General features: G+C 67.1%; 46 protein-coding genes (1 of these 46 running past the window's edge). 25 read left to right on the top strand and 21 right to left on the bottom strand.

Annotated elements, in window-relative coordinates:
• The 3 genes in view from metH to AC3WL7_RS07330 are tightly spaced (at most 7 nt apart) and all read right to left on the bottom strand, a layout consistent with a single transcriptional unit that may run on beyond the window.
• Positions 1–1,982, bottom strand: the 5' portion of a protein-coding gene (gene metH / locus AC3WL7_RS07340) for a methionine synthase (protein WP_492749847.1). 703 nt of this gene lie to the left of the window's left edge; only the first 1,982 of its 2,685 coding nucleotides appear in the window; its start codon is at positions 1,980–1,982; its stop codon lies off the left edge, out of view.
• The gene (locus AC3WL7_RS07335) at positions 1,979–3,073 is read right to left on the bottom strand and encodes a homocysteine S-methyltransferase family protein (protein ID WP_492749845.1); all 1,095 of its coding nucleotides are present in this window, start codon (positions 3,071–3,073) and stop codon (positions 1,979–1,981) included. Before AC3WL7_RS07335 ends, metH begins: the two co-directional genes overlap by 4 nt.
• Before the next feature lie 7 nt (positions 3,074–3,080).
• The gene (locus AC3WL7_RS07330; protein ID WP_079222406.1) at positions 3,081–4,010 is read right to left on the bottom strand and encodes an ArsR/SmtB family transcription factor; all 930 of its coding nucleotides are present in this window, start codon (positions 4,008–4,010) and stop codon (positions 3,081–3,083) included.
• 136 nt (positions 4,011–4,146) lie between these two features.
• Here AC3WL7_RS07330 and AC3WL7_RS07325 point away from each other — a divergent pair, with 136 nt between their 5' ends.
• Positions 4,147–5,322: an acyl-CoA dehydrogenase family protein gene (locus tag AC3WL7_RS07325; RefSeq protein WP_492749915.1), complete on the top strand. Its 1,176-nt coding sequence runs from the start codon at positions 4,147–4,149 to the stop codon at positions 5,320–5,322.
• A 206-nt stretch (positions 5,323–5,528) separates the two neighbouring features.
• Positions 5,529–5,816 (top strand): hypothetical protein, encoded by a 288-nt coding sequence (locus tag AC3WL7_RS07320; protein ID WP_492749843.1) that lies wholly within the window; start codon positions 5,529–5,531, stop codon positions 5,814–5,816.
• Between the two features lie 153 nt (positions 5,817–5,969).
• Here AC3WL7_RS07320 and AC3WL7_RS07315 read toward each other — a convergent pair whose 3' ends face one another.
• The 3 genes from AC3WL7_RS07315 to AC3WL7_RS07305 are packed head-to-tail and all read right to left on the bottom strand — an operon-like array spanning position 5,970 to position 11,074.
• Positions 5,970–9,140: a multidrug efflux RND transporter permease subunit gene (locus AC3WL7_RS07315; RefSeq protein ID WP_492749841.1), complete on the bottom strand. Its 3,171-nt coding sequence runs from the start codon at positions 9,138–9,140 to the stop codon at positions 5,970–5,972.
• Positions 9,141–9,155: 15 nt separating this feature from the next.
• Positions 9,156–10,418 (bottom strand): efflux RND transporter periplasmic adaptor subunit, encoded by a 1,263-nt coding sequence (locus tag AC3WL7_RS07310; RefSeq protein WP_295515540.1) that lies wholly within the window; start codon positions 10,416–10,418, stop codon positions 9,156–9,158.
• Positions 10,418–11,074 carry a TetR/AcrR family transcriptional regulator gene (locus tag AC3WL7_RS07305; RefSeq protein ID WP_079222402.1) on the bottom strand — a complete coding sequence of 219 codons (657 nt, stop codon included), beginning with the start codon at positions 11,072–11,074 and terminating at the stop codon, positions 10,418–10,420. Before AC3WL7_RS07305 ends, AC3WL7_RS07310 begins: the two co-directional genes overlap by 1 nt.
• 275 nt (positions 11,075–11,349) lie before the next feature.
• Between AC3WL7_RS07305 and AC3WL7_RS07300 the strand changes: the two genes are divergently transcribed.
• From AC3WL7_RS07300 to AC3WL7_RS07290, 3 genes are all read left to right on the top strand, one after another.
• Complete coding sequence (locus tag AC3WL7_RS07300; RefSeq protein WP_079222401.1) at positions 11,350–16,326, top strand: NAD-glutamate dehydrogenase; 4,977 nt, start codon at positions 11,350–11,352, stop codon at positions 16,324–16,326.
• Between the two features lie 235 nt (positions 16,327–16,561).
• A complete protein-coding gene (locus AC3WL7_RS07295) occupies positions 16,562–17,335 on the top strand; it encodes an NAD kinase (RefSeq protein ID WP_079222400.1) in 774 nt (257 codons plus the stop codon).
• Between the two features lie 47 nt (positions 17,336–17,382).
• Positions 17,383–18,327 (top strand): 5'-nucleotidase, encoded by a 945-nt coding sequence (locus AC3WL7_RS07290; protein ID WP_033831508.1) that lies wholly within the window; start codon positions 17,383–17,385, stop codon positions 18,325–18,327.
• Positions 18,328–18,449: 122 nt separating this feature from the next.
• Here AC3WL7_RS07290 and AC3WL7_RS07285 read toward each other — a convergent pair whose 3' ends face one another.
• The 12 genes from AC3WL7_RS07285 to asnS all read right to left on the bottom strand — a co-directional run bounded on the left by AC3WL7_RS07285 (position 18,450) and on the right by asnS (position 28,945).
• A complete protein-coding gene (locus AC3WL7_RS07285) occupies positions 18,450–19,001 on the bottom strand; it encodes a DUF2939 domain-containing protein (protein ID WP_492749837.1) in 552 nt (183 codons plus the stop codon).
• Positions 19,002–19,043: 42 nt separating this feature from the next.
• Positions 19,044–20,036 (bottom strand): aldo/keto reductase, encoded by a 993-nt coding sequence (locus AC3WL7_RS07280; RefSeq protein WP_313418858.1) that lies wholly within the window; start codon positions 20,034–20,036, stop codon positions 19,044–19,046.
• Positions 20,036–20,722, bottom strand: coding sequence for a DUF2461 domain-containing protein (locus AC3WL7_RS07275; protein WP_079222397.1), 687 nt, complete (start codon positions 20,720–20,722; stop codon positions 20,036–20,038). Before AC3WL7_RS07275 ends, AC3WL7_RS07280 begins: the two co-directional genes overlap by 1 nt.
• Positions 20,719–22,158 (bottom strand): exodeoxyribonuclease I, encoded by a 1,440-nt coding sequence (gene sbcB / locus AC3WL7_RS07270; RefSeq protein WP_492749834.1) that lies wholly within the window; start codon positions 22,156–22,158, stop codon positions 20,719–20,721. The genes AC3WL7_RS07275 and sbcB overlap by 4 nt, the downstream gene beginning before the upstream one ends.
• Positions 22,158–23,525: an FAD-dependent oxidoreductase gene (locus AC3WL7_RS07265; protein ID WP_079225285.1), complete on the bottom strand. Its 1,368-nt coding sequence runs from the start codon at positions 23,523–23,525 to the stop codon at positions 22,158–22,160. The genes sbcB and AC3WL7_RS07265 overlap by 1 nt, the downstream gene beginning before the upstream one ends.
• Before the next feature lie 31 nt (positions 23,526–23,556).
• The gene (gene kynU / locus AC3WL7_RS07260; protein ID WP_492749831.1) at positions 23,557–24,831 is read right to left on the bottom strand and encodes a kynureninase; all 1,275 of its coding nucleotides are present in this window, start codon (positions 24,829–24,831) and stop codon (positions 23,557–23,559) included.
• A gap of 141 nt (positions 24,832–24,972) precedes the next feature.
• Positions 24,973–25,494 carry a 3-hydroxyanthranilate 3,4-dioxygenase gene (locus AC3WL7_RS07255; protein WP_312737758.1) on the bottom strand — a complete coding sequence of 174 codons (522 nt, stop codon included), beginning with the start codon at positions 25,492–25,494 and terminating at the stop codon, positions 24,973–24,975.
• A gap of 19 nt (positions 25,495–25,513) precedes the next feature.
• Positions 25,514–26,176: a carbonate dehydratase gene (gene can / locus AC3WL7_RS07250; protein ID WP_079222393.1), complete on the bottom strand. Its 663-nt coding sequence runs from the start codon at positions 26,174–26,176 to the stop codon at positions 25,514–25,516.
• 71 nt (positions 26,177–26,247) lie between these two features.
• On the bottom strand, positions 26,248–26,886 hold the full coding sequence (locus tag AC3WL7_RS07245; protein ID WP_295515561.1) for an FMN-binding negative transcriptional regulator: 639 nt from the start codon (positions 26,884–26,886) through the stop codon (positions 26,248–26,250).
• A gap of 10 nt (positions 26,887–26,896) precedes the next feature.
• The gene (locus tag AC3WL7_RS07240; protein ID WP_079222391.1) at positions 26,897–27,214 is read right to left on the bottom strand and encodes a hypothetical protein; all 318 of its coding nucleotides are present in this window, start codon (positions 27,212–27,214) and stop codon (positions 26,897–26,899) included.
• Between the two features lie 7 nt (positions 27,215–27,221).
• Positions 27,222–27,521: a hypothetical protein gene (locus tag AC3WL7_RS07235; RefSeq protein ID WP_079222390.1), complete on the bottom strand. Its 300-nt coding sequence runs from the start codon at positions 27,519–27,521 to the stop codon at positions 27,222–27,224.
• Between the two features lie 29 nt (positions 27,522–27,550).
• Positions 27,551–28,945, bottom strand: a complete 1,395-nt coding sequence (gene asnS, locus AC3WL7_RS07230; RefSeq protein ID WP_079222389.1) for an asparagine--tRNA ligase — start codon at positions 28,943–28,945, stop codon at positions 27,551–27,553.
• Positions 28,946–29,074: 129 nt separating this feature from the next.
• Between asnS and AC3WL7_RS07225 the strand changes: the two genes are divergently transcribed.
• The 7 genes from AC3WL7_RS07225 to zipA all read left to right on the top strand — a co-directional run bounded on the left by AC3WL7_RS07225 (position 29,075) and on the right by zipA (position 35,948).
• The gene (locus tag AC3WL7_RS07225) at positions 29,075–29,413 is read left to right on the top strand and encodes a HesB/IscA family protein (RefSeq protein WP_079222388.1); all 339 of its coding nucleotides are present in this window, start codon (positions 29,075–29,077) and stop codon (positions 29,411–29,413) included.
• A gap of 70 nt (positions 29,414–29,483) precedes the next feature.
• Entirely contained in the window at positions 29,484–30,026 is a 543-nt protein-coding gene (locus AC3WL7_RS07220) for a CbrC family protein (protein ID WP_492749825.1), read from the top strand.
• Between the two features lie 164 nt (positions 30,027–30,190).
• Positions 30,191–30,628 carry a 30S ribosomal protein S6 gene (gene rpsF / locus AC3WL7_RS07215; protein WP_006376493.1) on the top strand — a complete coding sequence of 146 codons (438 nt, stop codon included), beginning with the start codon at positions 30,191–30,193 and terminating at the stop codon, positions 30,626–30,628.
• A gap of 11 nt (positions 30,629–30,639) precedes the next feature.
• On the top strand, positions 30,640–30,870 hold the full coding sequence (gene rpsR / locus AC3WL7_RS07210) for a 30S ribosomal protein S18 (protein ID WP_002804494.1): 231 nt from the start codon (positions 30,640–30,642) through the stop codon (positions 30,868–30,870).
• A 105-nt stretch (positions 30,871–30,975) separates the two neighbouring features.
• A complete protein-coding gene (gene rplI, locus AC3WL7_RS07205; protein WP_079222386.1) occupies positions 30,976–31,428 on the top strand; it encodes a 50S ribosomal protein L9 in 453 nt (150 codons plus the stop codon).
• Between the two features lie 232 nt (positions 31,429–31,660).
• Positions 31,661–35,164: a chromosome segregation protein SMC gene (gene smc, locus AC3WL7_RS07200; RefSeq protein ID WP_492749823.1), complete on the top strand. Its 3,504-nt coding sequence runs from the start codon at positions 31,661–31,663 to the stop codon at positions 35,162–35,164.
• Positions 35,165–35,210: 46 nt separating this feature from the next.
• Positions 35,211–35,948, top strand: coding sequence for a cell division protein ZipA (gene zipA, locus AC3WL7_RS07195; protein WP_492749822.1), 738 nt, complete (start codon positions 35,211–35,213; stop codon positions 35,946–35,948).
• Between the two features lie 71 nt (positions 35,949–36,019).
• On the opposite strand, the gene AC3WL7_RS07190 is transcribed toward zipA, so the two are convergent.
• Positions 36,020–37,135, bottom strand: a complete 1,116-nt coding sequence (locus AC3WL7_RS07190; RefSeq protein WP_492749821.1) for a pyridoxal phosphate-dependent aminotransferase — start codon at positions 37,133–37,135, stop codon at positions 36,020–36,022.
• Between the two features lie 135 nt (positions 37,136–37,270).
• On the opposite strand from AC3WL7_RS07190, the gene ligA reads away from it, so the two are divergent.
• From ligA to AC3WL7_RS07140, 10 genes are all read left to right on the top strand, one after another.
• Positions 37,271–39,742, top strand: coding sequence for an NAD-dependent DNA ligase LigA (ligA, locus tag AC3WL7_RS07185; protein ID WP_492749914.1), 2,472 nt, complete (start codon positions 37,271–37,273; stop codon positions 39,740–39,742).
• Positions 39,743–39,794: 52 nt separating this feature from the next.
• Entirely contained in the window at positions 39,795–40,280 is a 486-nt protein-coding gene (locus tag AC3WL7_RS07180; protein WP_079222381.1) for a GNAT family N-acetyltransferase, read from the top strand.
• A complete protein-coding gene (gene epmA / locus AC3WL7_RS07175) occupies positions 40,277–41,233 on the top strand; it encodes an EF-P lysine aminoacylase EpmA (RefSeq protein ID WP_492749820.1) in 957 nt (318 codons plus the stop codon). Before AC3WL7_RS07180 ends, epmA begins: the two co-directional genes overlap by 4 nt.
• Before the next feature lie 132 nt (positions 41,234–41,365).
• On the top strand, positions 41,366–42,106 hold the full coding sequence (locus tag AC3WL7_RS07170; protein ID WP_492749819.1) for a DUF3011 domain-containing protein: 741 nt from the start codon (positions 41,366–41,368) through the stop codon (positions 42,104–42,106).
• A gap of 47 nt (positions 42,107–42,153) precedes the next feature.
• On the top strand, positions 42,154–43,218 hold the full coding sequence (gene mtnA, locus AC3WL7_RS07165) for an S-methyl-5-thioribose-1-phosphate isomerase (protein WP_079222378.1): 1,065 nt from the start codon (positions 42,154–42,156) through the stop codon (positions 43,216–43,218).
• 260 nt (positions 43,219–43,478) lie between these two features.
• The gene (gene gyrA, locus AC3WL7_RS07160) at positions 43,479–46,193 is read left to right on the top strand and encodes a DNA gyrase subunit A (RefSeq protein ID WP_492749818.1); all 2,715 of its coding nucleotides are present in this window, start codon (positions 43,479–43,481) and stop codon (positions 46,191–46,193) included.
• Between the two features lie 179 nt (positions 46,194–46,372).
• Positions 46,373–48,913 carry a membrane-bound PQQ-dependent dehydrogenase, glucose/quinate/shikimate family gene (locus AC3WL7_RS07155; RefSeq protein ID WP_492749816.1) on the top strand — a complete coding sequence of 847 codons (2,541 nt, stop codon included), beginning with the start codon at positions 46,373–46,375 and terminating at the stop codon, positions 48,911–48,913.
• A gap of 316 nt (positions 48,914–49,229) precedes the next feature.
• Positions 49,230–49,697: an REP-associated tyrosine transposase gene (locus AC3WL7_RS07150; protein ID WP_492749913.1), complete on the top strand. Its 468-nt coding sequence runs from the start codon at positions 49,230–49,232 to the stop codon at positions 49,695–49,697.
• A gap of 195 nt (positions 49,698–49,892) precedes the next feature.
• Positions 49,893–51,257 (top strand): serine hydrolase domain-containing protein, encoded by a 1,365-nt coding sequence (locus AC3WL7_RS07145; protein WP_492749912.1) that lies wholly within the window; start codon positions 49,893–49,895, stop codon positions 51,255–51,257.
• Between the two features lie 81 nt (positions 51,258–51,338).
• Positions 51,339–52,514, top strand: coding sequence for an ankyrin repeat domain-containing protein (locus AC3WL7_RS07140; RefSeq protein ID WP_492749815.1), 1,176 nt, complete (start codon positions 51,339–51,341; stop codon positions 52,512–52,514).
• A 12-nt stretch (positions 52,515–52,526) separates the two neighbouring features.
• Here AC3WL7_RS07140 and AC3WL7_RS07135 read toward each other — a convergent pair whose 3' ends face one another.
• Together AC3WL7_RS07135 and AC3WL7_RS07130 are read right to left on the bottom strand one after the other, a co-directional pair.
• Positions 52,527–52,919 carry a DUF3037 domain-containing protein gene (locus AC3WL7_RS07135; RefSeq protein ID WP_079222373.1) on the bottom strand — a complete coding sequence of 131 codons (393 nt, stop codon included), beginning with the start codon at positions 52,917–52,919 and terminating at the stop codon, positions 52,527–52,529.
• A complete protein-coding gene (locus tag AC3WL7_RS07130; RefSeq protein ID WP_492749814.1) occupies positions 52,897–53,673 on the bottom strand; it encodes a HipA family kinase in 777 nt (258 codons plus the stop codon). Before AC3WL7_RS07130 ends, AC3WL7_RS07135 begins: the two co-directional genes overlap by 23 nt.
• Positions 53,674–53,778: 105 nt before the next feature.
• Here AC3WL7_RS07130 and AC3WL7_RS07125 point away from each other — a divergent pair, with 105 nt between their 5' ends.
• From AC3WL7_RS07125 to AC3WL7_RS07115, 3 genes are all read left to right on the top strand, one after another.
• Positions 53,779–54,384, top strand: a complete 606-nt coding sequence (locus AC3WL7_RS07125) for a hypothetical protein (protein WP_492749813.1) — start codon at positions 53,779–53,781, stop codon at positions 54,382–54,384.
• 259 nt (positions 54,385–54,643) lie between these two features.
• Positions 54,644–54,973 carry a hypothetical protein gene (locus AC3WL7_RS07120; protein WP_079222370.1) on the top strand — a complete coding sequence of 110 codons (330 nt, stop codon included), beginning with the start codon at positions 54,644–54,646 and terminating at the stop codon, positions 54,971–54,973.
• 162 nt (positions 54,974–55,135) lie between these two features.
• Positions 55,136–57,598, top strand: coding sequence for a S9 family peptidase (locus AC3WL7_RS07115; RefSeq protein WP_492749812.1), 2,463 nt, complete (start codon positions 55,136–55,138; stop codon positions 57,596–57,598).
• Positions 57,599–57,671 lie beyond the last annotated feature (73 nt).

Raw genomic sequence — 57,671 nt, 5'->3', positions numbered from 1 at the left:
TTCTCGCCGACGATGCGGTCGAGCATCGCGCGTGCGTCGCGGTACAGCTCGCTGGCCTGGGTGCCGACGATCTCGTCGGTGAGGATGGCCGGGTACTTGCCGGCCAGTTCCCACGCCTGGAAGAACGGCGTCCAGTCGATGTAATCGACCAGTTCGGCCAGCGGGTAGTCATCGAACACGTGCAGGCCCGGCAGTTTGGGTGCCGGCGGTGTGTAGTTCACCCAGTCACCCTGGAATTTCTGACCGCGCGCGTGTTCCAGCGACACCAGGCGTTTGGCATCGCCGCGGTTGCGATGGCGGGCGCGGATTTCGGCGTAGTCGGCTTCGTTGGCGGCGACGAAGGCTTCGCGCAGGTCGCGCGAGATCAGCGACTGGGCCACGCCTACGGCGCGCGAGGCATCCTTCACCCAGACGGTCGGCGCTTTGTAATGCGGGTCGATCTTCAGCGCGGTATGCGCACGCGAGGTGGTCGCGCCGCCGATCAGCAGCGGCAGGTCGAAGCCCTGGCGCTCCATTTCGCGCGCCACGTGGCTCATTTCTTCCAGCGAGGGCGTGATCAGCCCGGACAGGCCGATCAGGTCGGCGTTGTGTTCGCGCGCGGCGTCGAGGATCTTCTGCGCCGGCACCATCACGCCCAGGTCCACGACCTCGAAGTTGTTGCAGGCCAGGACCACGCCGACGATGTTCTTGCCGATGTCGTGCACATCGCCCTTCACCGTGGCCATGATGATCTTGCCGTTGCTGCGGGCGGTGTCGCCGCTGCGCGCCTTCTCCGCTTCGATGTAGGGCAGCAGGTAGGCCACGGCCTTCTTCATCACGCGCGCGGACTTCACCACCTGCGGCAGGAACATCTTGCCGGCGCCGAACAGGTCGCCGACCACGTTCATGCCGTCCATCAGTGGTCCTTCGATCACGTCCAGCGGGCGGCTGGAGGCCTGTCGCGCCAGCTCGGTGTCCTCTTCCACGAAGGCATCCAGGCCGTGCACCAGCGCATGCGCCAGGCGCTGCGCCACCGGCTTCTCGCGCCAGGCGAGATCTTCGGTCTTCGCGGCGCCCTTCTTGCCCTTGTAGCGCTCGGCAATCTCCAGCAGGCGTTCGGTGGCATCGCTGCGGCGGTTGAGGATCACGTCCTCCACGCGCTTGCGCAGTTCCGGCTCCAGCTCGTCGTAGATCGGCATGGCGCCGGCGTTGACGATGCCCATGTCCATGCCGGCGGCGATGGCGTGGTAGAGGAACACCGAGTGGATGGCCTGGCGCACCGTCTCATTGCCGCGGAACGAGAACGAGACGTTGGAGACGCCGCCGGACACATGGCAGTGCGGCAGGGTCTGCTTGATGATGCGGGTGGCTTCGATGAAGTCCACCGCGTAGTTGTCGTGCTCTTCGATACCGGTGGCGACGGCGAAGATGTTGGGATCGAAGATGATGTCCTGCGGCGGGAAGCCGATCTCATCGACGAGGATGCGATAGGCGCGGGTACAGATCTCGACCTTGCGTGCGCAGGTGTCGGCCTGGCCGGCCTCGTCGAAAGCCATCACCACCGCGGCGGCGCCATAGCGCAGGACCTTGCGCGCGTGTTCGCGGAACAGCGCCTCGCCTTCCTTCAGCGAGATCGAGTTGACCACGCTCTTGCCCTGCAGGCATTTCAGGCCGGCCTCGATCACGCTCCACTTGGAGGAATCGACCATCACCGGAATGCGCGCGATGTCCGGCTCGGACATGATCAGGTTGAGGTAGCGGGTCATCGCCGCTTCCGAATCGATCAGGCCCTCGTCCATGTTGACGTCGAGGATCTGCGCGCCGCTGGCCACCTGCTGGCGGGCCACGTCCACCGCTTCTTCGTAGCGGCCTTCCTTGATGAGCTTGCGGAACTGCGCGCTGCCGGTGACGTTGGTGCGTTCGCCGACGTTGACGAACAGCAGGTCCGGGGTGATGACCAGCGGTTCCAGGCCGGACAGGCGGGTGTAGGGCGAAGTGCTCATGCGGCCTGCTGCTCCTGTGCGCCGGGCAGGGCGCGCGGCGGCAGGCCGGCCACGGCCTCGGCGATGGCGCGGATATGGTCCGGCGTGGAGCCGCAGCAGCCACCCACCAGGTTCAGCAGGCCATCCTCGGCAAAGCCGCGCAGGGTGGCGGCCATTTCCTCGGGCGTCTCGTCGTACTCGCCGAAGGCATTGGGCAGGCCCGCATTGGGGTGGGCGCTGACGTGGCAGTCGGCCACCTGGGACAGGGTTTCCACGTGCGGGCGCATGGCGTCGGCACCCAGCGCGCAGTTCAGGCCGATCGACAGCGGGCGCGCGTGGGCAAGCGACGCATGGAACGCGTCGGCGGTCTGCCCCGACAGGGTGCGGCCGGAGGCATCGGTGATGGTGCCGGAGATCATCACCGGCAGGCGCGCGCCGCGTGCATCGAAGGCCTCTTCCAGCGCATACAGCGCGGCCTTGGCGTTGAGCGTGTCGAAGATGGTCTCCACCATCAGGGTGTCGGCACCACCGTCGATCAGGCCTTCGATGGCCTCGCGGTAGGTATCGCGGAGTTCGTCGAAACTGGTGTTGCGGAAGCCGGGATCGTTCACGTCCGGGCTGATCGAAGCGGTACGGCTGGTAGGCCCGATCACGCCGATGACGAAGCGCGGCTTGTCCGGCGTGGTTGCTTCCACGGCATCGCAGCAGGCACGCGCGACGGCGGCACCTGCCTTGTTCAGCTCATACACCAGGTGTTCCAGGTGGTAGTCGGCCTGGCTGACCGAGGTGGCGTTGAAGGTGTTGGTTTCCACCAGGTCCGCACCGGCCAGGAGGTAGGCGGTGTGGATATCGCCGATGACCTGCGGCCGGGTCAGCAGCAGCAGGTCGTTGTTGCCCTTCAGGTCATGGCCTTCCGGCGTGCCGTGGTCGCAGCCGGGGCCATGGCTGTGGTCGTAGCCCCCGGCGAAACGTTCGCCGCGGTAATCCGCTTCCTGCAGGCCATGGCGCTGGATCATGGTGCCCATCGCCCCATCAATGATCAGGATGCGCTCGCGCAGCGCGGCGAGCAGGGCATGGGCACGTTCGGGATGCAGCCAGGGCAGGGCGGACACGGCGACCTCAGGGCTTGTTGGCGATCAGCGAGATGACTTCAAAATGCGGCGGGCGCTTTTCACGGGTCACCGTTTCCAGGCTGGAGACCTGCAGCCCGGCCTTGTCGACGAACTTGCGCAGTTCCTTGTCGCTGAAGCCGAGGTTGACGTGGCCATAGGCTTCCACCGCGGCCTTGTGCTCGTGGCGGGCCAGGCTGCACAGCAGCAGGCGGCCACCCGGGCGCAGCACGCGCGCGGACTCGGCCACGGCCTGCGCCGGCTTGCTGGCATAGGTCAGCGCGTGCATCAGCACCACCAGATCGAACGTGCGGTCCTTGAAGGGCAGGGCGTGCATGTCGCCCTCGCGCACCTCCACGTTGGGCAGGCGGCGCAGGCGCTCGCTGGCGGCGGCCACCACGCGCGCGCTGGTGTCGATGCACACGTAGCGGCTGGCGTGCGGCGCGACCAGCTCGGCCAGCACGCCGTCACCGGAGGCGATGTCCAGCACGTCGCCGGTTTCCAGCAGCGGCAGCGCCGTGCGTGCCAGCGCTTCCCAGGTGCGGCCCGGCGAGTAGTGGCGTTCCATGTCGCCGGCCACGCTGTCGGCCCAGTTCTGGTCGGCGGCACGGCTGGCCATCACCGCAGCGACGCGTTCAGCATCCTGGCGCAGCAGCGGGTCATCGCTTCCGTTGCTCAAGGCATGCCACAATGCGCGCTGCGCCGGGTCCAGCTGGGCATCGTCGAAGCGGTAGTAGGCCGACACGCCGGCACGGCGGTCGCGGACCAGGCCCGCTTCCTTCAGGCGCGCCAGGTGGGTCGACACCCGCGGCTGCGCCAGCCGGGTGATCGCCGACAGCTCGGCCACGGTCAGCTCTTCCTGTTCCAGCAGCGCCAGCAGGCGCACACGGGTGGCGTCGGCGAACACCTTCAGGCGGGTCGACCAGTCTTCCAGATCCATAAATATCTACCTATCGCGATATAGAGATATATTCGCCGACGGTACCTGTCCCGGTCAAGCCGCCACCGCCCCCAAGTCAGCCGCCGTTGCCCGGCCCCGGTACAATCGGCGCACCTGGGCACGCTGTGCGTGGCCCATATCATCATGTCCCTGGGAGGGTGTTGTGGATTTCAGCTTTACTGAAGAGCAGTTGATGCTGCAGGACGTTGCGCGGCGCATCGCGCAGGAAAAGATCGCCACGAGCGCGGAGCACCATGACCGCACCGGCGAATTCCCCCTGGAGAACATCCGCCTGCTGGGCGAGAACGGCCTGATGGGCATCGAAGTGCCGACCGAATACGGCGGCGCAGGCATGGACCCGATTGCGTACGTGCTGGCGATGGTGGAGGTCGCCGCCGGTGATGCTGCGCATTCGACGATCATGTCGGTCAACAATTCGCTGTTCTGCAACGGCATCCTGACCCATGGCAGCGAGGCGCAGAAGCAGAAGTACGTGCGCGCGATCGCCGAAGGCGAGGCCATCGGTGCCTTCGCCCTGACCGAGCCGCAGTCCGGTTCGGATGCCACGGCCATGCGCTGCCGCGCGGTCAAGCAGGCCGACGGCACCTACGTCATCAATGGCAAGAAGAGCTGGATCACCTCCGGCCCGGTGGCCAAGTACATCGTGCTGTTCGCGATGAGCGAGCCGGACAAGGGTGCGCGTGGCATCACCGCCTTCCTGGTCGACACCGACAAGGCCGGTTTCGGCCGCGGCAAGACCGAGCCGAAGCTGGGCATCCGTGCCTCGGCCACCTGCGAGATCGAGTTCAACGATTACGTGGCCCAGGCCGAGGACGTGCTGGGCCAGGAAGGCGAGGGCTTCAAGATCGCCATGGGCGTGCTCGACGCCGGCCGCATCGGCATCGCCTCGCAGGCCATCGGCATCGCCCGTGCTGCCTATGAGGCAACCCTGGAATACGTGAAGGACCGCAAGGCCTTCGGTGCCGCCATCGGGACCTTCCAGATGACCCAGGCCAAGATCGCCGACATGAAGTGCAAGCTGGACGCGGCGCTGCTGCTGACCCTGCGCGCTGCATGGGTGAAGGGCGAGGGCAAGCGCTTCAGCAACGAAGCGGCCATCGCCAAGCTCACCGCGTCCGAAGCGGCCATGTGGATCACCCACCAGGCCGTGCAGATCCACGGTGGCATGGGCTATTCCAAGGAAATGCCGCTGGAGCGCTACTTCCGTGATGCCAAGATCACCGAGATCTACGAAGGCACTTCGGAAATCCAGCGCCTGGTGATCGCCCGCAACGAGACGGGCCTGCGCTGAGTTCGAGCGGCCGCGCCGCTGCAATGGCGGCGCGGCCGTGTGTAGATCCACGCCATGCGTGGATGGGCCGTGGCATTGGATATCTGTAGAGCCGAGCCCATGCTCGGCTCCGGTACACGCAGCCGAGCATGGGCTCGGCTCTACAGAAAGCGGCTGCGTGCCCGAGCCGCGCTACAATGCAGGCCGTTTTTTTCAAGGTCTGCACGATGATCTATCGCGGTTGGGGATTCATGACGCTGGTGACGCCGATTGCTGGCATCCTGCTGCTGGCGTACTTCTTCCCGCACGGCGGCCCGAAGGGCAACATTCCGCTGCAGCAGGTGCTGCTGGGTGGGGGCCTTGGCGCGGCCGTGAACGTGCTGCTGGGCCTGTGGTTGAACCGTGCGCCGCGGCAGAAGGGCGAGGCGGCGCCGCATCATGTCTTCTTCGTGCCCATGCAGTGGGCCGCGCTGATGATCGTGGCGGTGTGTGCCGTGGTCGCGCTGCTGCGCTGAGGGGCGGCGCATGCTGCTCTGGTAGGTGCCAACCTTGGTTGGCACGAATCCGAGGGCGCCAACCAAGGTTGGCATCTACCGTGGCCCCGCGACGCGGCAACAAAAAAGGCCCCGGATCGCTCCGGGGCCTTTTCATTTCAACCTGCCGCCGGATCAACGATCCGGACGGTGTGCGCCTTCCGCGTCGCGCTGGCGCTCCATGAACTCCTTGGAGGGTTCATCCAGCTTGTCGCCCAGCATGCGGCGCACGACCACGAAGAACACCGGGATCATCAGCAGGCCCAGCAGGGTGGCGAACAGCATGCCGCCGATCACGCCGGTACCGATGGCGTGGCGGGAGTTGGCGCCGGCACCGGTGGAGATCGCCATCGGGATCACGCCCATGATGAACGCGAACGAGGTCATCAGGATCGGGCGGAAACGCAGGCGGGCCGCTTCGATGGTGGCATCGCGCAGGGTCTTGCCCGCGGCACGCTGTTCCACCGCGAACTCCACGATCAGGATCGCGTTCTTCGCGGCCAGGCCGATCACCGTGATCATGCCGATCTTGAAGAAGATGTCGTTGGGCAGGCCGCGGATCATCGACAGGCCGATGGCACCCAGCACGCCCAGCGGCACGACCAGCAGCACCGCCACCGGGATCGACCAGCTTTCATACAGGGCGGCCAGGCAGAGGAACACCACCACGACGGACAGCACCAGCAGCAGCGTCGCCGCGTTGCCCGCCAGGATTTCCTGGTAGGACATGCCCGACCAGTCATAGCCGTAACCGGCCGGCAGGTCGTTGTTGACGATGTCTTCCATCGCGGTCATCGCTTCACCCGAGCTCTGGCCCGGGGCCTGCGAGCCGACGATGTTGATGGCCGAGTAACCGTTGTAGCGGCTCAGCGATGGTGGGGCCGAAACCCATTCCGACTTGACCACCGTGTTCAGCGGGATCATGGCATTGGTGCCGTCGGCATTGGTGGTCAGGCTGGAGGGGCTGTAGAAGCTCTTCAGCGATTCCTGGCCGGTGCGGTACGGCGCGTCGGCCTGCATGGTCACGCGCTTGATGCGGCCCTGGTAGAAGAAGTCGTTGACGTACACCGGGGCCAGCATCAGCTGGATGGTGCTGTACACGTCCGACACCGACATGCCCATCGACTGCGCCTGCACGCGGTCAACATGCAGCGCCAGCTGCGGGGCGTTTTCCAGGCCGTTCGGGCGCACGCCGGTCAGCTTGTCGCTTTCCTGCGCCGCCTTGCCCAGCAGGATGTTGCGCGCCTGGGTCAGCTGTTCGTAGCCCTGGCCACCACGGTCCTGCAGCCACATGTCGAAGCCGCCGAACTGGCCCAGGCCCTGCACGGTCGGCAGGTTGACCACGAAGATCTGCGCTTCCTTGATGCCGTAGAACGCGCCGTTCATGTTCTGGATGAACTCGGGCACGGTGACCTTGCGGTCGGCCCACGGCTTGAGGCGGATGAAGCCCATGCCCACGTTCTCGCCCGAACCGACGAAGCTGAAGCCGGCAATCTGCATCAGGCCTTCGTAGCCTTCCTGGTCCTTCAGGATGCCGCGCATCTGCGAGAAGACTTCGTTGGTCTGGCCCTTGGTCGAGCCCGGCGGCAGCTGCACGATGGCCAGTGCGTAGCCCTGGTCTTCTTCCGGCAGGAAGCTGCCCGGCATGCGGGTGAACAGGAAGCCGCACAGTGCGGTGAGCACCACGGCCAGGATCATCCAGCGCGGCGCGTGCTTCACCGCCGAGGTGATGTGGCCGACGTAGGTCCCGCTGATCTTGTCGTAGTACTTGTTGAAGGTACGGTAGACGATGTTCGGGTTGTCGTTGTGGGTCGGCTTGAGGAAGGTCGCGCACAGGGCCGGGGTGAAGCCCAGCGCCAGGAACGCGGAGAACGCCATCGAGATGGCGATGGTGAGCGCGAACTGCTTGTAGATCTCACCGGCCGCACCGCCCTGCAGGGCCGAGGGGATGAACACCGCGGCCAGCACGACGGTGATGGCCACCACCGCGCCGGTGATCTGGGTCATCGCCTTCTGCGTGGCCGGCTTCGGCGCCAGGCCTTCCTCGGTCATGATGCGTTCGACGTTCTCGATGACCACGATCGCGTCATCGACCACGATGCCGATCGCCAGCACCATCGCGAACAGGGTCAGCTGGTTGATGGTGAAGCCGATCAGCCACATGCCCAGGAACGTACCCAGCAGGGCCACCGGGATGACCAGGGTGGGAATGATCGTCGCGCGGAAGTTCTGCAGGAAGATCAGCATCACCAGGAACACCAGCAACACCGCTTCGAACAGCGTCTTGACCACTTCCTCGATGGAGATCTTGACGAAGGTGGTGCTGTCGTACGGCGAGAACCAGCTGACGCCGGCCGGGAAGCTCGGCTGCAGCTCGTCCATCTTGGCGCGCACGGCATCGGCCACGTTCAGGGCGTTGGCGCCCGGCAGCAGCTGGATGGCGAAGGCACCGGCGGCCTGGCCGTTGTACTGGGTATCGAAGCCGTAGTTGTTGGCACCGAAGGCGACGCGGGCGATGTCCTTGAGCAGCACGCGCGAGCCGTTGGCGTTGGCCCGCAGGATGATGTTCTCGAACTCTTCAGGCGAGCTGAAGCGGCCTTCGGCCGAAACCGTGGCAGTGAAGTGGCCATCCGGCGAGGGATCCGAACCCAGCGAACCGGCCGCGAACTGCACGTTCTGCGCGCGCACCGCCGCCAGCACTTCGCTGGCCGACAGGCCGTAGCCCTGCATCTTTTCCGGGTTCAGCCAGATGTTCATGGCGTACTCGGAACCGAACTGCTGGGTGCTGCCGACGCCGGGGATACGCGAGACCTGGTCGAGCACGCGCGAACCGACGATGTCGTTCAGGGCGTCACGGCTGATCGTGCCGGTGTCCGAACGCAGGCCGACCACCATCAGGAAGCCGGCGTTGGCCTTGGCCACCACCACGCCCTGCTGGGTTACTTCCGAAGGCAGTCGTGGCGTGGCCAGCGACACCTTGTTCTGCACCTGCACCTGGGCGATGTCCGGGTCGGTACCGGTCTCGAAGGTCAGGGTGATCTGCGCACGGCCGTTGGAGGACGAGGACGAGCTGAAGTACAGCAGGTGATCGATACCGGTCAGCTGCTGCTCGATCACCTGGGTGACCGATTTTTCAGTGGTGTCCGCGCTCGCGCCCGGGTAGGTGGCCTGGACGGTCACCTGCGGCGGGGCGATGTTGGGATAGGACTCGACGCCGAGGTTGAGGATCGCGATCACGCCGCTGAGCGAGATCAGGATCGCCACCACCCAGGCGAAGACTGGATGTTCGATGAAAAATTTAGGCATGACGGAAGGTTCCCGTTACTGCTTGTTCGATTCGGTGGCGGCAGGCTCGGCCTTGTCGGCAGCCTCCGGCTTGGCCGGCGCCTTCTCGGCGCCGCCTGCAGCCGCGGCTGCCGGGGCTGCACCGGCAGCGGCGGGCTGGCCGTTGGCATCCTGGCCCGGGGTCCAGGGCTTGGCCGTGGCCGGCGCCCCTTCCTTGACCTTCTGCACGCCCGCCACCACGACCTTGTCACCGGCGGCCAGGCCGTCGCTGACCATCCAGTTGCCGCCCTGTGCGCCTTCGGTCTTCACGTTCTTGCGCACGACCTTGCCGTCGGCGCCGACCACCATCACGAAGCCGCCGGCGCTGTCACGCTGCAGGGCCTGCTGCGGGATCAGGAAGGCGTTGTTGCGCTCGCCCAGGTTGGCCTGGAAGCTGACGAAGGCACCCGGCAGCAGGATCTTCTGCGGGTTGGGCAGCACCGCGCGCAGCGAAACCGCACCGGTGGCCGGGTCGACCGTGGTGGACGAGAAGTCCAGCGTGCCGGCTTCGCCGTAGGCGGTGCCATCGGACAGCTTGACGTTGACGGTGGCCTTGCCATCGCCGGACAGCGCCAGGGCGCCACGGGCCTGCTGCGCACGCAGCTGGCTCAGTTCGTCCACGCTCAGCGAGAAGTTCACGTACAGCGGGTCGAGCTGGTCCACGGTGGTCAGCAGGGTCACGTCGCCCTGGCCGACCAGGGCACCTTCGGTGACCTGCTGCTTGTTGGCCACGCCGCTGATCGGCGAGGTCACTTCGGCATAGCCCAGGCTGATGCGCGAGGAGGTGACCGAGGCTTCAGCCTGCTTCACCGCGGCCAGCGCGGTGCGCTCGGCGGCTTCGGCGCTGTCCAGGTCGGACTTGGACACGTACTGCTGCGGCGCCAGCGAACGGGCGCGGTCGGCGGCGACCTTGGCGTTGGCGTAGGTCGCGCGGGCCGAGGCCAGCTGTGCTTCCGACGCGTTGAGGCTGGCGCGCAGCGGGGCCGGATCGATCAGGAACAGGGTCTGGCCCTGCTTGACCTCGCTGCCTTCCTGGTAGACGCGCTTGAGCAGCACGCCCGGCACGCGCGCGCGCACGTCGGCGCTGCGGAACGGGGACAGGCGGCCGACCAGTTCACGCTGCAGCGGCAGGGTCTGCGGCTTGGCGTCGATCACGCCCACCTCCGGCGGCGGGGGCGTCTGCTGTTCCGGCTTCTTGCAGGCGGCCAGCGCGACAGCAACGGCGCACGTCAAGGCAAGGGTGCGGAGTGGGGCGGTCATCAGGAGGAACTCCGGGGTTGGTTTGTAGTGGGGGCCACCGACGGCGTTGGCGCAAAGGCGCGCAGGAAGCTGTCGACGGAGAATTCTGCCCAGCGCCGACGCAGCTGCGCGTCATCGCGATGGGGGGTATGGAAACGCTGTTTGTCGAAATCCTGACCGGCGATCATGCTCAGCAGCAGTTCGGCCATGAAGTGCGGGTCGTCATGCCGGAGCTGGCCACGCATGCAAACGGTTTCAATCCATTCAGCAAGATGAAGCGTCAATGCGCCGGCACCATGCCGGTACAGCGTACGCGCCTCTTCGGGAAACTGCGCCGCATCGGCGGCAATCACCCGGCAGGCCTGTCCCACGTGCGGCTGGTTGAAATGCTCCAGGAAGTCGGTGGCGAACTGCAGAAGGCTGGCACGCAGGTCGTCAGTGCGGAGTGCACGGACCATGGCCCCGGTCGCGTGGCCGACGTGGCGCTGCATGACCCGCCGCAGCAGGTCCTGCTTGCTGCCGTAGCGCGAATAGAGCGTCTGCTTGGAGCAGCCGGCATGCTGGGCGACTGCATCCATGCTGATCTGCATGCCCTGGTGGGCCAGCAGTTCGCGCACGGCATCGAACACGCGCTGATCGCGCGCATCCAGGGCAGCGGGGAGGTAGGCCGGGTTCACGCGGTGGACTATACCGTCCAGTTCAGGATTGTGGAATCGTGCCGATAGTCCTGTCCGTCCTGACAGCGGGCGCTGCGCGCGCTTATTCCGGTAACACGGTTTGCCGATCCTGTCGGTATCGCGTCGCCGGGTGCCGACGCCATAGCGGTGCGAACTGAATAGGCGTCTAAACCGCAGCAAACCCGGCATTTCATTATTCCGTCCTGCAGCAAGGCCTTTTCCTGCAACGGGGCTACAATTTCATTTTCCCAACTGAGCAAGCGCATCGCTCTGCCATGAAACCGCAAAAAACCGCAGCCAAGACCGTGAAAAACAAAACCAAGCCAGCTGAGTCGGAGGTCGCAGTGACCGCTGGTTTCTCCCTGGAGCCGGTGTACACGGCCTTGCGCAAGCGTTACCCCGCGGCCGCGCAGGCCGAGGCAGTGGCATTCGCAGCCGATTTCTACAAGCGCATGGAGTCGGACGAGTTCCCGCACCACACCGCTGAAGAGTGGGCGGCGCTGGCGGCAGACACCCTGGAGTTCGCGCGTGCACGCAAGGCCGGCAAGGCCAACGTGCGCGTGTTCAACCCCACGGCCAAGGCCAACGGTTGGGAATCGCCGCACACCGTGCTGCAGATCATCAACGATGACATGCCGTTCCTGGTCGACACCGTCACCATGTCGCTGGCCGAACAGGGCGTGGGCGTGCATGTGCTGGGCCACCCGGTGCTGCGCTTCACCCGCGACAAGGCCGGCAAGCTGGCCAAGGTCGGCGAGGGCGATGCCGAATCGGTGATGCTGCTGGAGATCGACCGCCAGCCGGCCGAAGCCATGGCCGCCATCGAGCAGGCCATCAACAAGGCGCTGGATGAAGTGCGCGCCATCGTGCGCGACTGGCAGCCGATGAAGGACAAGGCGCTGGCGCTGGCCGACGACCTGGGCAGCCGCCAGCTGCCGGTCGACGATGCCTCGCGTGCCGAAGCGCAGCAGTTCCTGCGCTGGGCCGCCGACAACCACTTCACCTTCTTCGGCTACCGCGAATACCGCGTGGAGAAGCAGGGCAAGGAAGACGTGCTGGCGCCGCTGAACGACACCGGCCTGGGCCTGATGCGCGGCAAGGACAAGTCCGCCGCACGTCCGGTCAAGACCCTGGCCGCGCAGGGCCTGAACACCACGTCCGGGCTGAAGGACGCGCTGATCCTGACCAAGACCAATGCCCGTTCGCGCGTGCACCGCGCCGGCTACATGGACTACATCGGCGTGCTGGAATTCGACGCCAAGGGCAGGATCATCGGCGAACAGCGCTTCCTGGGCCTGTTCACCTCCAGCGCCTACAACCGTCGCCCGTGGGAAATCCCGCTGGTGCGCCAGCGCCACGAATACGTGATGAAGCAGTCCGGCCTGGCCCCGGCCAGCCACAGCGGCAAGGCCCTGCGCCACATCCTGGAAACCCTGCCGCGCGAAGAACTGTTCCAGTCCAGCGAGGACGAACTGTTCCGCACCGCCATGGGCGTGCTGGGCCTGCAGGAGCGCGTGCGCAGCCGCCTGTTCCTGCGCCGCGACAAGTACAGCCGCTTCATTTCCGCGCTGGTCTACCTGCCGCGCGAGCGCTTCAACACCGACGTGCGCCTGCGCATCGAGGCGATGCTGAAGGAAGCGCTGCACGGTGAGTACGTGGACAGCTCGGTGGTGCTGGGCGAATCGCCGCTGGCCCAGGTGCACCTGATCGTGCGCCCGAAGCCGGGCGAAATGCTCGACGTGGATACCGCCGAACTGGAGCAGAAGCTGGCCCAGGTGCTGCGCAACTGGCAGGACGACCTGCGCGAAGCGCTGGTGACCCGCCATGGCGAGACCGAAGGCCTGCGCATCGCTGCCCGCATCGGCAAGGCGCTGCCGGCCGGCTACATCGAAGACAACAGCACCGCCGTTGCCGCCAACGATGTCAGCCAGCTTGATGCCCTGACCGGTCCGGACGACCTGCGCCTGAGCCTGCAGGCCGTGCCGCGCGAAAGCGGCGATGGCCTGCGCCTGAAGCTGTACCGCCAGCTGGATGACATCCCGCTGTCGGACGCGCTGCCGATGATGGAAAACATGGGCCTGCGCGTGATCGCCGAGCGTCCGTACCGCCTGTCGGTCGACAACGCCCCGGTGTACGTGCAGGACTTCGAGGTCGAATCGACCGCCGGCGCCATCGATGCCGCCCGCGTCGATGAAGCCTTCGGCGAGACCTTCGCCCGCGTGTGGCACGGCGATGCCGAGAACGATGGCTTCAACCGCCTGGTGCTGGCTGCTGGCCTGCATTGGCGCCAGGTCGCCATGCTGCGTGGCTACTGCAAGTACCTGCTGCAGACCGGCGTGCCGTTCTCGCAGGCGTACGTGGAAGGCACCTTCTCGCGCTACCCGCTGCTGGCCCGCCTGCTGGTGGAACTGTTCGAAGCCCGCTTCGATCCGGCCACCGGCCATGAGAGCAAGGACGACATCGCTGCCGGCCAGGCCCAGCTGAAGGCCCACTTCGATGTGCTGGCTGCCGCCGACGATGCCACCCTGAAGGTGCTCAAGACCGTCGTCGATGCGCGCAAGGGCGACCGCGATGCGCAGATGCAGGCCGCGCGCGAAGCGCTGCTGAAGCTGATGGACCGCGTGTCCAGCCTGGACGAGGACCGCATCCTGCGCTCGTTCATGGGCGTGATCGACGCGACCCTGCGCACCAGCTACTACCAGACCGATGCCAACGGCCAGCATGGCCATGTCATCAGCTTCAAGTTCGATTCGGCCCTGGTGCCGGACCTGCCGAAGCCGCGTCCGTACCGCGAAATCTTCGTCTACGGCCCGCGCGTGGAAGGTACCCACCTGCGCTTTGGTGCAGTCGCCCGTGGTGGCCTGCGCTGGTCGGACCGTCGCGAAGACTTCCGCACCGAGGTGCTGGGCCTGGTCAAGGCGCAGATGGTCAAGAACACCGTCATCGTGCCGGTCGGCGCGAAGGGCGGCTTCTTCGCCAAGACCCCGCCGGTGAACGGCGATCGTGATGCGGTGTTTGCCAACGGCGTGGCCTGCTACAAGCTGTTCATCCAAGGCCTGCTGGACATCACCGACAACATCGTCAACAACAAGATCGTGCCGCCGGTGGATGTCGTGCGCCACGACATGGACGACCCGTACCTGGTGGTGGCGGCCGACAAGGGCACCGCGACCTTCTCCGACATCGCCAACGGCCTGGCCATCGCGCACGGCTTCTGGATGGGCGATGCGTTCGCTTCCGGTGGCTCGGTCGGTTACGACCACAAGGGCATGGGCATCACCGCCCGCGGTGCGTGGGAATCGGTCAAGCGCCACTTCCGTGCACTGGGCCGTGACAGCCAGAGCCAGGACTTCACCTCGGTCGGCGTGGGCGACATGTCCGGCGACGTGTTCGGCAACGGCATGCTGCTGTCGCGCCACATCCGCCTGGTTGCTGCGTTCGACCACCGCCACATCTTCCTGGACCCGAACCCGGATGCGGCCACGTCGTTCGTCGAGCGTGAGCGCATGTTCACCGTGCCGCGTTCGAGCTGGGCGGACTACGATGCCAAGCTGATCAGCAAGGGTGGCGGCATCTTCCCGCGTACCCTGAAGTCGATCGAGATCACCCCGCAGGTGCGTGAAGCGCTGGGCCTGGACGAGAACGTCAAGGCACTGTCGCCGAACGACCTGATGAGCGCGATCCTGAAGGCACCGGTCGACCTGCTGTGGAACGGCGGCATCGGTACCTACGTCAAGGCCGCCAGCGAGCAGCACAGCGATGTCGGCGACCGCGCCAACAACGCCCTGCGCGTGAACGGTGGCGAGCTGCGCTGCAAGGTGGTGGGCGAGGGTGGCAACCTGGGCATGACCCAGCTGGGCCGCATCGAAGCCGCCCAGGCCGGCGTGCTGCTCAACACCGACTTCATCGACAACTCGGCCGGTGTGGACACCTCCGACCATGAAGTCAACATCAAGATCCTGCTCAACGATGTGGTGCGCGCCAAGAAGCTGACCGTCGAGCAGCGCAACAAGCTGCTGGCGTCGATGACCGACGAGGTCGCCGATCTGGTGCTCAACGACAACTACCGCCAGAACCAGGCCCTGAGCCTGATGGAGCGGATGGCGGTCAAGCGCCTGGGTTCCAAGCAGCACTTCATCCGCACCCTGGAACAGCAGGGCCTGCTTGATCGCCAGATCGAGTTCCTGCCGTCCGATGCCGAGCTGTCGCAGCGCAAGGCACGCGGCCAGGGCCTGACCCGTCCGGAACTGTCGGTGCTGCTGTCCTATTCCAAGCTGGTGGCGTTTGCCCAGCTGCTGGATTCGGACATCCCGGAAGATCCGTACCTGTCCAAGGAACTGCAGCGCTACTTCCCGACCCCGCTGCAGAAGAAGTACGCCGACGCGATGGAGCGTCACCGCCTGAAGCGTGAAATCATCGCCACGGCCGTGACCAACCAGACCATCAACCGCATGGGCGCCACCTTCCTGATGCGCATGCAGGAAGACACCGGCCGCACCATCGCCGAGGTTGCCAAGGCGTACACCATCAGCCGCGAAACGCTGGATGCCCGCGCGCTGTGGGCACAGATCGACGCCCTCGACGGCACCCTGCCGGAGTCGGTGCAGATCGACGCACTGGAAGTGATCTGGAAGCTGCAGCGTTCGTTCGTGCGCTGGCTGCTGTCGCGCCCGGGCCCGATGCCGGGCATCACCGAGGCGGTCAACCGCTACCAGGGTCCGTTCAACGACATCCGCGTTGCTTCGGGTGTGCTGCCGGATTCGCAGCGTCCGACCTACGAAGCCCTGGTGGCCGAGTGGAAGGAAAAGGGCCTGCCGTCCGCGCTGGCCCAGCAGCTGGCCGAACTGCACTTCCTGGAGCCGGCGTTCGACATCATCGAACTGGCCCGCACCCGCAAGCTGAAGCCGGTGGACGTGTCCAAGATCCACTTCCGCCTGGGCGATGCCCTGCAGCTGCCGTGGCTGTTCGAGCAGATCGACGCGCTGGAGGTCAACGGCCGCTGGCATGCCGTGGCCCGTGGCGTGCTGCGTGACGAACTGGCCGCGCACCACCGCAACCTGGCCGGCCAGGTGCTGGGTACCAAGGGCAGCAGTGCTGAAGCCAAGGTCGCCAGCTGGATCGGCCGCGACGACAGCAGCCTGCGCTTCACCCTGTCGATGCTGGCCGAACTGGCCGAGCAGAAGACCCTGGACTACCCGACCGTGTCGGTCGCGGTGCAGCGCCTGGGCCAGCTGGCCGCGCATGGTGCGTAAGCGCATTCGCGCTGACGCCCCACGGTTTGCTCTGCAAACCGTGGGCCCCATGCCAACCATGCTCCCAGACCCCCGCGCCGTTGGCGCGCCCCCCTGACTCAGGGGGGCTCCTGATCTGCAGCAGTTGGAGGAACGGCCCCGCGAAAGCGGGGCCGTTCTGCATTGCCTGGTCCTGCCGGCCAGCGGCCCGCACGACCGGGTATGCTCTTGCTGGCACACCCACCCGGATCCACCGATGAGCGACACCCCCCGCATCGCTTTCCTGGCCAGCACCGCCGAACCGGCGCAGATGGCCCGCGCGGCGATGGTTTCCCGCTACGGCGACCACGCGCCCGACCAGGCCGATGTGCTGTGCCCGCTGGGCGGCGACGGCTTCATGCTGCAGACCCTGCATCGGCATGGCCGCCTGGGCAAGCCGGTGTTCGGCATGAAGCTGGGCACCGTCGGCTTCCTGATGAACCAGTACCGCGCCGAAGACGATGTGGTTGCACGCATCGCCCGCGCCGAGCCGGCCAACCTGCGACCGCTGGAAATGCTGGCGCTGACCGAATCCGGTGCGAGCACCGGTTCGCTGGCCTACAACGATGTCTCGCTGCTGCGGCAGACCCGCCAGGCGGCACACATCGGCATCGATCTCAACGGCCAGGAACGGGTGGCCGAGCTGATCGGCGATGGCGTGCTGGTGGCCACCCCGGCCGGCAGCACGGCCTACAACTATTCGGCGCACGGCCCGGTGCTGCCACTGGGGTCGCATACCATCGCCCTGACGCCGTTGGCTCCTTACCGGCCGCGGCGCTGGCGCGGAGCCATCCTCAAGGCCGACACCGAAGTGCGCTTCCGTGTGCTTGATCCCTACAAGCGCCCGGTCAGCGTCACTGCCGATTCGCACGAGACCCGCGACGTGGTGGAAGTCACCATCCGTGAGTCGAAGGAGCACCGGGTGACCCTGCTGTTCGACCCGGAACACAACCTGGAAGACCGGATCCTGAGCGAACAGTTCGTTTTTTGACGACAATACGCTGCCGGCCCCGCCGATCGCTTGAAGGACCCCCACCGATGGGCGACAACTCCCCCCGCCTGCTGACCGTCGCGGTGACCTCGCGCGCGCTTTTCGACCTGGAAGAAAGCCATGCGCTGTTCGAGAGCGATGGCGTAGCGGCCTATGCCGAGTACCAGCGCCAGCATGAGGACGACATCCTTGGCCCCGGCGTGGCCTTTCCGGTGGTGCGCAAGCTGCTGGCGCTGAACCAGGGTGCCAGCCCGGAGAACCCGCGCGTCGAGGTCATCCTGCTGTCGCGAAATTCGGCCGATACCGGCCTGCGCATCTTCAATTCCATCCAGCACTATGGGCTGGGCATCATCCGCGCGACCTTCACTGCGGGCGAGCCGACCTGGCCCTACGTGAAGCCGTTCGGCACCGACCTGTTCCTGTCGGCCAATCCCGAATCGGTGCGCAGTGCGCTGCGCCATGGCATCGCGGCGGCGACCATCCTGCCCAAGCCCCCGGGTGAAACCGCGGCGGCTGCCGCCGACCAGATCGATATCACGCGCCCGGCCGGGCAGCTGCGCATCGCCTTCGATGGAGACGCGGTGATCTTCGGCGATGAGAGCGAGCGGATCTCGCGCGAGCAGGGGGTTGAGGCCTTCGGTCGCCACGAGCGCGAGCGCGCCCGCGAGCCGCTCAGTGGTGGCCCGTTCCGCGGCTTCCTGTCGGCCCTGCACACGCTGCAGGAAGTGTTCCCGGCGGGCGACAGCGCGCCGATCCGCACCGCGCTGGTCACCGCGCGTTCGGCCCCGGCGCACGAGCGGGTGATCCGCACCCTGCGCGAGTGGGGCGTGCGCCTGGACGAGGCCCTGTTCCTCGGCGGCCGCCACAAGGGCCCGTTCCTGCAGGCCTTCGGCGCGGACATCTTCTTCGATGATTCGCAGCACAACATCGACAGCGCCCGTGAACACGTGGCCGCCGGTCACGTCCCGCACGGCGTGGCCAACGAGGGCTGAAGCGGATTCGACGGGTGGGTGCCAACCTTGGTTGGCATCGCCGGGCATGGCCCGGCGCTACCGGATGGGGCGGGCCGCGGTGGTAGCGCCGGGCCATGCCCGGCGAGCGCAGCGGCATGGGGCTACGGGCTTCCCGACATCCCCAGCTGCAGGTCCACCACCTTCCAGCGCAGGCCCTGCGGCTCCAGCACCACCTTCATCGGTGGTTCGCCGGGGCCGCGCTGGACGTCGATCACGAAGCGGTCCAGCGCCTCGAAATGGTGTTCGGCATTCTTCAACGGCCGCGCCGGTTCGGTCGGGCCGAACGCATCGCCGCCCTGCAGTTCATTGCGGCCGCGCTTCCACAGCACGTGGCCCTGCAGCATCGCGCCGATGCCGGTCGGCGTGACCATGGTGTCCACCGCCGCACCTCCCAGCTGGTCACCCAGCCCGTACAGCAGCGCGCCGAACGGGCTGGCCGCCACGTCCGGCCCCGCCTGCCGCACCAGGTAATCGTTGAGCTGGGCGCGCAGGCTGCTGCGTACGCGCGGAAAATCCATGTAGCGCTCAAGCCGCGCGGTATCGCGCTGCTCGATGGCCTTGGACAGGCCGTGCACGGTCAAGTACGGGCCACTGAACCACCAGGCGGCCACGGCCAGGACGAGGGCAACCAGAATGCCGATGAGTTTCTTCATGGCGCCCAGACTGCCGCAACTGCGGCAGCGGCAGGTTAAGCGTCAGTGACTGGGTGAGCCGCTGCCATCGCCGAAGGCGGCCACCAGCCGCTGCCGATCGGCGCCATCCAGCGCCTCCAGGCGGGTCTGCAGCACCTGTTCGAGACTGGCCACGCGGGTGGTGCCGAGGATGCCGCTGGCCACGCCGGGATGCTGCAGTACATAGGCGAAGGCGGTCTGCGCCGGCTGCTGGCTGTGCACCGATGCCACCGCGTGGCGCATCGCGCGTGCGCTGCGCATCAGTGCGCGGCTGCTGGGTTTCAGCCAGGTGCGCGCCAGGTACCAGGCGTCGGCCAGCCGGGGCAGGCGTGGCCGTGCCGGCAGCAGGTGGCCCTGGGCGAGCACCGTACCGGCCAGCACGCCGATGCCGGCGGCGGTGAGCTGGTCGATCAGCGGCTCGCGGTCCTGCTGCAGGGCGTTGTAATCGAGCAGTACCACGTCGAAGGCCTCGGGGTGGGCGATCATCCAGCGCAGCGTCACCGCCGAGTGCGTGTTGATGCCGGTGCAGCGCACCAGGCCGCGCTCGCGCAGGCGCTGCAGCGCGGCCAGCAGGTCATCGTTGATGTCGTGCTCGCTGGCGCCATGCAGCTGGTAGATGTCCAGGTAATCCAGCCCGAGGTTGCGCAGCGACGCCTCGCAGCTGGCGGTGATCGCCGCCGCGGAGAAATCACGCTGCTCGGCACCGCTGATGCCGGCCTGGCCGGTCAGCGTGCCGCCCTTGCTGGACACCACCAGGGACTCACGCGGAAAGCGTGCCAGCAGCGGGCGCAGGATGCGGCCCAGGCGCGGCTCGGCATGGAAGCCGGAATAGTTGTGGCCGGTGTCGAGCAGGTTCACGCCCTGTGCCAGGGCGTGCTCGACCACGGCGGCCGCAGCGCCTTCCGCGAAGCGGCGGTGGCCCCAGAAACCGGAACAACCCAGGCCGATCGGCGACACCTGCAGGCCGGTGCGGCCGAGCACGCGCCGCTGCCGGGCCAAAGGCAGTGCCTGCACCATCAGAATTCCAGGTCCAGGGCGGCGCAGAGGTAATCGACGAACGGCCCCAGTGCGGCCAGATCCTTGCCCAGGGTGGACAGCAGCCGGGGGCCGGTCATGGTGTCGTCGTCCAGCGAGCGCCACATCACCCAGTTGCGGTGCTTGAGGTCGTCGATGAACTCGAAGTCGGCGGGGAAGCCGCGCGGCGGCCGCACCAGTTTCTCGGTCTGCTCGAAATCAAAGCGCTTGCGCAGGGCCGGCGCGTGCGCAGCCGCCTTCCAGCTGCCCGGGTTGTCGAGGATGAAATGACGGATGCGTCGCTGCGTGTCCGGCTCCGGATGCCACAGGCCGGCGCCAACGAAACTCTCGCCCGGCTGCAGGTGGATGTAGAACGAAGGCGCGGCCACTTCGCGGCGACGCTCATGGAACAGGCGGGCGCCCTGCCAGGTCTTGTACGGCGACTTGTCGTTGGAGAAACGCGCGTCGCGGTGGATGCGGAACAGCGAACCGCCGACACCGCGCGTGTCCGAACGGAAGTGGTCGCTGACTTCGGTCAATGCTGGCTGCAGATCGCCCAGCAGGCGCAGGAACGGCTGCCGCACATGGTCTTCGTACTGCTGGCGGTGGTCGTTGAACCAGGCCTTTTCGTTATGCCGCGCCAGGCTGCGCAGGAACTTGAAACTGGCGTCGGAGAAATACGTGCTCACAGCGTCTCCTGCAGGTGATGGCCCCAGTCGCGCAGCGACTGCAACAGGTCGGCCCGGCGCGCGTCATCGGGCGCTTCGGCGGCCAGCGCGTCGATCTGCTGCTGGTACTGGGGCAGGTTCAGTTCGCCCAGGCCGCTCTCGCCGAGCAGGCGCTGGCGGCGGTAATCCTGCCAGCGCTCGCGTTCATCCGGTGCGAGGCTGTCGGGATGGTTGCGTGCGCGGTAGCGGAACAGCAGCTCGGGCAGGCGCGGGTCGCGGAAGCGGCCTTCCAGCGCAGCCAGCTGCTGCGGCGCACTGGTGCGGGCCAGAGCCAGCAGCGGCTTGTCGCCCGCCCCGAGGAAGCCGTCATACAGCGAGGCGTCCACGTCGGACACGGTGGCCGGCCGCGGCTGGTTGAAGACCTGGCGCGCCTTCTCGGCCAGCGGTGCGGCAACCGCGCGCAGGCGCTCGGCCTTGGCTTCGATCGCGGCCACATCCAGGCCCAGGCGTGCGTGGTCGTCGGCGCGCAGGTGGTTCCAGGCCACCAGCGCCGGCACCTTGTTCAGATGCACTTCCTTCAGCGGCACGCGTGCCACGCCCTCGGGCAGTTCGCTGGCGCGCATGTACAGGCGCTGGGCGATCACTTTGGCCGGCAGCTCCAGCAGGTCATCGATTTCGCCTTCCAGGTCGAACACGATCACCCGGTTGTTGATGGTCGGGTGCATGGCCAGCGGCAGCACCGGCGCCGCACACAGGCGGCTGGCCGGGTAGCGCATGGAAATGTGCAGCACCGGGTTCATCGCGGCCACGTCCAGCAGGCTGCCGACGAAGCGCTTGTCGCGCAGCTTCAGTGCGTAATCCCACAACCGCGGCTGCGACTGCTTGAACAGCCGCGCCATGCCGATGGTGGCGCGCACGTCCGAAAGCGCCTCGTGGGCATCGCCTTCGCGCACGCCGTTGGCTTCGGCCAGGTGCTCCAGCTTGAACGAGGTCGCGCCATCTTCGCGCAGCGGCCACTGGATGCCCTCCGGGCGCAGAGCACGCATCATCCGCAGCATGTCCAGCAGATCCCAGCGCGAGTTGCCGTTGCGCCACTCGCGCTCGTACGGGTCGTGGAAGTTGCGGAACAGGCCGTAGCGGATGAACTCGTCGTCGAAGCGCAGGGTGTTGTAGCCCAGCGCGCAGGTGCCCGGCCGCGACAGCTGCTCGTTGATGCGGTCGAAGGCCTCGGCTTCGCTGATGCCCTCGGCCATGGCCTGCTGCGGGGTGATGCCCGTGACCAGGGTGGCCATGGGTGACGGCACCAGGTCATCGGCCGGGCGCACGAAGAAACTGACCGGCGTGTCGATCACGTTCAGATCGGCATCGGTGCGCATCGCCGCGAACTGCGCGATGCGGGTGCGGCGCGGGTCCTGGCCGAAGGTTTCGAGATCGTAGAACAGGAAGCTGTCGGCCATCAGTGTGCGCCCTCCAGGACCGGCAGCTGCGCGTGGATCTGCGCTTCCAGCGTGGCCCAGTCGATGTTGTCCAAGGATTGGTGGCCTGCGGTGGCCGCCACCAGCATGTCGCGCTGGATCTCCGTGCGGCGCAGCGCTTCGGCATACGGCGTGTGCAGGAAGGTGACCATGGTGTAGTGCGGCACGAAGCGCGTGGGCCAGCGCCGCTGCAGTTCCTGTTCCAGCTCGCGCTGCAGCAGGAAGGCCGGATCGGCGACGCGGTCGCGCATCTCCAGGTAGTTCTCCAGCGCCATCTGCTGGATGGCACGTGCATTCGGCTTGCGCTCGGCTTCGAAGGCGGCAAAGGCGCCTTCCAGGTCGTCCGCCTCCTGCAGGTGGCGGGCCAGTGCCACGCAGTCCTCGAAGGCGCAGTTCATGCCCTGGCCGTGGAACGGCACCATTGCGTGCGCGGCATCGCCGATCAGCACGGCGCGACCGGCCTGGTGCCAGCGCTGCAGGGTGAGCGTGCCCAGCAGGCCGGGCGGATGCTGTTCCCAGTCCGCGCGCAGGTCCGGGATCAGCGGCAGCGTGTCGGCGAACTCGCGGGCGAACAGTGCCTCGGCCTGCGCACCGGTGTTGACCGTGGCAAAGCTCGGCTCGCCCTTGTTGGGCAGGAACAGGGTGACGGTGAACGTGCCTTCGTGGTTGGGCAGGGCGATGCACATGTAATGGCCGCGTGGCCAGATGTGCAGCGCGTTGCGCTCGATGCGGAACCCGCCGTCGGCCGCAGGCGGGATCTCCAGTTCCTTGTACGAGTGGTCGAGGAAGGCAATGTCCTCGCCCAGCGGCGCACGCCGGTTCATGGCTGCGCGCAGTGCCGAACCGGCCCCGTCGGCACCGATCAGCGTGTCGAAACGGATGTCGTGCGGGCTGTCGTCGCGGTCATCGATGAAGCGCGCATAGCCGGCATCGAAATCGACGGTGTGCAGGCGGCGATGGAAGTGCACGGTGGCGCCGGCCTGTTCGGCCAGTTCCAGCAGCGTGGTGTTCAGGCCGCTGCGGTGGATCGACCAGATCACTTCGCTGTCGTCGCGCCCGTAGCGCTGCAGCTGCGGTTCGCCCTCGCGCGGGTGCACCATGCGGCCGCGCATCATCACCGCGCGGGCCATCACTTCGTCTTCCACGCCGGCCTGGCGCAGCGCGTTGCGGCCGCGCTCAGCCAGCGCCAGGTTGATCGAGCGGCCGCTTTCGTAGTCCGCCACGCGCGGGTCGCCACGGCGTTCGTACAGGGTGATCCGCCAGCCCTGGCGGGACAGCAGGATGGCCAGCAGGGAACCGGCCAGGCCGGCACCGATGATGCTCAACGAGCGGGATGCATGTGCGATCAACGAACTGTCCAGCAAGAGGTGGGGGAGCGGCTTACAGGCCGGCCCAGGCTTCCACTTCCTCGACGAAGTGGTGCACGTCCAGGTAGCGGTTGTAGAGCGGGGTGGGCGAAATGCGGATCACGTCCGGCTCGCGCCAGTCACCCAGCACGCCGATGGCGCGCAGGTGTTCGAACAGGGCGCGGCCACGCTCGCGGCCGGCGAGCACCCGCAGCGAGAGCTGGCAGCCGCGGCGTTCCGGCTCGGATGGGGTGACGATGTCCAGCACCTGCGGCAGGCGCGCCCGCACCAGGGCGTCGAGCAGGCCGGTGAGGGCCAGCGACTTGCGGCGCAGCGCCTCCATGCCGGCCCGCTCGAACAGGTCCAGCGATGCACGCAGCGGGGCCAGGCCGAGGATCGGCGGGTTGCTCAGCTGCCAGCCTTCGGCGCCGATGGCCGGGGTGAACTGCGGTGCCATCTGGAAACGGGTCGCTTCATCGTGGCCCCACCAGCCAGCGAAGCGGGGCAGGGTGGTGTCGCGGTGGTGGCGCTCATGCACGAAGGCGCCGGCCACGGCGCCCGGGCCGCTGTTGAGGTACTTGTAGTGGCACCACACCGCGAAGTCCGGCGCGACATCGTGCAGGTGCAGCGGCAGGTTGCCGACCGAATGGGCCAGGTCGAAGCCGATGCGGGCGCCCTGCAGGCGCGCGATGCGGGTGATCGCATCGAGGTCGAAGGCCTGGCCGGTGCGGTACTGCACGCCCGGCCACAGCACCAGCGCCAGGCGCGGGCCGTGTTCGCCGATGGCGCGTTCGATGGCGGCCATCGAGATCGTGCCGTTGGCTTCATCCGGTTGCACTTCCACCAGGCAATCGGCCGGGTCGAAACCGTGGAAGCGGATCTGCGCTTCCACCGCATGGCGGTCGGTCGGGAACGCGCCGGCTTCCATCAGGATGACCGGGCGCTCGGCAGTGGGCCGGTAGAAGCTGACCATCATCAGGTGCAGGTTCACGCTCAGCGTGTTCATCGCCACCACTTCGCTGGGCAGCGCACCGACCACGCGGGCCAGCTGCGCGCTGACCAGGCGGTGGTAGGACAGCCACTGGGTGGGGCCGGTGAAGTGGCCTTCCACGGCGAGCTCGCCCCACTGTTTCATTACTTCCTGCACGGCGCCCTGCGCGCCACGCGGCTGCAGGCCCAGCGAGTTGCCGACGAAGTAGGTCTGTTCGCCGCCGCCATGGCGCGGAATCAGGAATTCATTGCGCAGCGGGCGCAGCGGATCGGCGGCGTCCAGGGCGATGGCGTGGGTGCGGCTGAGCAGGTCGGACATGGTCGGGCAACAGGCTGCAACGGGGCTGCCAGTGTAGCGCCTGGGGCCTGCGTGATGCCGCGCGGTGCGCTCGCCGGGCGTGGCCCGGCGCTACCCGTAGATCATGCGCACCGGTAGCGCCGGGCCGTGCCCGGCGAACGTTCAGCCCGCCGCCGGTACCGGCAGCGGATCCACATGCCCACATTCGCTGCAGGTGCGCAGTTCCAGGCTGGCCTGGTAGCGCGCGAACACCTTGGGCAGGTCGGTCTCGATGTTCTGCAGCGGGAAATACTCTTCGTGCAGCTTGTGGTTGCAGCGCTCGCAATGCCAGATCACGCCGTCCTTCTCATGCGGCAGGCGTTTGCGCTCGACCACCAGGCCGATGCCGCCAGGCGGGCGCCGCGGCGAATGCGGCACCTTGGCCGGCAGCAGGAAGATCTCGCCGGCGCGGATGGGGATGTCACGTACTGCGCCATCCTCCTGCACCTTCAGCACCATCTCGCCTTCCAGCTGGTAGAACCACTCCGGGCCTTCGTCGTAGTGGTAGTCGGTGCGCGAGTTCGGCCCGCCCACCACCATCACGATGAAGTCGCCGTTGTCGATCATCTTGTTGCCCACCGGCGGCTTCAGCAGGTGGCGGTGTTCTTCGATCCAGGCGTGCAGGTTGATCGGCGAGGCGAGCATGGTCGGTTCCCCTGGGAGGTCAGTCGCGCTTGCCCTTGCGCGGCACGTAGGACAGGGCCTTTTCGTAAGCCGGCTGCAGGTCTTCCTGCGACCCCACGTCGATGCCCATCTCGCGCACGCGGCCGTCCTTCAGGCTGTACACCCAGCCATGCACCATCAGCTTCTGGCCGCGGGCCCAGGCGTCCTGCACGATGGTCGAGCGGCACAGGTTGGCGACCTGCTCGATCACGTTCAGTTCGCACAGGCGGGCGTGCTTGAGCTCATCAGTCTCGATGGCGTCGATGATCGCGGTGTGCTTCTGCATCACATCACCCACGTGGCGCAGCCAGTTGTCGGCCAGGCCGACGCGGGTGTTGTGCAGGCAGGCGTGCACGCCGCCGCAGCCGTAGTGGCCGACGATCAGGATGTGCTTCACCTTCAGCTGGTCTACCGCGTACTGCACCACGCTCAGGCAGTTCAGATCGGTGTGGGCCACGACGTTCGCCACGTTGCGGTGCACGAACACTTCGCCCGGCGCCATGCCGATGATCTGGTTGGCCGGCACGCGCGAATCGGAACAGCCGATCCACAGGTATTCCGGGTGCTGCTGCTTGGCCAGCTGGTGGAAGAACTCGGGGTCTTCCTTCTCGATGCGGTCGGCCCAGTCGCGGTTGTTCTGCAGCAGCTTGTGGATGTCTTTCATGTTCGGGTCCCTGGCGTCGGGTGGGCGAGGGGCGTGGCCGTCCGGCCGCGCCTTCGCGGGAAACAATGCGCTCAGTCGCTGGCGGCGGTCTGCGCGCGGTGCCAGCGCATCCACTGCGCCAGCTCGGTGAAATGCGGGGAGTCGAGCTTTTCCAGTTCGGCGATCACCGCCTGCTGGTTGGCCTCGGGGTGGTTCTGGCTCAGTTTCAGCTTCAGCTGTACCTGTTCGACCTGGAAGCGGAAGCCGATGATGCCGCGCAGCTGGCGACGGTGGTCGTCACGCTGCGGCTCGAACTGCCAGGCCTGGCCGACGCTGGCTTCGAAGCGGTCGCCGATGTCGGAGACCAGCTGGGCCAGCTCGTCGGTATCGTCGAAACGCTGCAGCTGGCCGCGCAGTTCGGCGGCAGCATAGTTCCAGGTCGGCACGCGCGAGGCGGCTTCCTTGTCCGGGTACCAGCTGGCCGATACATAGCCATGCGGCCCGTCCACCAGCACCTTGGCCGCGCCGTCATGGCGCGCCTGCGGGTTGGCCCGGGCCCAGTGGCCGCGCAGTTCGATCTGGTCGCCGTCGCGCCGGTACAGCACGGGCACGCGGGTCAGTTCGGGCAGGCCGTCGTCACCGGTGGTCAGCACGGTGACGAACGGATCACGCGCCAGCAGGCGATCCAGCCAGAGCAGGTCGGTCGCGGCGAAGTCGCGTGGGGTGAACATGGTTTGCGCCTCAGGCGCGCGCGCCCAGCGACTGGATCATGCGCCCGCGCAGGCCTTCATCGCTGCCGGCCTGCGGCGGCTGCACTTCGTGCAGGCTGAAGCCGCGCACCAGGGCGTCTTCTTCGTCCAGGCCGTCGTACTCGACGAACTCGGCGTCGAACAGCTGCGAACGCGCGGTGTCTTCGCTGTCATAGCTCAGCGTGTTGCCATCGCTGTCGAGCACTTCGGCGGTGCCGGCCGGGCGCACGCGCAGGCGGGCCCAGATCAGGGTGTTGCCGAGGCTGGCCAGCCACCAGCTGTCACGGGCGTCGTTGTTGTTGTCGTTCATGTGTGCGTTACCAGAGCGAAGCCACCCAGAGCAGGGCAGCCATGCCCAGTCCGGCCAGCAGGGTCAGCAGCGATACCCAGGCCGGCGTCGCCAGCCCGGACAGCGAACGGTCCGGCTGCTGGCGGTAATCGCGGCGGAGCAGCCAGGCCAGGGCATCGGGCTTGAGGAAGGCGCCATTGCCGAAGCGCGCGGCGAGCGCCGGATGGCGGTCGCGCACGTGCACCAGGGTCAATGGCCAGAAGATCACGAAGGCACTGAACCCGGCCACTGCGACGCCGACGAAACAAAGGGCGAAGAACAGGGTCATGGGGCAGTACCTCCGTGGTCGTAGGGGGCTTAGAAGTCCGCGCTGCCCGGGGCGCGCGGGTAGGGGATCGCATCGCGGATGTTGGACAGGCCGCAGACGTAGACCACCAGGCGCTCGAAGCCCAGGCCGAAGCCGGCGTGCGGCACCGAACCGTAGCGGCGGAAATCGCGGTACCAGCTGTAATGCTCGCGATCCAGGCCGAACTGGGCCATGCGCGCATCCAGCACGTCCAGGCGCTCTTCGCGCTGGCTGCCACCGATGATCTCGCCGATGCCCGGAGCCAGCACGTCCATCGCGGCGACGGTCTTGCCGTCGTCGTTCAGGCGCATGTAGAAGGCCTTGATGTGCTCGGGGTAGTTGGTCACCACCACCGGGCGACCGACGTGTTCTTCGGTCAGCCAGCGCTCGTGCTCGGTCTGCAGGTCCAGGCCCCATTCGACCGGGAAGTCGAACTTCTTGCCCGACTTCTGCAGCAGGCTGACCGCATCGGTGTAGTCGATGCGCTCGAACGGTGCGTTGATGAAGTCTTCCAGCTTGGTGATCGCGTTCTTGTCCACGCGCTCGGCGATGAAGGCCAGGTCGTCGCCGCGCTCGTTCAGCACGGCACGGAACAGGTACTTCAGGAACTCTTCGGCCAGGCGCGCGTCTTCGGCCAGGTCGGCGAAGGCGATTTCCGGCTCGATCATCCAGAACTCCGCCAGGTGGCGGGTGGTGTGGCTGTTTTCGGCGCGGAAGGTCGGGCCGAAGGTGTAGACCTTGCTCAGCGCCAGGCAGTAGGCCTCGACGTTCAGCTGGCCGGACACGGTCAGGAAGGTTTCCTTGCCGAAGAAATCGCGGCTGAAATCGATCGCGCCCTTCTCGTCGCGCGGCAGGTTCACCATGTCCAGGGTGGACACGCGGAACATCTGGCCGGCGCCTTCGGCGTCGGACGTGGTGATGATCGGGGTGCTGATCCAGTTGAAGCCGTTCTCGTGGAAGAAACGGTGCACGGCCTGGGCCAGGCAGTTGCGGATGCGGGTGACCGCGCCGAACAGGTTGGTGCGCGGGCGCAGGTGCGCCACTTCACGCAGGAACTCCGGCGACATCGGCTTGGGCTGGATCGGGTAGGTAAGCGGGTCTTCGACCCAGCCGACCACCTCCAGCGCGCTGGCCTGGATCTCGAACGACTGGCCCTTGCCCTGCGACTTCACCAGGGTGCCGGTGGCGATGACCGAGCAGCCGCTGGTCAGGCGCTTGATCTCGTCGAAATTGGCCAGGGTGTCGTTGGCCACGACCTGGATCGGCGCGAAGCAGGAACCGTCGCTCACATTGACGAAGGCCAGATTCGCTGAACCGCGCACCGTGCGCACCCATCCGCGTACCGTGACTTCGCCGCCTTCCGGGATCTTCCCGGCAAGCGCATGTTCAACGCTGACCACCGTCATGACTTGAATCCTCTGCTGATCGACTCGATCTGTGAACACGGGAGTTTACCGGTTGCAGCGTTCTGCTTGCGAGGCATTTCTGCGCCCCTTGGCTCCTTATAATGTCCCCGTACCCTTGGAGTAAGCCTCATGGCCGTCAGCCTGACCCCCATCGCCTTCGAGCGCGTGCAGCGCTTCGTCGCCCAGACCCCCGGCGCCCTGGGCCTGCGCTTCGGCGTGACCAAGACCGGCTGCTCCGGCTGGGGCCACGTGACCGACCTGGCTCGTGACGAGCGTGACGGCGACACCGTGTTCGACCAGGACGGCGTGAAGATCTATGTCGACGCCAAGAGCCTGGCCCTGGTGGACGGCACCGTGATCGACTTCGGCAAGCACGGCCTGAGTGAGACCTTCACGTTCAGCAACCCGAACGCCACCGCCGAGTGCGGCTGCGGCGAAAGCTTCACCACCGACGCCGACAAGGCCTGAGCCTCGCCCGGCGCTACCGGAGCCTGCTTGGGTAGATGCCGACCTTGGTCGGCAGGGAAGGAATCCACGGATGGAACGACCGGTCTTCACCTATCACCCGAACGCCTACGCACTGTCCTTCGAGGATATCGACGGTGTCTGCGACTGCTGCGGCGAGCCGCGGACGCTGCGCTACCGGGGGCCGTTCTACACACGCCTGCGCCCGGATTATCTGTGCCCGTGGTGCATCGCCGATGGCAGGGCCGCGGCCCGTTACGGCGGCGAGTTCACTGGCTGGAGCGATATCGAGGGGGTGTCGCCGGACCCGGCCGACCCGCCGCCGACCATTGCCCGCCCGCTGCTGCTGGAAATCTGCGAGCGCACTCCCGGTTATGCCTCCTGGCAGCAGTCGGTCTGGCTCAGCCACTGTGAACGGCCCTGCGCCTTCCTCGGCTATGCCGGCAGCGAAGACCTCCAGCCCATCCTCGACGAGGTCCGGCCGGACGTGGCCGAGGTCAACCCGCGCGACGCCGACTGGGTGCTGGAGCATCTGAGCCGGGATGGCGGGATGGTCGGGTGCCTGTTCCAGTGTCTGGAATGTGGCCAGCACCGCCTTCATGTCGATCTGGGGTAGCCCGGGGCGGGTTCAGGTTGCCTGGCCCCGGCCGGTTGCCCGGCACCCCCATCTGCGCCATAATGCGCGGCTTCCTGCCTTCCTGGCGGGAACCCTTGCCCCACCGCGGTAACCACGGCGGGGGGCTGTCCGGCCGCAAGGCCACATCCGAAAGGTAGAAAAACATGAGTCGTCATTACGAAATCGTGTTCATGGTCCACCCGGACCAGAGCGAGCAGGTCCCGGCCATGATCGAGCGCTACAAGTCGCTGGTCGAGAACGGCAACGGCACCATCCACCGTCTGGAAGACTGGGGCCGCCGCCAGCTGGCGTACCCGATCCAGAACCTGGTGAAGGCGCACTACGTGCTGCTGAACATCGAAGCCGACCAGGCCGTTCTGAACGAACTGACCGAAAGCTTCCGCTTCAACGACGCCGTGCTGCGCAACCTGGTCATCAAGCGTGACGAGGCTGACACCGAGCAGTCGCTGATCATGAAGAGCAAGGACGAGAAGGGTGACAAGCCCGAGCGTGGTGAGCGTCGTCGTCGTGATGACGAAGAAGGCGAAACCACCCCCGCCGCTGACAACGATGCCGGCGACGACGCCGCTTCGGCCGCCTAAGGAGCACTGACATGTCCAAGTTCTTCCGTCGCCGCAAGTTCTGCAAGTTCACCGCTGAAGGTGTCAAGGAGATCGATTACAAGGATCTCAACACCCTGCGCCAGTACCTGACCGAGAACGGCAAGATCGTGCCGAGCCGCGTCACCGGTACCAAGTCGAAGTACCAGCGCCAGCTGGCGACCGCCGTCAAGCGTGCTCGCTTCCTGGCCCTGATCCCGTACACCGACAACCACGACGTCTGATGCCCGGCGGGGCGGCCCGGTGCCGCCCCCGCTGTGCCAGCTATTCGGACAGCCTTTGTTGCGGGGCATTGCCTCGCTAACGAATAACTTATCTGGAGCAATACCATGCAGCTGATCCTCCTGCAGAAAGTCACCAACCTCGGCAACCTGGGCGACCTGGTCGACGTGAAGCCGGGCTACGGCCGTAACTTCCTCGTGCCGCAGGGCAAGGCCGTTCCGGCCACCGAGAGCAACAAGGCCGAGTTCGAAGCCAAGCGCGCCGAATACGAAGCCAAGGCCCAGGCCATCCACGCCGACGCTGACGCCCGCAAGGCCAAGCTGGAAGGCGCGAGCGTGACCATCGCCGCCAACGCTTCGACCGAAGGCAAGCTGTACGGCTCGGTCGGCGCCCGCGAAATCGCTGATGCCTTCACCGCTGCCGGCTTCGAGCTGAACAAGAGCGAAGTCATCCTGGGCGAAGGCGCCTTCCGCAACATCGGTGAGTACGACGTCCTGGTGCACCTGCACGCCGACGTCGAAACCACCGTCAAGGTTGTGGTTGAAGCCGAAAAGGCCTGATCCCAAGCCGCAAGGCCTGGTGTCACCAGAACGGGCGCCCGCAAGGGTGCCCGTTTTGTTTTTTTGGGCCCTGTCCGCGCGGCCGGGCCCGGGTAATGTTCCACGCCCCTCGTAGAACACAGCCACATCGGTATACTCAGGGCGTCACACCCGTTCCACGGCCAGCGATCCCAGCAGGATCAATGACTTGGAGGGTAAGCAGGCCGCTCGCCGGCCCCAGTCCGGAACCTCTATGCGTCTTTCCACGATCAAGCTGTCCGGCTTCAAGTCGTTCGTCGATCCGACCACCCTGCACCTGCCGACCAACATGACCGGCGTGGTGGGGCCCAATGGCTGCGGCAAGTCGAACATCATCGACGCCGTGCGCTGGGTCATGGGCGAAAGTTCGGCCAGCCGCCTGCGCGGCGACTCGCTGACCGACGTGATCTTCTCCGGTTCCAACGCCCGCAAGCCGGTCTCGCAGGCCACCGTCGAGCTGATCTTCGACAACTCGGACCACACGATTTCCGGCGAGTACGCCTCGTTCAACGAAATCTCGGTCAAGCGTACCGTCAGCCGCGACGGCAGCAGCAACTATTATCTCAACGGCACCAAGTGCCGCCGCCGCGACATCACCGATCTGTTCCTGGGCACCGGCCTGGGGCCGCGCAGCTACTCGATCATCGAGCAGGGCATGATCAGCCAGATCATCGAGGCGCGGCCGGAAGACCTGCGCGTGTACCTGGAAGAGGCCGCGGGCATCTCCAAGTACAAGGAGCGCCGCAAGGAAACCGAAACCCGCATCCGCCATACCCGCGAGAACCTCGACCGCCTGGGCGACCTGCGCGACGAGATCAGCAAGCAGCTCGAACACCTCAAGCGCCAGGCCCGGCAGGCCGAGCAGTACCAGGCGCTGCAGGAAGAGCGCCGGGTCAAGGATGCCGAGTGGAAGGCCTTGGAGTTCCGCGGCCTTGATGGCCGCCTGTCCAAGCTGCGCGAAGGCCTCTCGCAGGAAGAAACCAAGCTGCAGCAGCTGATCGCCGACCAGCGCGAAGCCGAGGCCCGCATCGAGACCTCGCGCGTGCGCCGCGAAGAGGCTGCCGACGCGCTCAATACCGCGCAGGCCGCCGTCTACCAGGTGGGCAGCACCCTGGCCCGCGTCGAGCAGCAGATCCAGCACCAGCGCGAACTGTCGCAGCGCCTGCACAAGGCGCGCGATGAAACCCGGCAGGCATTGTCCGAGCTGGGCCAGCACATCAGCGGCGACGAAGCCAAGTTGATGGTGCTGCGCGAGGCGGTCGACGATGCCACCCCGCAGCTGGAAGCGCTGCAGGAAGAAAACGAGATCAAGCAGGAAAGCCTGCGCGAGGCCGAAGACCGCCTGGCCAGCTGGCAGCAGCGCTGGGAGCAGCACACCTCGCAGAGTTCGGAAGCTTCGCGCGCCGGCGATGTCGAGCGTACCCGCGTGGACTACCTGGACAAGCAGATCCTCGATGCCGACCGCCGCCGCGAAGCGCTGGCCGCCGAGCGCGCCGGGCTGGACGTGGATGCGCTGGAGGAGGCCTTCGAACAGCTGCACCTGCAGCACGAAACGCAGAAGACCGCGCTGGACGAACTCGGCGAGGACGTCGAGCAGCGCAAGCAGGGCGTGGCCGCCGTGCAGGAACAGCAGCGCACGGGCCAGAACGAACTGGCCGAGCTGCGCAAGCAGGCCAATGGCCTGCGTGGCCGTCTGGCCTCGCTGGAAACCCTGCAGCAGGCCGCACTCGGCCAGGAGCAGGGTGCCGCCGTGGCTTGGCTGAAGGCGCAGGGGCTGGATTCGGCCGCGCGCGTGGGCGAGCGCCTGGACGTCGACGCGGGCTGGGAAAATGCCGTGGAAAGCGCGCTCGGCCAGTTGATCGAAGGCGTGCTGGTGGATGATCCGGCGCGCCTGGTCGATGCACTGGGCGAGCTGGGCGACGGCCGCATCGCGCTGGTGGCCGACGATGCCGGTGAGTTGAAGGTGGCGCCGACGTCGCTGGCGGCGCGCGTACGCGGCCCGGTCGCGATCCGCCGCCTGCTGGCGCACCTGCACGGTGCCCGCGATCTGGCCGAAGCGAAGACGCTGCAGGCCGGCCTGCCCGAGGGCGATTCCATCATCACCCAGGGCGGCGAGCGCCTGGGCCAGGGCTGGCTGCGCGTGTCGCGCTCCGGTGCGGCCGAGCAGGGCGCGCTGCTGCGCGAACGCGAGATCAACGAACTGCGCGAGCAGATCGAGCAGCTGCAGGACCGCGAGGCCGAACTGGAAGAACGGCTTGCTGGTTTCCGTGACCAGCTGCTGGCAGCGGAGCAGCAGCGCGAGGACGCGCAGCGCTCGCTGTACCAGGCCCATCGTGCGGTGTCCGAGCTGGCCGGCCAGCTGCAGGGCCAGCAGGGCAAGGTGGAAGCAGCGCGCACGCGCATCGATCGCATCGAAGGCGAGCTGGTGCAGTTGCTTGAAACACTGGACATCAATCGCGAACAGGCGCGCGAGGCGCGCTCGCGGCTGGAAAACGCCGTCAGCAGCATGGGCGACCTGGAGTCGACACGGCAGGGCCTGGAAGGCGAGCGCCGCCAGCTGACCGATGCACGCGACCTGGCCCGCGAAGCGGCGCGTTCCGTGCGCGAGCGCTCGCATGCCCTGGCCCTGACCCTGGAATCGCAGCGTGCCCAGGTGGCATCGCTGAGCCAGGCGCTGGAGCGCATGAGCACGCAGCGCGGCCAGCTGGATTCGCGCCTGGGCGAACTGCATTCGCAGCTGGACGAAGGCGATTCGCCGGTCGAATCACTGCAGTCCGAACACCAGAACGCGCTGGAAGAGCGTGTGCGCGCCGACCGTGTGCTGACCGAAGCGCGCACGCTGCTCGATGGCATCGATGCCGAGCTGCGCAATTACGAACAGACCCGCCACCAGCGTGACGAGCAGGCACTGGCCCAGCGTGAGCGCATTTCGCAGCGCAAGCTGGACCAGCAGGCCTTGGTGCTCAGCGCCGAGACCCTGCAGGGCGCGGTGGAAAAGGCCGGTTTCGTGCTGCAGGACGTGCTCAACGCGCTGCCCGATGATGCCCGCCTGGGCGACTGGGAGCAGGCGGTGCACCAGATCGATGGCCGCATGCGCCGGCTGGAGCCGGTCAACCTGGCCGCCATCCACGAGTACGGTGAGGCCTCGCAGCGTTCGGACTATCTGGACGCGCAGCACACCGACCTGACCACTGCGCTGGAAACCCTGGAAGACGCCATCCGCAAGATCGACCGCGAAACCCGCGGGCGCTTCAAGGACACCTTCGACCGGGTCAACGCCGGCGTGCAGGCGCTGTACCCGCGCCTGTTCGGCGGCGGCCATGCCTACCTTGAACTGACCGGTGAAGACCTGCTCGACACCGGCGTGACCATCATGGCGCGCCCGCCGGGCAAGCGCGTGTCCAGCATTTCGCTGCTGTCCGGCGGCGAGAAAGCGATGACCGCGGTGGCCCTGGTGTTCGCCATCTTCCAGCTCAACCCCGCGCCGTTCTGCCTGCTGGACGAGGTGGATGCGCCGCTGGACGAGGCCAACGTCGGCCGCCTGGCCAACATGGTCAAGGAGATGAGCGAGAAGGTGCAGTTCCTGTTCGTCAGCCACAACAAGGCAACGATGGAGGCGGCCCACCAGCTTTCGGGCGTCACCATGCGCGAGCCGGGCGTCAGCCGCCTGGTCAGCGTGGACCTGGAAGAAGCCGCGCGATTGGCGGGCGCGGCATGACGTGCCATTCTAGTTACCTGAATGAACTAGCCGGAGTACCTACCGAATGACCGACACGGCACTGTTGCGCATCGGCATCCTGGCCGCCGGCCTGCTGCTGGTTGCTGCGATCTTCCTGTTTGGCCGTCCGAAGAAGAAGCCGCAGGGACGTCGCGTGGAGAGCGCGGAACCGACGGCCGGCGAGCGCCACGAGCCGGTGCTGGGCGAAGACGGCGTGGCCCTGGCCGAGACCCGCAGCGAGCCGGGCCTGGGCGATGAAGCCCAGCAGGCCGAGCTTGGCCTGGCCGATACCGATGCCGGCAGCAGCGATCTGGGCAAGCGCGCGACCCAGGACTTCGACAAGATCGTGTCGTTGTTCGTGGCCGCCCGCGCCGGTGAGCAGCTGCGTGGCGAGGACATCGTGGTGGCGGCCGAGAAGACCGGCCTGGTGTTCGGCCACATGAACGTGTTCCACCGCCTGGTGGAAGGCCATCCCGAGCGCGGCCCGATCTTCTCGATGGCCAGCATCATGAAGCCGGGCAGCTTTGACATGGCCAACATCCGCGCCATGGAAACCCCGGCAATCGCCTTCTTCCTCACCTTGCCGGCCCCGCTGACCGCGCTGGATGCCTGGGAAAAGATGCTGCCGACCGTGCAGCGCATGGCCGAGCTGCTCGATGGCGTGGTGCTGGATGACAGCCGCAACGCCCTGGGCCGCCAGCGCATCGCCCACATCCGCGACGAGCTGCGTGCCTACGACCGCCAGCACCAGGCCCCGCCGCTGACCAAGACCCCGCGCTGGTAAGCGCGTTTTTTCCGGTGTGCCGACCAACGGTCGGCACCCACCCGGGTAGATCCACGCCATGCGTGGATGGGTTACGCCGGCACGCCAGTGACTTTCGCGAATGCGCGGCGGAACGCGGCCATTTCCTCTTCGGTGCCCACGGTCACCCGCACGCGTTGCGGCCAGATCGGCCAGCTGCGGCCGATCACCACGCCGTCGTCGGCCATCGCCTTGGCGAACGCGTTGCCGTCGCGCTGCACGTCCACCACGAAGCAGTTTGCTTCCGACGGCACGCAGCTGAAGCCGCGCTTGCCCAACCAGGCGATGGTGGCTTGCCGGGCCTTGGCATTCTGCAGTCGCCGCTGCGCGATCAACCCGGGATCCTGCAGGCTGGCCAGCGCGGCCGCCAGCGCCGGCACCGGCAGCGGGTTCTCGCCCAGGCTGGCCAGTTCGCGCAGCCGGTCGGGATGGGCCGCCGCCACGCCCAGGCGCAGGCCGGCCATGCCGTAGAGCTTGGAGAACGTACGCAGCACGATCAGGTCATCGCGCTGGGCCACCTGTTCGATCAGGCTTGGCTGATCGCTGTACTGCAGGTAGGCCTCGTCCACCAGTACGCGGGTGCTGGTCGGCTTGTTGGCCAGCAGCCAGGCCAGTTCGGCCGGCGGGCTGATCGAGCCGGTGGGGTTGTTCGGATTGCACACATACACCAGCCCCGTCGGCTGCGCATGCGCCGCAGCCACCATCGCGCGCAGGTCGTGCGCACCATCGGCGCGCAGCGGCACCTTCTGCACATGAGCGCCACGCGCAGCGGCCATGTCACCGAGCGTTTCGAAGGTGGGGTCGGCTACCACCAGCGCGGCCTGCGGGCCGGTCCACAGCGTGGCGGCGCGGTTCAACGGCTCGCTGGAACCCGGGTAGAGGCGCACATGATCGGCCGGGATGCCGGCCTGGGCGACGAAGGCATCGCGCACCTGCCCCGCCAGGGCGAACTGATACCGGCCGCTGCCGGCGATGCTGTCGCGTGCCGCCTGCTGGGCGGCGGGCGAGGGGCCATACGGGCACTCGTTGAAGTTGAGCAGGACCGGGCCGGCGGCAGCGGGTGCCGCGGCAGGCTGGGCCTGGCCGAGGCGGGGCAGGCTGCTGCCGGCGGCGACAAGGCCGACCCCGGCCAGTTGCAGGAAGTGGCGGCGGGAAGCGGGCAGGGACACGGGCAGGATTCCGGAGGGCAACCGCAGCACGCTAACGCTGGTTGGGGGCGGGCGGCAACCCGGCGGTTCGGCGCGGGCATGACGGGGCCTGGCGCCCGGGCGCGGTAGAATTCACGGCCATCCCAGAAACACCGGATCCCGATGAGCCCCAGCCCCGCCGAACGCGCCGAAGACCTCCGCCGGCAGATCGCCCAGGCCAACCGCGCCTACCACGAGCTGGACGCGCCGGAGATCCCCGACGTCGACTACGACCGGCTCGTACGCGAGCTGGAGGCGCTGGAGCGCGAGCACCCGGAACTGGCCGTGGCCGACAGCCCCACCCAGCAGGTGGGTGCGCGCCCGTCCGGCCGCTTCGCCGAGGTGCGCCATGCGGTGCCGATGCTGTCGCTGTCCAACGCCTTCAGCGATGAGGAAGTGGCCGATTTCGTGCGCCGCATCGACGAGCGCCTCGGCCGCCGCAGCCTGCAGTTCTCGGCCGAACCGAAGATGGACGGGCTGGCGATCAGCCTGCGCTACGAAGACGGCGCGTTCGTGCTGGGCGCGACCCGTGGCGATGGCAGTACCGGCGAGGACGTGACCGCCAACCTGCGTGAGATCAACGATATTCCCAAGCGCCTGCAGGGCCAGGACTGGCCCGACGTGCTGGAAGTGCGCGGCGAGGTCTACATGGCCCGTGCCGATTTCGAGGCCTACAACGACCGCGCGCGCCTGCACGGCGGCAAGGTGCTGGCCAACCCGCGCAATGCCGCGGCCGGTTCGCTGCGCCAGCTGGATGCGAAGATGAGTGCGCAGCGCAGGCTGAGCTTCTTTGCCTACGGCACCGGCGACGTGCAGGGCGGTGAACTGCCCGACACCCATTCGGGCACGCTGGCGCAGCTGGGGGCCTGGGGCTTCCCGGTGAGCGAGCTGTGCAAGGTGGTGGACGGCACTGACGGCCTGCTCGGTTACTACCGTGACATCGGCGAGCGCCGCGACGGCCTGCCGTTCGATATCGACGGCGTGGTCTACAAGCTCGACGATCGCGCCGGCCAGCAGGCCATGGGCTTCGTCTCGCGCGCGCCGCGCTGGGCCATCGCGCACAAGTTCCCGGCGCAGGAACAGAGCACCACGGTCGAGGCGATCGAGATCCAGATCGGCCGCACCGGTGCCGCAACACCGGTCGCGCGCCTGGCGCCGGTGGCAGTGGCCGGCGTGATCGTCTCCAACGCCACGCTGCACAACGCCGACCAGATCGCACGCCTGGACGTGCGCGTGGGCGACAGCGTGATCGTGCGCCGCGCCGGTGATGTCATTCCCGAAGTGGTCAGCGTCATCCTCGACCGCCGCCCGCAGGGCACCACGCCGTGGCAGATGCCGACCCGTTGCCCGGTGTGCGGATCTGAAATCGTGCGCGAAGAAGGCGCTGCCGCGTGGCGCTGCTCGGGTGAACTGAGCTGCCCGGCGCAGCGCAAGGAAGCCATCGCGCACTTCGCTTCGCGCCGCGCGATGGACATCGACGGCCTCGGTGACAAGTACATCGAAACCCTGGTCGACGCCGGCATCGTCAAGCGCGTGGCCGACCTGTACCAGCTGACCCGCGACCAGCTGCTGCACCTGAAGCTGGTGCTCGATGCCGAGGATCCCTCGGCGCTGGCCAACAGCCTCAAGCCGCACCTGCCGGCCGAAGGCAGCGGCGATGTGCTCAATGCCGTGCTCAAGCTGGACGGCCAGGACCCGGCATGGCGCGCGCAGGCGCTGGTGCAGCCGGTGGTGTTCGAATGGAACACGAAGAAGATCGCGACCAAGTGGGCCGACAACCTGATCGCCGCCATCGATGCCAGCCGCGAGGCCAGCCTGGAACGGCTGCTGTTCGCGCTGGGCATCGAACACGTGGGCGAGAGCACGGCCAAGGCGCTGGCGCTGTGGTTTGGTGATCTGGCGCTGATCCGCCGCCTGCCGTGGCCGCTGTTCAAGCGCGTGCCGGATATCGGTGGCGAAGTGGCGCGCTCGCTGGGGCATTTCTTCGAGCAGGAAGGCAACCAGCAGGCCATCGACGCGCTGCTGCAGGTCGGCCAGGTCCGCATCCGCGATGGCCACCCGCCGAGCGCCAAGCTGCGCGAGGGCCTGGACCTGGCCCAGCTGCTGGTGGAGGCCGAGATTCCCGGCATCACCCGCCTGCGTGCGGAAAAGCTGGTCGCCGTGCTGCCCAGCGCACAGGCGGTGCTGGACGCCGAGCATGGCCAGTTCGTCAACGCCGGCCTGCCCGATGACACCGCGCGTGGCGTGGCCCAGTGGCTGGACACCGATGGCCATGGCGCGATGCTGCTGGCGGCGGAGACCGAGATGCAGCACATCCTGGCCAAGGCGCCGGCGCTGGCGGAGGTCGTCGCTGGTCCGCTGGATGGGCAGACCGTGGTGCTCACCGGCACGCTGGCCCAGCTCACCCGCGATGTCGCCAAGGATCGCCTGGAAGCGCTGGGGGCCAAGGTCTCCGGCAGTGTCTCCAAGAAGACCAGTTTCCTGGTGGCGGGCACCGAGGCCGGCTCCAAGCTGGACAAGGCGCAGTCGCTGGGGGTGCCGGTGTGGGATGAAGACCGCCTGCTGGCCTATCTGGCCGAACACGAGTAATGACCCCGCCGGGCGCTGCGTGCGCCCGGTCTGACGCATGAGAGGACAACCGATGCAGACCGCCCCGCTGGATTTCCGCCTGGCCACCCGTGCAGACGAGGCGCTGCTGATCGCGCTGATGCGTGAGTTCTACGCCGAAGACAAGATCGAATTCGACGACGCACGCGTGCGCCGTGGCGTCGATGCACTGCTGGCCGACCCGCGCAACGGCGAAGTGCTGCTGTGGCTGGACGAGGCAGGGGAGGTCTGCGGCTACGCGGTCATCGCCATGGGCTTCAGCCTGGAGCAGGGCGGCCATTTCATGCTGCTGGACGAGCTGTACCTGGCGCATCGCGCGCGCGGCCGCGGCCGTGGCAAGCAGGCGCTGGCCACCTGCGAACAGCGTGCGCGCGGTCGCGGTGTCAGCCGCCTGCGCCTGGAAGTGAACCACCACAACGAACTGGCGCGGCGCCTGTACCTGGCCAGCGGCTACATCGATGACACCCGCGATCTGCTGACCCTGCCGCTGGACCACCCGCGCCCGGAGGGCATCCTGTGAGCGAGGCCCTGCTGCGCGCGCTGCAGCAGCGTGCCGCGCTCAACGCGCTGGTGCGCCGCTTCTTCGCCGAGCGCGATGTGCTGGAAGTGGAAACGCCGATCCTCTCGGTGGCCGGCAACACCGAACCGAACATCGACAGCTTCCATACCGATTTCAGTGGCCACGTCGATGCCGGTGGCCGCCGCCGCTGGCTGCGCACGTCGCCGGAATTTCCCCTGAAGCGCCTGCTCGCCGCGGGCGTGGGCGACTGCTACGAACTCGGCCGGGTGTTCCGCAATGGCGAGGCCGGTGGCCGCCACAATCCCGAGTTCACCATGCTGGAGTGGTACCGCGTGGGCTGGGACCACCATCGCCTGGTGCAGGAAACCGCCGAGCTGGTGCGGCAGGCGCTGGCGCTGGTCGGGCGCACGGCAACACTGCGCGTGCTCAGCTACCGTGAACTGTTCCAGCAGCATGTCGGCGTCGATCCGTTCGATGCGGACGAAGGTGCGCTGCGCACCGCGCTGGGTGACGTGCACATCGATCCGGTGGGCCTGACCCGCGACGACTGGCTCGACCTGCTGATGACCCATCGCATCCAACCGCACTTCGATGACGCGGTCATGACCGTGGTGCATGACTGGCCCGCCAGCCAGGCGGCGCTGGCGCGCATCCGCCCGGGCACGCCGCCGCTGGCCGAGCGGTTCGAGTTGTACCTGGGGGCGGTCGAGCTCGCCAACGGCTATCACGAGCTGAACGATGCAGGCGAGCAGCGTGCGCGCTTCGAACATGACCAGCAGCGCCGGCACGAACGTGGCCAGGTGCAGCCGGCGCTCGATGAGGCCTTGCTGGCGGCATTGCCTGCGATGCCCGCCTGTGCAGGTGTTGCGGTGGGCGTGGATCGCCTGCTGATGGCGATGAACCGCACGCCGCGCATCGCCGATGTGCTGGCCTTCGATTTCGCGCATGCCTGAACGCATGCGCGTGCGTTGCGCCTGAACAAAACCGACGGATTTCGCGCTTGATTCAGCAAGCACGATGATGGTCTTATCACGCCTGATGCGGGACACTGGCATCGTGATTCATCCGCTCCGTTGGGGAATGCTTTGGTCAAGTGGTTTGCGGTCGTGGCGGCACCGGTGTACTCCATGGCGATATGGGGCGGCGTGCTGCCGTCGTCGGCGTCGGCCCAGCAGGCCGGTTACGAGGGCGAAGTGGTGACCTGCGAATCGCGTGACATGGGCTGGGTGCACTGCGATATCGACGTCAGCAACGGCGTCGACCTGGTGCGCCAGTTGTCGAGCAATACCTGCATCCGTGGCAGCGAGTGGGGCACCGACCGCAGTGGCGTGTGGGTGACCCTGGGCTGCCGCGCTGAATTCCGCGCGCGTTCCGCGCAGGGTACCGCCGGCACGACTGCTGCAAGCGACGGCAAGGGCAAGCGCCTGGTGCGCCGCGTGGTGCGCTGCGAATCCAACGGCCGACCGCAGAGCTGCCCCGTGCGGCTGGATGGCGCGCCGGTTCGCCTGCTGCGCCAGCTTTCCGTGCTGCCATGCCGCGAGGGGCAGGGCTGGGGCTACAAGCGCAACGAGGTCTGGACCAGCCGCGGCTGCCAGGGCGATTTCGAGGTGGCCGACGATGACGGCCGGTTCGTCGACGTGGCGCGCAAGCTGACCTGCGAATCCAAGTCCAAGCGGCGCCGCTTCTGCGGTGCCACCATCTCCACCGGGGCGAAGGTGATCAAGCAGTTGTCCGGCACGCCCTGCGAGGAAGGCAGGACCTGGGGCTGGAGCCGCAACGGCATCTGGGTGGATGGCGGCTGCCGCGCCGATTTCTCGGTGAATTGAGCCCGCGCAGGCTCCAACCGCGCCGGGCGTGGCCCTACAATGGGCCCATGAACACTGCCACCGACCTCGACTACGCCCGCTACGACCACATCCGCCCCATCCTGTGGACCGGCGATGCCCTGCAACTGCTTGACCAGCGCAAGCTGCCGTTCGTGGTCGAACACGTGGTCTGCCATGACAGCGACGAAGTCGCCAGCGCCATCCATGCACTGACCGTGCGCGGTGCACCGGCCATCGGCATCGCCGCCGCCTGGGGCGTGGTGCTGGCAGCACGCGACGTGCAGGCCGCTGATGGTGCGCATGCACTGCAGCAGCTGGAACCGGCCCTGCAGCGGCTGAACGCCTCGCGCCCCACCGCGGTGAACCTGGCCTGGGCGCTGGCGCGCATGCGCCGCTGCCTGACCGCCGCCGGCGCCGACTGGAAGGCACTGCTGGAAGCCGAGGCCCAGGCCATCGCCGAGGAAGACCTGGCCGCCAACCGCCACATGGGTGCGCTGGGTGCGGGCCTGATCGAGGCCGGCAGCGGCGTGCTCACCCATTGCAATACCGGCTCGCTGGCCACCGCCGGCTTTGGCACCGCGCTGGGCGTGATCCGTGCCGGCATGGCCCAGCACCGCATCGCCCGCGTGTTCGCCGGTGAAACCCGGCCGTGGCTGCAGGGTGCACGCCTGACCGTGTGGGAGCTGCAGCAGGACGGCATCGACGCCACCCTGATCGCCGATTCGGCCGCCTCACACCTGATGAAGACCGGCGCGGTGCAGTGGGTGATCGTCGGCGCCGACCGCATCTGCGCCAACGGCGATACCGCCAACAAGATCGGCACCTACCAGCTGGCCATTGCCGCCCGCCACCACGGGGTGAAGTTCATGGTCGTGGCACCGTCCTCGACGGTGGACATGGAGACCGTGGACGGCAGCCAGATCGAGATCGAGCAGCGCGACCCGGGCGAGTTGTACGGCGTGGGCGGCACCCGCACCGTGGCCGAGGGCATCGCCGCCTGGAACCCGGTGTTCGATGTCACCCCGGGCGAGCTGATCGACGCCATCGTGACCGAGCGCGGCGTCATCCTGAACCCGACCGCCGGGAACATGCGCGCGGCCTTCGGCGGCTGAGGCCGCGCGGGGTCGGATGCCTGTAGAGCCGAGCCGACGCTCGGCTCAGCCGGGGAATCCGCCGCAGCCGAGCATGGGCTCGGCTCTACAGGGGCGCCATGGACCCCTAAGTTCCTGATTTGTGCCGGTAAAATCCCCGTAAAGGGAGGCGGAAAACGGCCTGTTGTGGTAGTATCCACAGGTTGAATCGAGGTTCCGGCACGACCCCCTCCCGCAGAGGGCTGCGCCGGACTGGACCGCTACCAGACAACGGAACCCGAATGGCAGAAACCGCCAAGGAAATCATCCAGGTCAACCTGGAAGACGAGATGCGCAAGAGCTACCTCGATTACGCCATGAGCGTGATCGTGGGCCGCGCGCTCCCGGATGCGCGCGACGGCCTCAAGCCGGTGCATCGCCGCGTGCTGTTCGCGATGAACGAGTTGAACGCGCACAGCAACAAGCCCTACTTCAAGTCGGCGCGTATCGTCGGTGACGTCATCGGTAAGTACCACCCGCATGGCGATCAGTCGGTGTACGACACGCTGGTGCGTCTGGCACAGCCGTTCTCGCTGCGTTACATGCTGGTCGATGGCCAGGGTAACTTCGGCTCGATCGATGGCGACTCCGCCGCGGCGATGCGATACACCGAAGCGCGCATGTCGCGCCTCGCGCATGAGCTGATGGCGGACATCGACAAGGAAACCGTCGATTTCCAGCCCAACTACGACGAAAAGGAACTGGAGCCGACGGTCATGCCGACCCGGTTCCCGAACCTGCTGGTCAACGGTTCGGCCGGTATCGCGGTGGGCATGGCCACCAACATCCCGCCGCACAACCTGAGCGAGTCGATCAACGCGTGCATCGCGCTGATCGACAACCCGGAGATCGACGTCGACGGCCTGATGGAGTACATCCCGGGCCCCGATTTCCCGACTGCCGGCATCATCAACGGCACCGCCGGCATCGTCGCCGGCTACCGCACCGGCCGTGGCCGCGTGCGCATCCGTGCCCGTGCCGATATCGAAGTGGCTGACAACGGCCGCGAATCGATCATCGTCACTGAGATTCCTTACCAGGTGAACAAGGCGCGTCTGATCGAGAAGATCGCCGAGCTGGTCAAGGAAAAGAAGATCGAAGGCATCAGCGAGCTGCGCGATGAGTCCGACAAGGACGGCATGCGCATCTACATCGAGATCAAGCGCGGTGAATCTGCCGAGGTTGTGCTGAACAACCTCTACCAGCAGACGCAGATGGAATCGGTGTTCGGCATCAACATGGTGGCGCTGGTCGATGGCCGCCCGCAGTTGATGAACCTCAAGCAGATGCTCGAGGCCTTCGTCCGCCACCGTCGCGAAGTGGTTACCCGCCGCACCGTGTTCGAGCTGCGCAAGGCGCGCGCCCGTGCCCACGTGCTGGAAGGCCTGACCGTCGCGCTGGCCAACATCGACGAGATGATCGAGCTGATCAAGACCTCGCCCAACCCCAACGAAGCGCGCGAACGCATGCTCGCCCGCCTGTGGGAGCCGGGTCTGGTCGGTTCGATGCTGGGCGCCGCCGGTGCCGAAGCCTCGCGTCCGGAAGACCTGCCCAAGGGCGTGGGCCTGATCGAGGGCGGCTACCAGCTGACCGAGATCCAGGCCACCCAGATCCTGGAAATGCGCCTGCACCGCCTGACCGGGCTGGAGCAGGACCGCCTGACCGACGAGTACAAGCAGCTGCTGGAAGTGATCGCCGGGCTGATCCACATCCTGGAAGATCCCGACCGCCTGCGCCAGGTCATCCGCGAGGAACTGGTCAACGTCAAGGCAGAATTCGGCGACGAGCGCCGCACCGAGATCCGCCACAGCGAAGAAGACCTGGACATCCTCGACCTGATCGCGCCGGAAGACGTGGTGGTCACCGTGTCCCACGCCGGCTACGTCAAGCGCCAGCCGGTGAGCGTGTACCGCGCGCAGCGCCGTGGTGGCCGTGGCCGCAGTGCGGCGGCGACCAAGGAAGAGGATTTCATCGAACAGCTGTGGCTGGTCAACACGCACGACACGCTGCTGACCTTCACCAGTTCGGGCAAGGTGTTCTGGCTGCCGGTGTACCAGCTGCCCGAAGCCGGTTCCAACGCCCGCGGCCGTCCGATCATCAACTGGATCCCGCTGGAACCGGGCGAACGCGTGCAGGCCGTGCTGCCGGTGCGCGAATACGCCGATGGCCAGTTCGTGTTCTTCGCCACGAAGAACGGTACGGTCAAGAAGACCCCGCTGAGCGAGTTCGCCTTCCGCCTGGCCCGCGGCAAGATCGCGATCAACCTGGACGAGGGCGATGCGCTGGTCGGCGTCGGCCTGACCGACGGCGAGCGTGACATCCTGCTGTTCGCTTCCAACGGCAAGACCGTGCGCTTCGGCGAGGACAAGGTCCGCTCGATGGGCCGTACCGCCACCGGCGTGCGCGGCATCAAGATGCCGGCCGGCGAGGAAGTGGTCAGCCTGATCGTGGCCGAGAGTGCCGGCGGCAGCGAGGATGAGAACGAGGACGACAACGGTGTCGAGGACATCGCAGCCAATGGCGACGCGGTGATCGACGGCGCCGACGACGCCAGCGTGCAGTACATCCTGACCGCCACCGAGAACGGCTACGGCAAGCGCACCCCGCTGCCGGACTATCCGCGCAAGGGTCGTGGCACCCAGGGCGTGATCGGCATCCAGACCACCGAACGCAACGGCAAGCTGGTCGCCGCGGTGCTGATGGGCTCCAATGACGAGGTCCTGCTGATCTCCGACGGCGGCACCCTGGTGCGTACCCGCGGCTCGGAGATCAGCCGCGTCGGCCGCAACACGCAGGGTGTCACCCTGATCCGCCTGTCCAAGGACGAGAAGCTGCAGGCGGTGGAGCGCATGGATGCCTCGATCGACGAGGACGAGGACGAGGTGGCTGCCGCCGCCCCGGCCGCGACCGACGGCGCACCGGCTGCGGCCAGCAGCGAGGACGCCGCGCAGGAGTGATCCTGCCGCGATGTGAGGTACCCGACGACGCCGGCCTTGTGCCGGCGTCGTTGTATCTGCAGGCAAAGAACGCATTCATTTCACAGGCAGGGGCGGATAACGGTTGGCGAACCAGCGGACGATGCCGTCCGCAGTGACCCCCGTCCAACCGACCATCCGGTCGCGCCCTGGAGCCTGAAATGCCTGCCGCCCCCGCTGCCGTTCCCCCCGAAGACCCCTCCCGCACGCCGCGTCGCCGGCACCCGGTGGCCACCCTCCTGTCCCTGCTGCTGATCCTGCTCGGCGCGGTCATCGGCGGCCTGGGTATCTGGCTGCTGACGCTGGGCGGTTCCTGGTACTACGCCATTGCCGGTGTGGCCATGCTGGCCAGCGGTGTGCTGCTGTGGGGCAACCGCCGCAGTGCCGCGCTGCTGTTCGCCGCCATTTTCATCGGCACGCTGCTGTGGACGTGGTGGGAATCGGGCAGCAGCTACTGGCGCTGGGTGCCGCGGCTGGGCCTGGTGACCGCGCTGGCGATCGTGATGGCGCTGCTGGCCCCGACCCTGCAGCAGCCCTTTTCGCGTCGCGCATCACGCGGTGTTGCGGCCGTCTTGATGCTGGTGTTCGTGGCGGCCTTCGCGCTCGCCTTCGTGCCGCACGGTGAAGTGCGCGGCGACCAGCCGTTCCCCGATGCCGCCGCCTCGACCGGCATCGATCCCACCGAGGACACCACCGGCCTGCAGCCCTCCGACCGCCCGGCCGACGGCGACTGGGCCGCGTGGGGCCGCAACAACGCCGCCACCCGTTTCTCGCCGCTGCAGCAGATCACCCCGGACAACGTGGCCACGCTGCAGCCGGCCTGGCAGTTCCGCACCGGCGACCTGCCCGAGAACCGCTGGGGCGCGGAAACCACGCCGCTGAAGATCGGCAACCGCCTGTACCTGTGCACGGCGCGCAACCAGTTGATTGCGCTCGACGCCAGCAGTGGCAAGGAAATCTGGCGTTTCAATCCGAAGGTCAAGGACGCTTCCATTCCCTACACCGCAGCGTGCCGCGGCGTGTCCTATTACGAACAACCGAGTGGCGCCGCCGTGGTCGATGCTGCTCTGGCGGATGCGGCCGCCGACCTCGCACTGCCGGCACCGCCGCCGACCGCGGGCGCCGCCAGCGTGCCCGGCAACCGCCCGGCCTGCACCGCACGCATCATCGAAGGCACCCTGGACGGCCGCATCATCGCCGTGGATGCCGACAGCGGAAAGCCCTGCGCCAACTTCGGCAACAACGGCCAGGTCGACATCACCCTGGGCATGGGCAACACGCCGCCGGGCTATGTGTCCATCACCTCGCCGCCGGCCATCGTGCGCGGCGTCATCGTGACTGGCCACCAGGTGCTGGACGGCCAGCGCCGCGATGCGCCGTCGGGCGTCATCCAGGCCTACGACGCGGTGACCGGCAAGCTGCGCTGGGCCTGGGACATGGATCAGCCGGAACTGACCGGCTTGCCGGCACAGGGCAAGGAGTACACGCGCGGCACGCCGAACATGTGGACCACCGCCACCGGCGATGAAAAGCTGGGCCTGGTCTATCTGCCGATGGGCAATTCCGCAGGCGACTACTGGAGCGGCTCGCGCACCGAGAACCAGAACAAGTACGCCACATCGCTGGTCGCCATCGACGTGACCACCGGCAAGCCCGCGTGGCATTTCCAGGCCGTGCGCAAGGATGTCTGGGATTACGACATGGGTTCGCAGGCCAGCCTGATCGACTACCCGACCGCGCAGGGCAAGGTGCCGGCCATCCTGCTGCCGACCAAGCAGGGCGACATGTACATCCTCGACCGCCGCACCGGCGAGCTGCTGACCCCGGCAGAAGAACGCAAGGTGCCGACTGGTGGCGTCGAACCGGAGCAGCGTTCGCCGACCCAGTTGTTCTCGCTGTACCACACGCTGCGCCGCGAGCACGACCTGACCGAGCAGGACATGTGGGGCATCACGCCCATCGACCAGCTGGTGTGCCGCATCCAGTTCCGCAAGGCGCATTACGAAGGCTTCTACACGCCGCCGAGCACCGATCATCATTCGATCGAATACCCCGGCTACAACGGTGGTTCGGACTGGGGCAGCGTGGCCATCGATACGCGGCGCGGGGTGATCGTGGCCAACTACAACGACATGCCCAACTACAACCGGCTGGTGCCGCGCGCGGAGGCCGACCGCAAGGGCTGGCTGCCGCGCGAGGCGATCACCCATGACAAGGGCGGCGCCGAAGGTGCGGGCGACCCGCAGGTGGGCACGCCGTACGCCATCGACGTCAACGCCGGCTGGCGCCTGCCGTTCACCGGCCTGCTGTGCAAGCAGCCGCCCTATGGTGGCATCCGCGCCGTCGACCTGCGCACCGGCAAGCTACTGTGGGATCGGCCGTTCGGCAGTGCGCGCGGCAATGGCCCGTTCGGCATCCGTTCCGGCCTGCCGATTGAAATCGGCACGCCCAACAACGGTGGCGCGGTGGTGACCGCCAGCGGACTGATCTTCATCGCGGCGGCCACCGACGACCTGCTGCGCGCCATTGATCTGAAGACCGGCAAGGAGCTGTGGCACGCCAAGCTGCCGGCCGGTGGCCAGGCCAACCCGATGGTGTACGAGCAGGACGGCCGCCAGTACGTGGTGATCGTGGCGGCCGGGCACCACTTCATGGAAACGCCGAAGGGCGATTACGTGATGGCCTACGCGCTGCCGAAATGATGGGGTAGAGTCGACCGTTGGTCGACTGCCCTTCGCGACCCAACTAAAACCCCGCGCCTCGCGCGGGAGTCGACCAACGGTCGACTCTACCCAGTCGGCGCCGGGTCATATTCCTACCGAAATGACGGTGAGGGGCAGGGGGAGGGTAGAGTCGACCGTTGGTCGACTGCCCTTCGCGACCCAACTAAAACTCCGCGCCTCGCGTGGGAGTCGACCAACGGTCGACTCTACCCAGTCGGCGCCAAGTCATTTCCCTACGGGATGACTGGTCTCGCGCCGATGCCAGAACGGAGCCACCATGGGCATGTTCAACCACATGCCCAGTCCACAACTCCTCATCGGCCGCCGCTCCATCATCGGCAACGTGTACGCAATTACGATGATCTGCAGAGATCGTCGTCCCATCTTCGAAGACCCAGCCAACGCCGGCATCGCGATACAGGTGCTGGAGGCAATGGACCAACAAGGGCTGACCTCGTCGCTTGCGTGGGTGGTCATGCCCGACCACCTGCATTGGCTTGCCCAGCTTCGCGAAACGTCACTCGGCTACTGCGTGCAACGCTTCAAGTCACGCAGCGGTTTGCTCATCAACCAACATCGCGGAAGCGCCGGGGCCCTCTGGCAGGCGGGCTACTTCGACCATGCGATCCGCAGTGAGGAATCACTGCGAAAGCATGCGCGCTACATCCTGGCCAATCCCATAAGGGCAGGATTGGCAACCCGACTGGGCGAGTACCCGCAGGGATGGTGCCGCTGGCCGCTGGATGATAGCGACCCAGGGTAGACTCGACCGTTGGTCGACTGCGCTTTGCGACCAGGCGAAAAAGCCCCGCGCTTTGCGCGGTAGTCGACCAACGGCCGACTCTACCCGCTCGGCACGCGCCAGCCTTGGGCTAGGATGGCCGCACGCCTCGTCTGCGAAGGAATCGCCATGTTCGTGCGCTGTCTCGCCACCCGCCAACTGTTCTGGGCGCTGTTGATGCTGTTGTGCATGGGGACCGCGCACGCTGCGCGGCCCGTCCCTGAGGCGCAACGTGCCGCCGATGACTGGCTGGCTGCCTTCAATGCCGGCAGCCTTGAAGGATTGCAGGCGTTCGCCGACCGTCACGCCAAGAAGGAAGGCAGCACTCCGCAGGATTATCTGGAATTCCGCGCGTCGACCGGTCCGCTGAAACTGCTGGAGGTGCGTGAGAGCACGCCACTGCAGGCGAAGCTGCTCGTGCTCGCGCAGCAGACCGAGCGTGCGATGCTGGTCAGGGCGGAGATGGACCCGGCCCATCCGGAACATTTGAAGCTGTTCCAGCTGGAAGGCACACCCACGCCGGAACAGTACCAGCCCGCACGCGTCCCCTTGCCGACGCTGATGGCTGACGCCCGCGCCAAGCTGGACGCCTTGGCCGCGGAGGATGCGCTCTCGGGTACCGTGCTGGTGGCGCAGAACGGGCGCGTGCTGCTGGATTGGAGCGGTGGCCTGGCTGACCGCCGCGCAAACAAGGCGGTCGATGCACGGACGCAGTTCCGCCTGGCCTCGTCCAACAAGATGTTCACCTCGGTGGCCATCCTGCAGCTGGTGCAGGCCGGCAAGGTGAGCCTGGACGATACGGTCGGCAAGCACCTGCCGGACTACCCGAACAAGGCCGTCGCCGATACCGTGACCGTGCGCCAGCTGCTGACCCACACCAGTGGCCTGGGGGATTTCTTCGGCGATGATTTCGACCAGTACTCGGCCTCGCTGAAGACGCTCGATGATTACGTCCAGCGTTTCGCCAAGGATGCGCCCCAGTTCACGCCCGGCAGCCAGGACAGCTATTCAAACTACGGTTTCATCGTGCTCGGGCGCATCATCGAGGCCGTGTCCGGGCAGTCCTACTACGCCTATGTGGATGAACACATCCTGCGCCCGGCGGGCATGACCGCCACCGGCTTCGAGCCGGAAACCGTGGATGTCGTGCAGCGTGCCGTTGCCTACACGAAGAAGGAAGGCCAATGGACGCGCGAAACCAGATCGCTGCCGTGGCGCGGCATGTCGGCGGGTGGCGGCTACAGCACCGCCGCTGACATGCTGAAGTTCTGCGAGGCGCTGCGCAGCGGCAAGCTGGTGTCGCCGGCACTGCTGCGGCAGGCCACCACCGCGCAGAACCACAAGGGCTGGTATGGCTTTGGGTTCGTGGTGCAGGGGCAGGGCAGCCAGCGCCAGTACGGGCACGAAGGGGGCGCGCCGGGTTCGAACAGTGCCATCGTCGTGCTGCCCGAGCAGGGCTACGTGGTCATCGGCCTGGCCAATGTTGATCCGGATGCGGTGGGCAACGTGGTCAACTACATCGCCCGGCGGTTGCCGCTGTAGCGTTGCCGCACGACCGCGCGCTGCAGGAATGGCGCGCAGTGCGATAGGCTGGTCGATCAACACGGGTTTCATGGACGAAGCATGAGCGATCGCCACGCATTGGGTATCGAACACGAGAGCGAACTCGTTCGCCTCTACAACGCCGTCGAGGTGGGGGACCTGGACGTGGTGCGCGCCATCGCAGCCGCGCAGCCCGTCCTGCTGCGGCTGGCCTATTTCGGCAATGCCGGCAGCAAGAGCGTGCTGCACATGGCGGCGGCGAGCGGCCAGGAAGCGGTCTGCCACTGGTTGCTGGGGTGGGGGCTGCCGGTGGACGTGAGCTTCAGCGGCAACGACGGTGCGACGCCCTTGATGGCTGCCGTGAATGGCGGTCACGCCGCGGTCTGCACGTTGCTGCTGCAGGCGGGCGCCAATCCAGATGGCACCGCGCTGGTGGCCTGCCCGCCGCTGTATGCCGCCGCTGTTGCCGGGCGCGGCGATATCGTCGAGCTGCTGCTGCACGCTGGCGCCGACGTCAACCGCCTGCACCGGCAGATGAACCAGTCGTCGCTGGACGTTGCGCGCATCTGGAAGCATCCCGCGGTGGCGGCGACGTTGGAACACCAAGGGGGCAGAAGCGTGCGCGATTACGAGGGCCCCTATGTGCAGGGACCGGGCGAATCGATCATCGTCTTCGTACACAACACGGCCGGGCCGGTGCTGCGGCCGGAGTTCTCGCCGGTATCGCGTGATCCCAGGGCGTCCCTGCACGTGAGCCTGATTGACGGAAAATCCGACTTCAAGCTGCTGTTCACAACGGGACTGCATGGCGCCGGGACGCCGATGACCGAGCTGTTCCTCTGCCTGCAGGGCAACTGGCCGTTGCCGCGCACCGGGCTGGCCGATGACAGTGTGTGGCGATTCCCGGAACTGCTGCTGTCGCGCATGGTGGAGAAGCTGTTCGCGCAGGGGCCGATCGGCGAGGGGCACCTGGTGGAACGCAGCGACCCCGCGTTCACTGATCTACCGTGGCCGGAGGATGTCGACGCACTGCTGGCGGTGGACAAGCCCTGGAATCCGGTGAACGAGCGCGATTCGATCCCGCCGCACCAGCGCGTCACGCTGCTGGTGCTGGCCCCGGTGAAGTACACGCGGAAGGGCAGGCCCGATGCCGGCGCCCTGGCGACCCTGCTGGAACGCAAGCGCAAGGCCAGCTGGCGCGTGCTGTCGCTGCGGCGGGATGATCCCCGGGTCCGCCTGGCGGTCCTGCCAGACTGACCGTGTGCCGCCTCAGCGCGGCACCCGCACCATCTTCGTCATCAAGTGCTCCACCACGCCCGCAGGGTCGGCGGTGCGGCCCACGTGCGTGCTGGACATCTGCACGATCGAACTGCGCTTGGCGGTAAGGAAATGGAAGCGCGCGCGTGCCGGCAGCTGTGCGATCGGGCCGGCGTTGGCGTCGCCGCGGCAGATGGCCACGATGGCATCCAGCCACGGTTGCAGGGCTTCCAGATCAAGCGCAGGGGCGAACGCCTGCAGGCGCGCCGCATCGATCTCGATGGCCGCTTCCAGATGGCGGGCGCCAGGGCAGGACACGATCACCCCGACGTTGATGAACTCTTCGCGCTCCACCCGCGGTACCACGCGGATGACTGCATAGTCATACGTGTGAAGCGTGGGCACGGATGGCCTCCTGCACGAACACCGCACGCACCTTCAGGCGATGCTTGAGGTAGTTGATGTAGCCCTGGCGGTAAGCCTGCGGACTGTCGAAGGCCGGCTCGTCCACCAGCCAGCTGTCCGGCACCAGGCCGACGATGCGCTCGATTTCCGCATCGGGCAGGCGTGCGGCCAGCTCGGCATCCACCTCGGCAATGCGGCTGGCAAACGGCAGCAGCACATGGTCACGGATCAGCACGAAGGGCTTTTCGCAGGCGTCGCCGGCATTGGCCCAGTCGTGGTGGAAGTACATCGCCGCACCGTGGTCGATCAGGTACAGCTTGCGGTGCCAGACCATCAGGTTGGGATTGCGCGTGGTGCGGTCGACGTTGCTGGTGAAGGCATCGAACCAGACCAGGCGCGAGGCCAGGTCGGCATCCACCGGCATCGCGGCAGGATCGTAGTTGATCGCGCCGGGCAGGTAATCCAGGCCCAGATTCAGGCCCTCGCTGGCACGGATCAGGTCCTGGATCTCCGGGTCCGGTTCGGTGCGGGCGAACTCGCTGTCCAGCTCCACGAACAGGATTTCCGGAATCGGCAGGCCGACCGAGCGGGCCATTTCGCCGGCGATCAGCTCGGCGATCAACGCTTTCGGACCCTGGCCGGCGCCACGGAACTTGAGCACGGCCATGCCGTCGTCGTCGGTCTCGACCACGGCGGGCAGGGAACCCCCTTCGCGGAGCGGGGTGATGTAACGGAGGGCGTGTACGGTTCGCACGGCGGGCGTTGATGGATGGGTTGCGCGCAGTTTACCTTGGCCACCCGCGCACGGTATGCGCACGGGTGGATGGCAACGGAATGGAGCATTGCGATGGCGTGGGGTGTGGACGAAATCTATCTGGCCGCGACGGAGCGGGCCGTAGCCTGGGCAGCAGGATCGCCGTTCGCACACCTGTCCTACGTGGTGAAGGACCCGGTGGCATCCTGCGATGCACGGGAGGATGAGCATCGTCACAGCGTTGGCGCGCAGGGCCTTCTGGTGCTTCGCGGCGTAGGCAGTCCGCAAGGATTCCAATCCGGGCGCATGCCGGGGGCGATGCATTGGGACGGGCTGCGGCCAGACGCCGGGGCAGCGCCGGTCGATGCCGCCGTTGGCGCGCAGCTCCAGGCGTACATCACGCAGATGGACATGCGCGGCCTGGATGCGCCCGATGCGTTCCGCGCGTGGCTGCGGGAGGTGTCGCTGCGCCTGCAGCAGCCGCTGATGTTCTATACCGCTTCGACGTTCGGCGGCACCTGCGACTACGACTACGCATTGACTTACACGCCGAACGAGCGCCTGCATGCAACGCGTTTCGAGGGTCTGCGGCCATGCAGTCCGACGGCGCTGCAGTCCGGCCTCGCATGCCTGTCGATCACCCTGCCGACCAGCTATTTCGCACTGCATGAGCGCAGCTTCGATTGGGCTTCACGGGCGCTTCTGCAGTAAATCACGTCGGGGGCATGCAGGGGCGCATGGATGAATGCGTAGGTCGCCAGGCATAGGGCAGGCAGTCGCCAAACGTAACGGCCACTGTCTGGCAGCGCGGCGGGCACGGCATTGCGTGCCATCTTCACTTCACACTGCCTTTGGCGATGGCAGCATTCATCCCCGGGGAGCATGAACCGGCCAGGACGGCCGTGGTGTACGAGAGCTGCCATCCTTCAAGCGTTTCCACGATGTTCTTGCAGGCTTTGGAGGTGCACCGATGAACGACGAATCCAATCCCCTGCTGCCGACCCTGGACGATGCCAAGGCCGAGCAGATGATCGGCAAAGTGGTACTGGTCGGTATCACCCGTTATGGCGGCGATGGCCAGATGCGGGACCAGCAGCAGTATTCGGGCACGGTGCTGCGCATCAGTGCCGAGGAAGGCGTCGTGCTGGCCGACGAGGCCGATGGCCACGAGCGTTACCTGCCGCCGATGCTGGACCAGTACCTGCCGGCGGAGCCGGGGGAGTACCGCCTGCGTTCGGGCGGCGAGATCGTGGTCGACCCCGATTACCTGACCACCTGGGATCTGCACGCGCAGCAGTGAGGCGAGGACAGGTGGCCGCCGGGCATGGCCCGGCGCTACCGGGCACACGCCCCATGCCCGGCGTGCATTGCTTCCGGCCCATTCACAACTCTCCCCGGGGTGCTAGATTCGGCCGATGCCCGCTGTCTGGCGGGTGCCCAATCACACCCCTGGGGATCAAGGATGCTCATCCATCGCACCTCTCTGGCGGCGGCCATCGCCGTTGCTACCTTCGGCCTGCTGGCCGCTGGCCCGGCACTTGCCGATTACGCAAAGCCGCCGGAACACCTGCTGAAGGTGCTGAAGGCACCGCCGCCGCCGGCACCGAACGTCGATCCGAGCGGCCAGCGCCTGCTGCTGACCACCGCACAGACCTATCCGTCCATCGCCCGCGTGGCCCAGCCGTACCTGAAGCTGGCCGGCGTGCGCCTGGAGCCGAAGAACCGCAGCCGCCACGATACCCCCGGTGGTTACGGCATTCCGGCCTGCGTGGCCGATTTCAGCGTGGTTGAAATTGCCAGCGGCAAGACCACCAAGGTTGACCTGCCGCAGGGCTGCGCCGGTGCAGCGCAGTGGTCGGCCGATGGCAGCCACTTCGCGTTCCAGAATGCGGTCGATACCAGCGTGCAGCTGTGGGTGGGCGATGCAGCCACCGGCCAGGTCAAGCAGGTGCCGGGCGTGCAGCTCAACCCGATCTTCGGCAGCACCGTGCAGTGGCTCGGCGGCAGCCAGAACCTGCTGGTGAAGCTGGTGCCGGCCAACCAGGGCGCGGCCCCCTCCGACGGCGGCGTGCCGACCGGCCCGGACGCGCAGGAATCGCTGGGCAGCAGCGGCGAAAGCAGCACCTATGAAGCACGCGACACGCTGACCAGCGCGCATGACGAAAAGCTGTTCGCCTACTACGGCGCTTCGCAGCTGGCCGTGGTCGACACCGCCAGCGGCAGTGTCCGCCCGGTCGGCAGCGCCGCCATCTTCAACGACGTCAACGCTGCGCCCGATGGCGTGCACGTGCTGACCGAATCGATCAAGCCGCCGTTCTCGCATGCGGTCACCTACCAGCGCTTCGCCAACGATGTGGCGGTGCTGGACATCACCACGGGCAAGGCCACCGCCATCGCCAGCCTGCCGCTGGCCGACCGCGTGCCGGTGCACGGCGTGCCGGAAGGCCCGCGTGGTTTCGACTGGCGCTCCACCGACCCGGCCACCCTGGTCTATGCCGAAGCGCTGGACAAGGGCGACTGGAAGGTGACCGTGCCGCACCGCGATCGCGTGCTGATGCTGAAGGCCCCGTTCAACGGCAAGCCGGTGGAAATCGCCCGCACCGCGCAGCGTTTCGAAGGCCTGGCCTGGTCGGCGGACCCGGCGGTGTCCTTCATGTTCGAGAACGACGAGAACCGCCATTGGGTGCAGACCCGCATCGTCGATGTCGACCAGCCTAAGAAGGAAGGCCGCCTGCTGTGGGACATGTCCAGCGATGAGCTGTACGGCGACCCGGGCAACCTGGTGTTCAAGCGCCTGCCCAACGGCGCGGCGGTCGTGCGCCAGGAAGGCAATTTCGTGTTCCTGCGCGGGCAGGGCGCATCGCCGCAGGGTGATCGTCCGTTCCTGGACCGCCTGGACCTGGGCTCGCTGAAGAGCGAGCGCCTGTTCCGCAGCAGCGCTGATGCCTACGAGCAGTTCCTGGGCTTCAGCAACATCCCGGGCCGCTACCTCACCTGGCACCAGTCGGTGGTGGACGCGCCGAATGCGTTCGTGCGCCAGCAGGGCGAGCCGGTTGCCGCCGCCAAGGACGGTGAGGCGCAGTTCGCGTCCACGGCCACTGCGCTGACCAAGCTGGTCGACCCGACCCCGGAAGTGCGCCAGATCAAGAAGCAGCTGGTGACCTACAAGCGCGCCGACGGCGTGGATCTGTCCTTCACCCTGTACACCCCGCCGGGCTACAAGGAAGGCCAGCGCGTGCCGGCGATCCTGTATGCCTATCCGGCCGACTTCGCCAACGCCGCCCAGGCCGGCCAGGTGTCCGGTTCGCAGCAGACCTTCACCCGCCTGCAGCCGTACCGCCTGATGCTGCTGGCCGGCTACGCGATCATCGACAACGCCTCGTTCCCGATCGTCGGCGACCCGAAGACCGCCTACGACACCTACCTGGAACAGCTGGAAGCCGACGCCAAAGCGGCGGTGGACAAGGCCGTGGACATGGGCGTGGTCGATCGCAACCGCATCGGCGTCACCGGCCACAGCCATGGCGGCCTGATGACCGCCAACCTGATCGCGCACACCAACCTGTTCAAGGCCGGCGTGGCGACCAGCGGTTCGTACAACAAGACGTTCACCCCGTTCGGTTTCCAGAACGAGCGTCGCTCGGTGTGGCAGGCGCAGGACGTGTACCTGAAGGCGTCGCCGTTCTTCTACGCCGACAAGATCAAGCTGCCGCTGCTGCTGGTCCACGGCGAGGATGATGCCAACCCGGGCACCGAACCGTTCCAGTCGCGCAAGCTGTACCAGGCCATCCGTGGCAACGGTGGCACGACCCGCCTGGTGATGCTGCCGAACGAACCGCACTGGTACACCGCACTGGAATCGAACGAACAGCTGGTGTCGGAAATGCTGAACTGGTTCGACACCTACGTGAAGAACGCGCGGTAGAGTCGAGATCCTATGTTCGCAGTCAAGCCTGCAGGAAGCGGGCTTGGCCCACCTTCAACAGGGCTGGATCGAA

Source organism: Stenotrophomonas sp. FW305-3-2-15-E-LB1, assembly GCF_058787375.1.
The sequence above is the reverse complement of the archived record's forward strand: the minus strand, read 5'-3'. Positions and strand labels throughout refer to the sequence as shown.

What these genes read in the sequence shown, in the direction of transcription:
- AC3WL7_RS07330 (WP_079222406.1), bottom strand. Translation starts at nt 4,010, where the DNA reads ATGGATCTGGAAGACTGGTCGACCCGCCTGAAGGTGTTCGCCGACGCC.
- AC3WL7_RS07320 (WP_492749843.1), top strand. Translation starts at nt 5,529, where the DNA reads ATGATCTATCGCGGTTGGGGATTCATGACGCTGGTGACGCCGATTGCT.
- AC3WL7_RS07315 (WP_492749841.1), bottom strand. Translation starts at nt 9,140, where the DNA reads ATGCCTAAATTTTTCATCGAACATCCAGTCTTCGCCTGGGTGGTGGCG.
- AC3WL7_RS07310 (WP_295515540.1), bottom strand. Translation starts at nt 10,418, where the DNA reads ATGACCGCCCCACTCCGCACCCTTGCCTTGACGTGCGCCGTTGCTGTC.
- AC3WL7_RS07300 (WP_079222401.1), top strand. Translation starts at nt 11,350, where the DNA reads ATGAAACCGCAAAAAACCGCAGCCAAGACCGTGAAAAACAAAACCAAG.
- AC3WL7_RS07295 (WP_079222400.1), top strand. Translation starts at nt 16,562, where the DNA reads ATGAGCGACACCCCCCGCATCGCTTTCCTGGCCAGCACCGCCGAACCG.
- AC3WL7_RS07290 (WP_033831508.1), top strand. Translation starts at nt 17,383, where the DNA reads ATGGGCGACAACTCCCCCCGCCTGCTGACCGTCGCGGTGACCTCGCGC.
- AC3WL7_RS07285 (WP_492749837.1), bottom strand. Translation starts at nt 19,001, where the DNA reads ATGAAGAAACTCATCGGCATTCTGGTTGCCCTCGTCCTGGCCGTGGCC.
- AC3WL7_RS07280 (WP_313418858.1), bottom strand. Translation starts at nt 20,036, where the DNA reads ATGGTGCAGGCACTGCCTTTGGCCCGGCAGCGGCGCGTGCTCGGCCGC.
- sbcB (WP_492749834.1), bottom strand. Translation starts at nt 22,158, where the DNA reads ATGGCCGACAGCTTCCTGTTCTACGATCTCGAAACCTTCGGCCAGGAC.
- kynU (WP_492749831.1), bottom strand. Translation starts at nt 24,831, where the DNA reads ATGTCCGACCTGCTCAGCCGCACCCACGCCATCGCCCTGGACGCCGCC.
- AC3WL7_RS07255 (WP_312737758.1), bottom strand. Translation starts at nt 25,494, where the DNA reads ATGCTCGCCTCGCCGATCAACCTGCACGCCTGGATCGAAGAACACCGC.
- can (WP_079222393.1), bottom strand. Translation starts at nt 26,176, where the DNA reads ATGAAAGACATCCACAAGCTGCTGCAGAACAACCGCGACTGGGCCGAC.
- AC3WL7_RS07245 (WP_295515561.1), bottom strand. Translation starts at nt 26,886, where the DNA reads ATGTTCACCCCACGCGACTTCGCCGCGACCGACCTGCTCTGGCTGGAT.
- AC3WL7_RS07240 (WP_079222391.1), bottom strand. Translation starts at nt 27,214, where the DNA reads ATGAACGACAACAACAACGACGCCCGTGACAGCTGGTGGCTGGCCAGC.
- AC3WL7_RS07235 (WP_079222390.1), bottom strand. Translation starts at nt 27,521, where the DNA reads ATGACCCTGTTCTTCGCCCTTTGTTTCGTCGGCGTCGCAGTGGCCGGG.
- asnS (WP_079222389.1), bottom strand. Translation starts at nt 28,945, where the DNA reads ATGACGGTGGTCAGCGTTGAACATGCGCTTGCCGGGAAGATCCCGGAA.
- AC3WL7_RS07225 (WP_079222388.1), top strand. Translation starts at nt 29,075, where the DNA reads ATGGCCGTCAGCCTGACCCCCATCGCCTTCGAGCGCGTGCAGCGCTTC.
- AC3WL7_RS07220 (WP_492749825.1), top strand. Translation starts at nt 29,484, where the DNA reads ATGGAACGACCGGTCTTCACCTATCACCCGAACGCCTACGCACTGTCC.
- rpsF (WP_006376493.1), top strand. Translation starts at nt 30,191, where the DNA reads ATGAGTCGTCATTACGAAATCGTGTTCATGGTCCACCCGGACCAGAGC.
- rpsR (WP_002804494.1), top strand. Translation starts at nt 30,640, where the DNA reads ATGTCCAAGTTCTTCCGTCGCCGCAAGTTCTGCAAGTTCACCGCTGAA.
- rplI (WP_079222386.1), top strand. Translation starts at nt 30,976, where the DNA reads ATGCAGCTGATCCTCCTGCAGAAAGTCACCAACCTCGGCAACCTGGGC.
- smc (WP_492749823.1), top strand. Translation starts at nt 31,661, where the DNA reads ATGCGTCTTTCCACGATCAAGCTGTCCGGCTTCAAGTCGTTCGTCGAT.
- zipA (WP_492749822.1), top strand. Translation starts at nt 35,211, where the DNA reads ATGACCGACACGGCACTGTTGCGCATCGGCATCCTGGCCGCCGGCCTG.
- AC3WL7_RS07180 (WP_079222381.1), top strand. Translation starts at nt 39,795, where the DNA reads ATGCAGACCGCCCCGCTGGATTTCCGCCTGGCCACCCGTGCAGACGAG.
- mtnA (WP_079222378.1), top strand. Translation starts at nt 42,154, where the DNA reads ATGAACACTGCCACCGACCTCGACTACGCCCGCTACGACCACATCCGC.
- gyrA (WP_492749818.1), top strand. Translation starts at nt 43,479, where the DNA reads ATGGCAGAAACCGCCAAGGAAATCATCCAGGTCAACCTGGAAGACGAG.
- AC3WL7_RS07155 (WP_492749816.1), top strand. Translation starts at nt 46,373, where the DNA reads ATGCCTGCCGCCCCCGCTGCCGTTCCCCCCGAAGACCCCTCCCGCACG.
- AC3WL7_RS07150 (WP_492749913.1), top strand. Translation starts at nt 49,230, where the DNA reads ATGCCCAGTCCACAACTCCTCATCGGCCGCCGCTCCATCATCGGCAAC.
- AC3WL7_RS07145 (WP_492749912.1), top strand. Translation starts at nt 49,893, where the DNA reads ATGCTGTTGTGCATGGGGACCGCGCACGCTGCGCGGCCCGTCCCTGAG.
- AC3WL7_RS07140 (WP_492749815.1), top strand. Translation starts at nt 51,339, where the DNA reads ATGAGCGATCGCCACGCATTGGGTATCGAACACGAGAGCGAACTCGTT.
- AC3WL7_RS07120 (WP_079222370.1), top strand. Translation starts at nt 54,644, where the DNA reads ATGAACGACGAATCCAATCCCCTGCTGCCGACCCTGGACGATGCCAAG.
- AC3WL7_RS07115 (WP_492749812.1), top strand. Translation starts at nt 55,136, where the DNA reads ATGCTCATCCATCGCACCTCTCTGGCGGCGGCCATCGCCGTTGCTACC.